This is a genomic window from Mycobacterium sp. DL592 (genome assembly GCF_011694515.1).
Classification (GTDB): Bacteria; Actinomycetota; Actinomycetes; order Mycobacteriales; family Mycobacteriaceae; genus Mycobacterium.
The window spans coordinates 1392912-1448446 of sequence record NZ_CP050192.1 but is presented as its reverse complement, the minus strand read 5'-3'; the positions used below and the strand labels follow the sequence as shown (position 1 = coordinate 1448446).

Sequence of the window (55535 nt, the reverse complement as noted above, 5' to 3'; positions counted from 1 at the left end):
ACACATCCGCCCAGAACTTCGTCGGCTGCATCATCACGAAGGAGATGTAGCGGCCGTCGGCGGTCTCGTAGAGACCGACCAGGGGGTTGATGGGCGAACCGTGCACGCCGGGCACCGGAGCCACCAGCCGCTCCCCCAGATGCTGGGTCAGCGCGATGGTGTGACCCATCGCCCACAGGCCACTGCCCAGCAGCGAGACGTCGACCACCGACGGCTCGCCGGTGCGCTCGCGCTTGAACAGGGCCGCAGCGATCCCGCCTGCCAGATTCGTGCCGGAGATGGTGTCGCCGTATGCCGGGCCGGGCGGCCCGATCATGCCCTCGATCCCGGGCGGGGTGATGGTCGCGGCGGTGCCTGCGCGGCACCAGAAGGCGGTCATGTCGTAGCCGCCCTTCTCCGATTCCTGACCGCGCGGGCCGAAGGCACTGCCGCGCGCGTAGACGATCTTCGGATTGACCGCACGGATGTCCTCGACATCGATGCCGAACTTGCGTCGATGCCCGGGCAGGAAGCTGGTGAGGAAGACGTCCGAACGCCGGACGAGTTCCAGCAGGACCTCCCGGCCACCCGGCACCGACATGTCCAGGCCGATGCTGCGCTTTCCCCGATTGGCATGTTCCACATTGGGATTCGGGTCGCCCTCGACCCGCAGCGAGCCGGTCTGACGCAGTCCGCGTTGGGGGTCGCCGGTCACCGCATGCTCGACCTTGACGACTTCGGCGCCCCACTCACCGAGCACCGCACCACACGACGGCACGAAGCCGTACATCGCCACCTCGAGGACCCGGACACCCGCCAGCGGACCACTCACGAGACCACCTCGGCCAGCGTCTTGCCCTCGAGGAATTCCTCGAGTCCGGCCACACCCATCTCGCGCCCGACACCGGACTGTTTGTAGCCGCCGAAGGGGCTGTCCGGGCCGAAGTAGTTGCCGCCGTTGATGCCCATGGTGCCGGTGCGAATGCGCCGGGCGATGGCCCGCGCCCGGTCCTGGCCGCCGAACACCCCGCCGGACAAGCCGTAGATGGAGTTGTTGGCGATGCGCACCGCGTCGTCGTCATCGTCGTAGGCGAGCACGGCCAGCACGGGTCCGAAGATCTCCTCCTGGGCGATCTCACTGTCCGGGTCGACGTTGGTCAGCAATGTGGGCTCATAGAAGAAGCCCGGCCCCTGCACCTTGTTGCCGCCGGTGACCAGGGTCGCCCCGGCCGCCACCGCGCGCTTGACGATGCCGTCGACCTTGTCGCGCTGGGTCTCGCTGATCAGCGGTCCCATATAGGTAGCGGGATCGGCCGGGTCGCCGTACTTGATCATGCCCATGAAGTTCTTGACCTGCTCGACGATCTCGTCGTGGTGGCTGCGCGGCACCAGCAGCCGGGTGGTGATGGCGCAGCCCTGCCCGGCGTGCGAGCAGATCATGAAGGCGGCCATCATCGCGCAGGTGTTGAAGTCGGCGTCGTCGAGCACGATCATCGCCGACTTGCCGCCCAGTTCGAGGAATACCTTCTTGATGGTCTCGGCGGCGGCGGCCATGATCTTGCGGCCGGTGGCCGTCGATCCGGTGAAGGTCACGACATCCACGTCGGGACTCGTGGTCAGCGCGGCGCCGACGGCGGCGTCGGTCGAGCTGATCACGTTGAGCACACCGTCGGGGATGTCGGTGTACTTGGCGATGACCTCACCGAGAGCCAGTGTGGTCAGCGGCGTGTCGGGAGCGGCTTTGAGCACCACCGTGCATCCGGCGGCGAGCGCCGGACCCAGCTTGGCCAGCGCCAGCTGGTTGGGATAGTTGTAGGCGATGATCGCCGCGACGACGCCGGCGGCTTCTTTTTCCACCCAACGGTGATGACGCTGCCCGCGGCTCTCGATCTCACCGAGGTCCTCGGTCAGCGGGTAGGTCTTCAACAGGTCTGCGTAGTACCCGACGATCCGGATGGGGTCGTCGAGCTGGGCGCTTTCGGTGAGCGCGCGGGTGGCGCCGACTTCGGCGATGGTGATGGCGCGCAGTTCGTCGCTGTGGTCGAGCAGGGCCTTGTGGAGCTGGTCCATACAGCGGATCCGGAGCTCGACGTTGGTCGACCAGTCGGTGGTGTCGAACGCCTTACGGGCGGCGGCGATGGCGCGCTGCGCGTCGGCGACGTCGGCATTCGGTGCGTATCCGACGATTTCACCCGTGGCGGGGTTGAGCGAGGCATAGGTCTGCGCGGCGCCGACCAGCTGGCCGTCGATCAGCATGAGCCGGCCGGCAGCCTGGCCCCCCTGCGCTTGTAGGCCGCCCGCGATGGTCGCCGTCGTGTCCACAGGAATCCAGCCTCTCCCAGCGTTTTGGATAACTTGATTCTCATCTTCGGCGAATCATACATTCGGGGAACGAGAACTCAAGCCGCCTCGAGGCACACCGTCACGACCTGTGCGGGCCGCTCGCTCGCCGCGTTGCCGAACCATTCCCGCAGTTAGACACATCGAGCCGATGTGTCTTGCGAAATGCGTCACACCGAGAGTACCGTTCTCATTCCAGAAAGGGAGATTCTTGGACAGTGAGATCGTGTCGGCTGGAATCTCTGCGCTCCCCTGTCCCCGACGTGACGATCGCGTCCAGGCCGGCGACGCACCCGCACGTCCGCAGCTCCACCGCACCGGCCTGAGCACGCCGCTCAAACATCCGATCCTCCAGAGCAATTGAAAGGAACACACCGTGGGACGAGTCCAAGGCAAAGTCGCATTCATCACCGGTGCCGCACGCGGACAGGGACGTAGCCATGCCCTGCGGCTGGCCGAAGAGGGCGCCGACATCATCGCCATCGACTTGTGCAAGGACGTCGCGACCATCGGCTACCCGATGGCCACCCCGGAGGATCTGGAGGAGACCGCGGAGCTGGTGAAGAAGACCGGCCGCGGCATCGTCACGGTGCAGGCCGACGTCCGGGAGGCCGCCCAGCTCAAGGATGCCCTCGATCGCGGGCTCGCCGAGTTCGGCAAGGTCGACATCGTGGTGGCCCAGGCCGGCATCGCCGGGATGAAGGGCGAGCCGCCCCTGCAGGCCTGGTGCGACGTGATCAACACCAACCTGATCGGGACCATCAATGCGATCCAGGTGGCGCTGCCGCATCTCGAGGAGGGCGCCTCGATCATCGCCACCGGCTCCACCGCGGCACTGATGGACGCCCACCAGAAGGCCAACCCGGGCTCTGATCCCGGCGGCATGTCCTACATGGTGGCCAAGCGTCTGCTGTCGAACTACGTCCACGATCTGGCCACCGAGGTAGCTGTGCGGGGAATCCGGGCCAACGTCGTGCACCCGACGAACTGCAACACCGACATGCTGCAGAGCGAACCGATGTACCGCTCGTTCCGTCCCGATCTCGAACACCCGACCCGGGCCGACGCCGAGCCCGTGTTCGGTGTCCAGCAGGCGATGAAGGTCAACTACGTCGAGCCACTGGACATCAGCAATGCCGTGCTGTGGCTGGCCTCCGACGAGGCCCGCTACGTCACCGGTATGCAGCTGCGCGTCGACGCCGGCGGCTACTTGAAGTGGTACGACTACCACGTCTGACACCCGGCAGGACAGCGACGAACGGAAGGATAAGCCGTGAAGGTTCGGGTAGACCAGAACCGCTGCCAGGGGCACACCCTGTGCGCCATGATCGCTCCAGAGATGTTCGTGCTCAGCGACATTGACGGCAGCTCGTCTCCGGTGACCGAAGTGGTCCCGGCCGAGCAGGAGGCCCTCGTCCGGGAGGCCGCACAGTCTTGTCCGGAACAGGCAATCCTCATCGACGAGGACTGACCGCCACACTCACCGCCCCACCAGAAGTCAAGGGAGACAGCGCCTTGAGCGTCGACGACGTCACCACCGATGACGAGCGCAAGCAACCTCGCTACCACTTCGACCGACACACCCCGGAGTACCGGGTGCAGTTCGAGAAGATCACCGAGGAGATGCACGAGAAGTGCCCGATCGCATGGTCGGACACCTATGGCGGCCACTGGGTGGCGGCCGGCAGCAACGCGGTCTTCGAGCTGGCCCGGTGCCCGCACATCTCCAACGACCACGACATCAACGGAGAACGGCGCGGCTACAAGGGGATTTCGATTCCCACCAGCCGGCGGGTGGTGACCCGCGGCGGCATGCTCGAGATGGACGACCCTGAGCACCGCATCTATCGCAACGTGCTCAACCCCTACCTGTCGCCAGCGGCGGTGGCCCGGTGGGAGCCGTTCGTGCACGAGATCGTGCGGGCCAGTATCGACGAGAAGATCGAGTCGGGCCGCATCGACTTCATCGACGACCTGGCCAACGTGGTGCCCGCCGTGCTGACGATGGCATTGCTCGGTATCCCGCTGAAGAACTGGACCATCTACTGCGAGCCCACCCACGCGGCGATCTACACCCCCGAACACTCCCCCGACGCCGAACGGGTGGCCCAGCAGCACCGCGAGATGGGCATCGACCTGATCACCCGGATGCACGAGGCGAAAGACAAGCCGCGGCCCGGACTGCTCAACGCGCTGATCAACCTGCGCGTCGACGGCGAGCCCGCACCGGACATGGAGATCCTGGGCATGCTGGGCCTGATCATCGGCGGCGGCTTCGACACCACCACCGCGCTGACCGCCCATGCGCTGGAATGGCTTTCGGAGCATCCCGACGAGCGTGAGCGGCTCAGCCGCGAACGTGACACCCTGCTCGACCCGGCCACCGAGGAGTTCCTGCGGTTCTACACCCCAGCCCCCGGCGACGGCCGGACCTTCTCCGACGACGTCGAGCTCGAAGACCACCGGTTCAGGGAGGGCGAGCGGGTGTGGATCTCGTGGGCGATGGCCAACCGCGACCCCTCGGTGTTCCACGATCCCAACGACGTGATCCTGGACCGAAAGGGTAACCGGCACTTCAGCTTCGGCATCGGCGTGCACCGCTGCATCGGCTCCAATGTGGCCCGCACGGTGTTCAAGGACATGCTCACCAGCGTGCTCGACCGGATGCCGGACTACCGCTGCGACCCCGAAGGCACGGTGCACTACGACACCATCGGGGTGATCCAGGGCATGCGGAAACTGCCCGCGACGTTCACCCCCGGCAAGCGGCTGGGTCCCGGATTGGACGAGACGCTGGAGAAGCTGCAGCGCATCTGCGACGAGCAGGAGCTGGCCCGCCCGATCACCGAACGCAAGGAGGCCGCGGTCATCGACTGACCGCGGGCGTTGAGTGAGGAACCACGCACAAGAAGTGCGAGTGGAAACCTGCGAGGTTCCTCACTCAACGCATGGGTTACCTGCCGCGCGGCAGGCCCAGCACCTGCTGGGCGATGATGTTGCGCTGGATCTCTGAAGTGCCGCCTGCGATGGTGCCGGAGAAGCTGCGGGCATGCCGCTCGAACCAGCTGGCGAAGTAGTGGTCGAGGTTCATGTGTGCGTACGGTCCGGTGGTCGACGGATGGATCAGCCCCTCGGAACCCGCTGCGGACAAAGCGGTTTCGGAAGCCCGCAGCTCGGCTTCGGAGCCGAACAGCTTGAGCACCGACACGGACGCGACGTCGACCTCGCCCCGCGCGGCCTTGGCCAGCCCGGCCGAGCCCATCAGGCGCAGCGCCTGGTAGTCCATGATCATCGATGCGTACTGGTCCTTCTCCAGCGGTGTGCGCGGCGTGAAGTCGCCGATCATGTTGGCGATCCGGTCGGCGAAGCCCAGCCACATCATGGTGCGTTCGTGGCCCAGTGACCCGTTGGCCACTCCCCACCCGCCATTGAGTGGGCCGACGAGGTTCTCGGCCGGCACCCGGACATCGGTGAAGAAGACCTCGTTGAAGTCCTTGTCGTCGATCCCGCAGATCGAGGGGAACGGCCGGCAGACCACTCCGGGCAGATCGGTCGGGATGATCAGCGCGCTGATGCCCTTGTGCTTGGGCGCATCGGGGTCGGTGCGCACAAATGTCAGCAGGAAGTCCGCGTCATGGGCACCCGAGGTCCACACCTTCTGCCCGTTGACCACGAAGTGGTCGCCGTCCAACACGGCCCTGGTGCGCAGCGAGGCCAGGTCCGAACCCGCACTGGGCTCGCTCATCCCCAGCGACGCGGTCTTCTCACCCTTGAGTACCGGAACCGCCCAGCGCTGTTTCTGCTCGTCGGATCCGAACGAAATCAGCGAGGCGGCAACGATATTGACGCCCTGCGGGTTGAAGCTGTGGTAGATGCGGCGACGGCACAGCTCCTCGAGATGGACGAACTGCTGCAGGATGGTCGCGTTGCGGCCGCCGAACTCCGGCGGCTGGCCCGGCAGCAGCCAGCCGTTGTCGAACAACAGCCGCTGCCAGCGCCGCGCCCAGGCCGGCATGTGGGACACCGACCGCGGCCGCTCCAGAGTCTGCGCCTCGTCGGGCAGGTTGGCGTCGAGGAAGTCGCTGAACTGCCTGCGGAACTCCTCGACATCGGGATCAAAGGTGAGTTGCATCAGTCCTCCTCGTATTCCTCGGCGATGATCGCGCGATGCTCGGCCGCGCCGCCGAGCAGCAGCTCGCCGACCTTGGCGCGCTTGAGCGCGAACTGAACGTCGTTCTCCCAGGTGAATCCCATGGCGCCGAAGAGCTGCAGACCATGGCGGAACACCACCGACTGGCAGTCGCCCGCGGCGGCTTTGGCCATCGCGGCGGCCAGCCGCCTGCGCGGGTCGTCGGCACTGATCGTCAGCGCCGCGAAGTAACCCAGCGCCCGGGCCCGCTCGATGGCGACGTGCATGTCGACGGCCTTGTGCTGCACGGCCTGGAACGACCCGATCGGCGCGCCGAACTGGTGGCGGTCGCGGACATGGTGCAACGCCAGGTCGAGCACCCGCTGGCAGGCGCCGACCGTCGTGATCGCGATCCCCATCAGCGCGACATGGCGGGCGCGCTCCGGGTCGGTACGCAGCCGATCGGTGTCGGGGACGTGCACGTCGGCGAAGTTCACGTCGGCCACATGCAGTGCGGGGTCGAAGACGGTGGCGCGGGTGACGGTGATCGCCGACCAGTCGACGAGGAAGACCCCACCGTCGGTGACCACCGCGAGCTTCTCGGCACGGTCCCCGTCGAGCACGTGGCGGGCGGTTCCGCGCAGCACCCAGCCGTCGGCGTCGCGGTGGGCGGTGACTCCGTCGTAGATCGCAGCGCCGGCCTTCTCCGGGTCGTAGCGGTCACCGGCCAGCGGTGCGAACTGCGTGACGGTGGCCAGGAACGGGGTGGGGTCGGTGGCCCGGCCGAGTTCCTCGAGGACGATCGCCAACTCGACCGCCGTCGCGGGTTCGTTGAGCTCGGTCCAGCCCTGCTCGACGTAGCTGCCCCACAACGGCGCGGGGTCCACGCCGTTCTCGGCGATGCCGCGGATCAGCGACGCCGGGCACTGCTTGGCGACGGCATCTCGCACGGTGTCCTGCCACAAACGCTGATCAGCGTCGAATTCCAGTAGCACCCAACTTCTCCTGTCCTGCTACCCGACTGTGGAAACCTCATTCTCCTATAGCGAGTTACCGGTTCTCTCAATTCGGTATCGCACTCTACCGGGCAATTTCCTTGCTGCCTACCGTCCGGTGAGGCAGAGTGGTAACGAGGTTCTACTCTCCATAGTGAGAACACTATTCTTGCATTGCAAGAACTGGGATTTACACTGTGGGGCAGACGGAAGGCGGGTTTGGTGATCGAGCACCACGACGGGACGACGACGCCCCTCATCGATGCGAGTGTGCACATCTTCTTCGGGTCGACGCCCGAACTGCGGACGGTGATGCGCGAGCCGTTCAAGAGCCGTGGCTTCCCCGACTACGAGATGGACTGGTACGGCGCTCCCGGCGGTGAGTACGTCAAGGGTTCCCGCGGTCCCGACGGCCAATACCCCGGATCCGATCCCGATATCGTCGCCAAGCATCTGTTCGCCGACCGCGGTGTCGACGTGGCGGTGCTGCATCCGATGGGCCGCGGCATCATGCCCGACCGCCATCTGGGCACCGCCATCCTGGCCGCCCACAACGAGATGATGGTGTCGCGCTGGCTGGAGCACCCCGAGCACGGCCAGCGGTTCCGGGGCACCATCCGGGTCAACCCTGACGACATCACCGGCGCGCTGCGCGAGATCGACAAATACAAGAACCATCCGCAGGTCGTGCAGATCGGGATCCCGCTGCAATCACGGGAGCTCTACGGCAAGCCACAGTTCTGGGAGCTGTGGGAGGCCGCGGTCGACGCGGGGCTGCCGGTGGCCACTCACATCGAGCCGGGCGAAGGCATCGCGTTCCCGCCGACACCGTCGGGACACACCCGAACCTTCGAGCAGTACCTGGGCTTCATGTCGCTCAACTACGTCTACCACCTGCTGAACATGATCGCCGAGGGCGTGTTCGAGCGGATGCCCGACCTCAAGTTCGTCTGGGCGGACGGCGCCGCCGACATGATCACTCCGTTCATCTGGCGGATGGATTGCTTCGGCCGCCCGCACCTGGAGCAGACCCCGTGGGCGCCGAAGATGCCCAGCGACTACCTGCCCGGCCACGTCTACTTCATCCACAACAGCCTCGACGGTCCCGGCGACGCCGAGTTCGCCGACGAATGGCTGTCATTCACCGGCAAGGACGACATGCTGATGTTCGGGTCCAGCTACCCGCACTGGCACTGCGGCGACGCCCGGTCCCTGCCCGCGGCGTGGACCGCCGAGCAGCGGGCGAAGGTCTGCTGGCGCAACGCCGCCGGCTTGTATGGCATCGACATCCCGGCCCCCGTCGGAACACGCTGAGTCGCAGGGTAAGTACAAGGAGAGACCACGATGACTGTCATTGGAACCCGGGACCGGGTCACCCCCACCGAACGCGTCGCCGTGCGCTGTGTCGACTCCGACGTCCACCCGGTGCCGCGCCGCGGTGTGCTGCAGGAGTACATCCCGGAGCCGTTGCGCAGCAAGTACTTCATGAATCACCGGGTCGGTGAGCTGATCTACTACGACGCACCCGACTACGCGCATGCCTACGCCATGCGCGTCGACACCTTCCCCGACGACGGCGAATTCGCCTGCACCGACCCTGATCTGGCCTTCCGACAGGCGATCATGGAAGCCGGCGCCGACATCGCCGTGCTGGAACCCACGCACGGCACGTGCCGCCTCCCGGAAGCCACCGCCGCGCTGTCCTACGCGCACAACGCCTGGCAGGCCGAGAACTGGCTGGACAGCACGAACAACTGGCACGAGCGCTGGCGCGGGTCGATCTGCGTGGCCATCGAGGATCCCGAGGGCGCGGCTCGCGAAATCGAGAAGTGGGCCGGGCACCCCTACATGGTGCAGACACTGATCAAGGCCGAACCCCGCCCGTCTTGGGGCGACCCGAAATACGACCCGATCTGGCAGGCCGCCACCAAACACGACATCGTCGTGAGCTGCCACCTGTCCCGCGGGGTCTACGAGACCCTGCCGATCCCGCCGGTCGGCTTCCCGAGCTACAACCACGACTTCATGGTCAGCTACTCGCTGACCGCGGCCAACCAGGTGATGAGCCTGATCTTCGACGGCGTCTTCGACCGCTACCCCACCCTGCGAATCGTGTTCGTAGAGCACGCCTTCAACTGGATCCTGCCGCTGATGTGGCGGATGGACGCCATCTACGAAGCCCGCAAAAGCTGGGTGGACATCAAGCGCAAACCCAGCGAGTACGTCAAGGATCACATCAAGTTCACCACCCAGCCACTGGACTACCCCGAAGACAAGACCGAACTGCTGCGGGCCTTCGAGTGGATGGAATGCGAGAAGATCCTGCTGTTCTCCTCGGACTACCCGCACTGGACCTACGACGACCCGCGCTGGCTGGTCAAGCACCTTCCCGAACACGCCCGCGAGGCAGTGATGTTCCGCAACGGCATCGAGACCTACAAGCTGTCGGACACCGTGCCGGCCATCGAAGGCCAGATGCGGGTCTTCTGAGCACATGACAACTCCTGACAAGCAGCCCCGCCTTGCCCAGGGCCGTGAGCACGTGGTGGCCACGGTCGACGAAATCCCGCCCGGCACACACAAGTTGGTGCCGATCGGCCGGCACGGTGTGGGCGTGTACAACGTCAACGGCACCTTCTACGCGATCGCCAACTACTGCCCGCACGAGGGCGGCCCGCTGTGCTCGGGGCGCCCCCGCGGCCGCAATATCGTCGACGAGAGCGTTCCCGGTGACGCAGTGATGGTGCGGGACATGGAGTTCATCTACTGTCCCTGGCACCAGTGGGGTTTCGAGCTCGCCACCGGAACCACGGCCGTCAAACCGGAGTGGAGCATCCGGACCTACCCCGTACGCGTGGTGGGCGACGACGTGCTCGTGATGGCATGAGCACGCTGCAACTCCGCGACGGCGAGGCCGTCATGGAGATCAACGGCGGCAATGTCGTCTACGAAATCCTCGGTGAGCGCGGCGACTTCATCGCGCTGACCCCGGGCGGCCGCTACAGCAAGGACATCGAGGGCCTGCGCCCGCTGGCCGAGGAACTGGTCAAGGGCGGTTACCGGGTCCTGCTGTGGGACCGGCCCAACTGCGGCAAGTCCGACCTGCAGTTCTACGGGCAGAGCGAATCGCACATGCGCGCCGAGACATTGCACGGCCTGATCACCGGACTGGGTATCGGGCCGTGTGTGATCGCCGGCGGCTCCGGCGGCGCCAGGGACTCGATCCTGACCACCATCCTCTACCCCGAGATCGCCACCAAGCTGGTCACCTGGAACATCGTCGGCGGCGTCTACGGGTCCTTCGTCCTGGGCTCCTACTATCTGGTCCCCAGCATCCTTGCCGTCCGCGGCCTGGGCATCAAAGGCCTTCTGCACGTGGACGAGTGGAAAGAACGGATCGCCGAGAACCCGGCCAACAAAGACCGCATCCTGGCGATGGACACCGACGAGTTCCTGCGGGTGATGTTGCGCTGGCTCAACGCCTTCGTGCCCAAGCCCAGCCAGGCGATCCCGGGCGTCGACGACGAACTGTTCGGCGACATCAAGGTGCCCACCCTCATCATCCGCGGCGGCGAGAACGACTGGGATCACCCCAAGCGCACGTCGCTGGAGGTGAACTGCCTGATCAAGGGCTCGGAGCTGATCGATCCGCCGTGGCCGGAGGATGCCTGGGAGCGCGCCGGTGAAGACCGGGCGTCGGGGAAGGTCAAGCACTTCAACATGTTCGACACCTGGGTGCAGGCGGCTCCGGCCATCCTGGACTTCCTGGACCGATGATGACCCTTCACCGGTCACACGGTGCGGATGTGCACCTCGCAGTTGGTCGACGCCTCCAGCGCGGTGTGCACCCGGCTCTCCGGGATGCGCGCCATGTCGTCCTTGCGCAGGGTCACGTAGATGACGTCGTAGCCGTCTGCGCCCGCGGTCCGGTCGATCTGGCCGGTCAGGCCGAACCCGGCGAGCACCCCGCGGGCGTCCTCGTCGGTCCCGCGGCTGACGTAGGTCAGCACACCGGCGGCGGGCTGCGTTCCGAAAGCATTGGCGCACAGTGCGATCGCCGCCTGTTGCAGTTCGTGCGGGTCGGGTCCGGTCATCAGCATCTCGGCCTCGCGGCGGCCCCGCGGCATCGCGGCGACGTTGTTGTCCAGCAGGTCGATGCCGGATTGCGCCGCCAACGCCCGCAGCGTCGCCACTCCCGCGGTCAGTTGATCCGCGGACAGCTCGCCGGACGGATCGACATCGACGCGGACAACAGCCGTTCTCATGCGCATCAGCCTAGCGATCACGCGGTGTGCGCCCGAATCAGAAGAGGTGACCGATGAACGCGACGGCCCAGGCGGGCACGGCCGTGACCGTGGCCGCCGCCCCCGGCATCGAACCCCGGCTGGTGCGGCCGGCGGCGGCGGTCGAATCCCACAGTGCCTATCTGCCCGGCGGCGGATATGCGTTGCTGGACAACGTCGAGACCCTGCTGGGCGACGTCGAGCGGTCCGGGCTGCTGGGCCGCGGCGGCGCGGCCTTCCCGCTGGCCGTCAAACTGCGCACGGTGCGTGCCGCGCACCTGCGTGGCCACCCCACCGTGGTGGTGGCCAATGGCGAGGAAGGTGAACCCGCCTCGGTCAAAGACCGCTGGCTGCTGAGGCACCGGCCGCACCTGATCATCGACGGCGTGCGGCTGGCCGCCCGGGTGGTCGGTGCTGCGCATGCCTACATCTACGTGTCGGACTCCGCGGCGGCGGCGGCCGTCGATGCCGCACTGGCCGAGGTCGGCTTCGACACCCTCGGCGGGCTCGAGGTCTCGGTGGTCACCGTCAGCCCCGGCTACGTTGCCGGCGAGGAGACCGCCGCGGTCCGCGTCATCAACGGCGGACCGGCCAAGCCCACCGACAAGCCGCCCCGGCCGTTCCAGCACGGCGTGGCCGGCCACCCGACACTGGTCAGCAATGTCGAGACGCTGGCCAACCTGCCCTACCTGCTGGCCCACGGTGCCGCACAGTTCCGGGCCGCGGGCACCGACGCGTCGCCGGGGACCTTCCTGGTCACCGTCACCGGCGCCGGGCGTCCCGCGGGGCTCTACGAGATTCCGCACGGCCTGCCCTTCACCGAACTCCTTGCACTGCATGGCGTTTCAGCGGAATCGGTACGGGGAGCGTTGATGGGCGGCTACTTCGCCGGCCTGCTGGACCGCAGGGTGCTCGGCACCACCCTGGACCACGAGACACTGCGCGCAGCCGGCAGCGGCCTGGGGTGCGGCGCCATCGCTGTGCTGACCGACGAATGCCCGGTGGCGGTCGCGGCATCGGTGCTGGCCTACTTCGACCGGGAGAACGCCGGGCAGTGCGGGTCGTGCTTCAACGGCACGGCGGCCATGGCCGCGGCCGCCGGCGCGCTGCGCGACGGCGCTGCCGGTGCCGAGGACGTCGCACGTCTGCGACGGTGGTCGCAGGTTCTTCGGGGCCGAGGGGCGTGCGCGACGCTGGACGGCGCGGCCAACGTCGCCGCCAGCCTGCTGGCACAGTTCCCGGATCTCGTCGAGCAACACCTGAGCGGTGCGTGTGAAACCTGCCGGGCCGGTGCCTTCATAGCCCAGCGCCCCTTCGAGGTGGAGACGGTGGCCCGCTCATGAGCAAGAACATGCGAATTCGGCTCGACCGCACCCTGTGTGACGGCTTCGGCGTCTGCGGCAAGCACGCGCCGGACTACTTCTCCCTCGACGACTGGGGCTACGCCTCGCTGATCGGCCACGGCACCGTGGCCGAGGGTGATCGCGACGGCGTGCTGCGCGCGCTGTTCGACTGCCCGGTGCACGCCATCATCGAGATGAGCAGCGACGAGTTCGACGGCGAACAACAGCCCGCGACCGCGCCGCCGCCCGACGAAGCTCCGGTGTTCGAGGCGCGCTGGGGCTTCGCCCAGTGAGTGCCGGAGGGACTCGCGCTCCGCTGCCGCAACTCACCGCGGAGAACGAGTTCTTCTGGACATCCGGCGCCGACGGCACCCTGCGCATCCAGGAGTGCCGTGGCTGCCGGGCGTTGATCCATCCGCCGCAGCCGGTGTGCCGCTACTGCCGCAGCAGCGACATGGGGGTGCGCGATGTCAGCGGCGTCGCGGTGTTGTCGGCGTTCACTGTCAACCACCGGTTCAGCATTCCGGGCCTGACCGCGCCGTACGTGATCGCACAGGTCGCGATCCGCGAGGATCCGCGAGTTCGGTTGACCACCAACATCATCGACGCCGACCCCGACGACCTCGAGGCCGGCCAGCTCGTCGAGGTCGTCTTCGAGAAGAACGACGACGTCTACCTGCCGCTGTTCCGGCCACTGACTCCCAAGCAGTTCGGTGAGCAACCCCCCGACGAGATCGCCCCGCAGGACTTCGCCAGGCACGTCCGCGCCCCGCTGACCACCACCAGATTCGAGGAACGCTCGGCGATCACCGGTATCGGCGCCTCCCGGCTGGGCCGCCGGCTGATGGTGAACCCGCTGTCGCTGACCGTCGAGGCGTGTCAGGCCGCCGTCGCCGACGCGGGACTGACCTTCGACGACATCGACGGGCTGTCCACCTACCCCGGGCTCGACATCGCCGGGATGGGTGAGGGCGGTGTGACGGCACTGGAGGGCGCTCTGGGCCTGCACCCGACCTGGATCAACGGCGGCATGGACACCTTCGGCCCCGGCGGATCGGTGATCGCGGCGATGATGGCCGTCGCGACCGGCATGGCCCGGCACGTGCTGTGCTTCCGCACGCTGTGGGAGGCGACCTTCCAGGAGCTGCTCAAGCAGGGCAAGATGGCCCCGCCCGGCGGCATGCGCACCACCAGCTGGCAGATGCCGTTCGGGGCGACCTCGGCGGCGCACACCCTGGCGCTCAATGCCCAGCGCCACTTCCAGCGCTACGGCACCACCCGGGAGACGCTGGGCTGGATCGCACTGAACCAGCGGGCAAACGCCGCGCTGAATCCCACGGCGATCTACCGTGACCCGATGACCATGGACGACTACCTGTCGGCGCGGCCCATCACCACACCGTTCGGCTTGTACGACTGCGACGTCCCGTGCGACGGCGCGGTCGCGGTGATCGTCTCGGCGGTCGAGACCGCCCGCGACATGCCGCGCAAGCCGGTGCTGTTCGAGGCGGTCGGCACCCAGATCCTCGAACGCACCGACTGGGACCAGACGACGATGACGCACGAACCGCAGGTGCTGGGCCAGTCCGCCCACCTGTGGTCGCGAACGTCGTTGCGGCCCAGCGACGTCGACGTGGCCGAACTCTACGACGGATTCACCTTCAACTGCCTGTCCTGGATCGAGGCGCTGGGCTTCTGCGGTATCGGCGAGGCCAAGGACTTCCTGGACGGCGGGTCGAACATCGCCCGCGACGGGGTGCTGCCGCTGAACACCCACGGCGGCCAGCTGTCCCACGGCCGGACCCACGGCATGGGCCTGATCCACGAGGCGGTCACCCAGTTGCGCGGTGAGGCCGGTGAGCGTCAGGTGGCCGACGCCAAGGTCGCGGTCGCCAGCAGCGGCGGGCTGACTCCCAGCGGCGTGCTGCTCATGCGGGTGGACTCGTGAGTGAGCTACCCGCCCCGGTGCGCCGGGTGGTACCCGTCGACGGGATACCGATGTCGGGGCTGTTCGCCGAGGCCGACGAGCCGCGCGCGGTCATCGTCGCCCTGCACGGGGGTGCCTCTTCGGCCGCGTACTTCGACTGCCCCGGCCACCCCGAGCTGTCGCTGTTACGGTCGGCTGCGGCAGCCGGATTCAGCACGGTCGCACTCGACCGCCCGGGCTACGGCGCGTCGGGCCCGTATGCCGACCAGATGTGGGATCCGGCCCGCCGGGTCGAACTGGCCTATGCCGCCGTGGATGCCGTTCTCGGGAAACGCCCCCGCGGGGCCGGTCTGTTCGTAGTGGCCCATTCCAACGGCTGCGAACTCGCACTGCGGATGGCGGTGGCCGACCGCGGTCGCGAGGTGGTGGGCCTGGAGATCGCCGGAACCGGTGTGCGCCAATATCCCTCAGCCCGGGAGATCCTCAAGCAGGCCACCCCCACGCACCGCCCCGCCGGGTTGCGGGAGCTGATCTGGGCGCCCGCCGAGTTGTATCCCGCCGATGTCGTCAACGCCGTCGGCGCCACCGGTGCGCCGCCGCAGGAGGCCGAAGTGTCGACGAACTGGGCCCGCCGGGACTTCCCGGAACTCGCGGCCCGGGTGAGCGCACCGGTGCGCTTCACCGCCGCCGAGCACGAGCGCGTCTGGGACTCGACCCCCGAAGCGCTGGCCGACATCGCCGCATTGTTCACCGCGTCGCCGCGCGTCGAGATCAACCAGCAGGCGGGCTGCGGCCACAACCTGAGTCTGGGTGTGGCTGCGGCGCACTATCACTCGAGTGTCCTGGCATTCGTCGCGCAATGCCTCGACGCCGACGTCACAGAGGAGGCCGGCTAATGCGGGTGGGATTCATCGGACTCGGCAGCCAGGGCGCACCGATGGCGCGCCGGATCGTCGAGGGCGGCTATCCGACCACGCTGTGGGCGCGCCGGCCGGAGTCGCTCGAGCCGTTCGCCGACACCGCGGCCACCGTGGCGGCATCGCCGAAGGAGTTGGCTGCAGCCAGTGATCTGGTGTGCCTGTGCGTGGTCGGTGACGCCGACGTGATGGACGTGGCCACCAGGGCCGACGGCGTGCTGGCGGGTCTGCAATCCGGTGGGGTGATCGCCGTGCATGCGACGGTGCACCCCGACACCTGCCGCGAGCTGGCCCAGCGTGCGGCCGCCCAGGGCGTTGCGGTGATCGACGCACCGGTCAGTGGCGGCGGGCCGGCCGCCGAAGCCGGCACGCTGCTGGTGATGGCCGGCGGTGAGGACGCCGTGGTGGAGCAGGTACGCCCGGTGTTCGCGACGTATGCCGACCCGATCGTGCATCTGGGCGGGGTGGGCTCCGGGCAGGTGACCAAGCTGCTCAACAATCTGCTGTTCACGGCGCATCTGGCCACCGCCAAAACCACCCTGGATCTGGGCCAGTCGCTGGGCGTGGCACCGGAGAAGCTCGCGGAGGTCATCGGCCGCGGATCGGCGAACAGCTTCGCCCTGACCAGCGTGGCACGCTTCGGCGGAAGCCTCGACATGCTCAAGCAGGTGGCCGGCGGACTCCTACACAAGGACGTCAGCCTGATCGCCGATATCGCCGCGGCGGCCGGCGTCGAGCCGGGTGCGGTGATCGATGCCGCCGACGCTGCACTGGTCCTACTGGACCACCCGCGATGAAGGTCGGCTTCGTGGGCGCCGGCCGGATGGGCGCCCCGATGGTGCGCCGATTGGTCGTGGCGGGTCACGAGGTCACCGTGCTGGCCCGGAGTGCGCAAAAGCGTTCGGCGATAGCTGATCTGGGTGCCCTCCCCGCCGACGATCTGAGCGCTGTCGCGACCGACGCCGACGCCGTGGTGGTATGCGTGTTCACCGACGAGCAGGTCCGCCGCGTCTGCGACGACGACGGCCTGATCGCGGCCATGGCGCCGGGTTCGGTGCTGGTGCTGCACACCACCGGCAGCCCGCGCACCGCCGAGGCGCTGGCCGAGCGTGGCCGCGACGGCGGGGTCGCAGTCGTCGACGCCCCGGTGAGCGGGGGCCCGCACGACATCGCCGCAGGCATCGTGACCCTGTTCGTCGGCGGTGACGAGGACGTGGTGCAGCGGGTGCGCCCGGTGCTGTCCAGCTACGGCGACCCGGTGCTGCACGTCGGTCCGCTCGGCGCCGGACAACTGGTGAAGCTGGTCAACAACACCCTGTTCGCCGCCCAGATCGGCATCGTCGCCGAAGGGGTGCGCCTGGCGGCCCGGCTCGGTGTGGACGAGTCGACCCTGCTGAGCGCGCTGCCCCACGGCAGCGGTACCAGCCGCGCCCTGACCAGCATCGCCGCCGTCGGCTCAGCCGCCGGATTCATCGCCGCCGTCGGTGAGTTCATCGGCAAGGACGTCGCCGTCGTCCGGGCAACCGTCGCGCAGCTCGGCGGCGATCTCGGCCTGCTCGACGATGTCGTCAACGCGGGTCTGCAGAGTTCGAAAATCTCGTGATTCGACTGTCTCGAGCTCTCCCGCTCGTCCCACTATTAGCGTTACGATCACCGGAAAATCCGTAAAGTCACGAACGCCTCAGAGGAGAACTCAATGTCCCAGGCCGAACTCGTCTTCGACCCCTTCTCGGAGGAGTTCTTCAACAACCCGTTCGACCTCTACCGGCGGATGCAGGACGAGGCACCGGTCTACTACCACCCCGAGATGGACTTCTACGCCCTGACCCGGCACGAGGACGTGGCCGAGGGACTCAAGGATCACGAGACGTTCTCCTCGGCCCGGGGCTGCGATCTCGCCATGGTGAAAGCGCCTGAGCCGCCGCCGAAATCGATCATCTTCATGGACCCGCCCGAGCACCGCCATATGCGCAGCCTGCTGAACAAGGCCTTCACCCCACGCGCCGTCCAGGAGCAGCGCGAGACCGTCGTCGAGCAGATCGACCGGTACCTCAACGCCGCCGACCCGGACAACTTCGACGTCGTGCAGGACTTCTCCGGACCCTTCCCGGTCGAGGTGATCACCCGGATGGCCGGTGTCCCCGAGGAGTACCGCCAGCAGGTCCGGGTCTGGATCGACACCTCACTGCACCGCGAACCCGGCCAGATGGAGATGGGCGAAGCCGGCATGCAGGCCAATATCGAGACGGCCATGTACTACTTCGGTCTCGTCCAGGAGCGCCGGGAGAACCCGCAGGACGACATGATCAGCCGCCTCATCGCCGCGGAGATCCCCGACGACGACGGCAACCTGCGCAAGCTCGACGACATCGAGATCTGTGGATTTGCAACACTTTTGGGCGGCGCCGGCGCGGAAACCGTCACCAAGCTCCTCGGCAACGCGGCGGTGATCTTCGCGCGCAACCCCGACCAGTGGCAGAAGTTGCTCGACGACCGCAGCAAGATTCCGGCCGCCGTCGAGGAGCTGCTGCGCTATGAGGGTCCGGTGCAGTACAACGTCCGGTACTCGGTGAAGGAGAAGACCCTGCACGGTGTGACCATCCCGGCGGGCAAGCCGGTCTTCATGATCGGCGCGGCGGCCAACCGCGACCCGCGGGCCTTCACCGACGCCCACAAGTTCGACATCGACCGTGACCGCACCGAGGCGCAGAACCTCGGACTCGGGTACGGCATTCACAGCTGTCTGGGCGCCGCGCTGGCCCGCATGGAAAGCGCGATCGCGCTGGAGCGGCTGCTGGACTTCATGCCGCGCTACGAGGTTCAGTGGGATCGTCTCGAGCGTGTTCACATGCAGAACGTCGCCGGATGGCACACCGTTCCGGTAAAGGTGTTGCGATGAAGATTGAAGTGGATTTCGGCCTGTGCGAGGCCAACGCGATCTGTATGGGCATCATCCCCGAGGTGTTCCAGGTCGACGACCAGGACTACCTGCACGTGTTGTCTGACGAGGTGACTCCGGAGAACGAGGCGCAGATTCGTGATGCCGTGCGGCAGTGCCCGCGGCAGGCGATCTCGATCCGGGAGTGAGGCGCTAGCCGGCCGGAACCAGGTCGGCGCCGATCGGCGGGCAGCTCATCGCGCCGCTGCGGAACTTCTCGACCGGTTCGACGCAGAGGTCTGTCACCTCGGCAGCTGCCAGTGCCTGGGCCTTGAACACCCGGGCGGCGGCGCTCAGGCGATGCTGGACGCAGTCGACGCCCTGACCCAGCCACTCCGGCTGCGCGTCACCCCACAGCGCCACCTCGGTCATGCCGTGCTCCAGTGCGCGCTGCACACCTTCGCGCACCCGGGCATCGGAAGCGATGAGATCCGACGCGACCGCGAGCGCCTGCGGATGCGGTTGGTCATCGCCTGCGGCGATCACCGATTCGTAGTCGACGCTCTGCGCGCCGAGGATGGACAGTGGCCGGATGTCGTCGGCATCGGGGATCAGAACGTTGACGTCCCAACCGGACATCACCCGGTCGAACATCCAGCCGCCGGCGTACCGCACGGCCTCGGCCACGGTGGGCGCGACGATGTCGAGCCGGTACCTCATGATTCGGCGACCGGCGCCAGCTGACTCGCCAGAGATCGGGAATACTCCCGGAACACATCGGTCAGCGGTATCGAGGGATCGAGTAGCCATGAGGTCTCCATTCCGTTAACAAATGCCAGCACTTCCACGGCCTTGACGACCGGGTTCACGTCGTTTCGGTAGCGCCCGTCGGCCTGGCCGGCGCTGATCCGGTTGGCGATGATCTTCACCGCGTCGCGGTAACGCGAGACCAGGCGATCGTGCAGTGGGGCGTCGGGGGCGATGTTCTCGGCCATCAGGACCGCGAAGGTGCCGACCAGTTCCGGTGAGCGCTCGAAGCGTTCGGCCGCGCTGGCGATCGCCTCGGCGAGGTCGCCGGTGTGCAGATCGGCGTGCTCGACGTCGTCGGCGTCGCGGGCGTCCAGGACGGCGTGCAGCAGCTGTTCCTTGGATTCGAAGTGGTGCAGCAGACCGGCCGGGGTAACCCCGGCCGCCTTGGCGATCTGGGCCAGGGTGGTGTTGCGCCAGCCGTTGCGGGCCAGCAGGCGCTGCGCGACGTCGAGGATCAGCTGCTTGCGGTCCTCCCCCTTGGCCAGAAGGGTGGCGTATGGGCGGTGAGCGCTTGCGCGAAGAGCCGGCGTTTCTGACGCGGTCACCGGGCTCCCTTCACGCGAGTAACCAACCTAGTGAACACACAGTAGGTTGGTTTTGCGCGTGTGACAAGGGTCTCAGAGCGACAAAATTCGGGGTGGTTCCTAGAGCCCCAGCGACTTGGCGATGATCACCTTCATGACCTCGCTGGTGCCGGCGTAGATGCGGGCCACCCGCGCATCGGTGTACAGCCGCGCGATCGGATACTCCATCATGTAGCCGTAGCCGCCGAAGAGCTGCAGGCAGCGGTCCACCACCCGCTGCTGCATCTCGGTGCAGAACAGCTTCACCCGCGCCGCGTCGGCCCCGCTCAGCTCACCCTCGACGTGCAGGGCCACCGCCCTGTCGAGCATCGCCTGGGCGGCCTCGACCTCCGTCGAGCAGGCCGCGAGTTCGAACTTGGTGTTCTGGAACGAGGCGACCGGAGTGCCGAACGCCTTGCGATCGCGGGTGTAGTCGATCGCGGCGGCGATGGCCGACCGGGCCTGGGCCACCGATCCGACAGCGACCGTCAGCCGTTCCTGCGGGAGGTTGTGGCCGAGGTAGGAGAAGGCCTCGCCCTCGGCGCCAAGCACATTCGCCGCCGGCATCCGCACGTCGACGAAGGACAGCTCGGCGGTGTCCTGCACCTTGCAGCCCATCTTCTCCAGCTCGCGGCCGCGGGTGAAGCCCGCCATGCCGTCCTCGACCACCAGCAGCGTCAGACCCCTGCGGCGGTTGTCCGGATCGGTGGACGTACGGGCGACGACGATCACCAGGTCGGCCTGCATGCCGCCGGTGATGAACGTCTTGGCGCCGTTGAGGACGAACTGGTCGCCGTCCCGGACGGCGGTGGTGCGCACCCCGGCCAGATCCGAGCCGGTGCCCGGCTCGGTCATCGCCACCGCGGTCAGCAGGGTTCCGTCGGCCAGGCCGGGAAACCAGCGCTGTCGCTGTTCGTCGTTCGCGTAGTGCAGGAAGTACGGCAGGATCACCTCGAGCTGGGTGCGCACCGTCGACAACGTCACCAGTGCGCGAGCCGCCTCCTCCTGCAGCACGACGTTGTAGCGGTAGTCGGGCATGCCGGCCCCGCCGTACTCCTCGGGAATGGCCATCCCGAGCATGCCGAGTGCGCCCATCTGCTTGAACACCTCACGAGGCATCCGGCCGCCCTTCTCCCACGCCGGATACTGCGGGACGACCTCCTTCTCGACGAAGTCGCGGGCGAGTTCACGAAAGGCCTCGTGGTCGGCGGTGAACAGATTGCGGCGCATGGCTCCCCCGGGTCAGTTGATGAGCTCGACGATGGTCGCGTTCGCGGTGCCGCCACCCTCGCACATCGTCTGCAGGCCGTACCGAATGTCGTTGTCGCGCATGTGATACAGCATGCGGGCCATCAGCACGGCACCGGAGCCGCCCAGCGGGTGGCCCAGTGCGATCGCACCGCCCAGCGGGTTGAGCCGAGCCGCGTCGGCTCCGGTGTCGGCCAGCCACGCCAGGGGAACCGGCGCGAACGCCTCGTTGACCTCGAAGACCCCGATGTCGTCGACGGCCAGGCCGGTCTTGGCCAGCACCTTCTGCGTCGCGGGGATCGGGCCGGTGAGCATCAGAACCGGGTCGGCGCCGGCCACCGCACCCGCGATATAGCGGGCGATCGGCGTCCAGCCCTGCGCGGCAGCATGTTCGGGGGTCGTGACGAGCAAGGCCGCCGCACCGTCGGAGATCTGCGATGAGTTACCGGCGTGGATCACCCCGTCCTCGGTGAAGGCGGGCTTGAGCGCGGCCAGTTTCTCGGCGGTGGTACCCCGCCGGATTCCCTCGTCGGCGGTGACGGCGCCGCCGTCGGTGGGGACCGCCACGATCTGGTCGCTGAAGGCACCCCGGTCCTGGGCGGCCGCCGCAAGTTCGTGGGAACGCGCCGAGAACTCGTCGAGATCGGTGCGCGAGAAGCCCCACTTCTGGGCGATCATCTCCGCCGAGAGACCCTGGTTGAACGAGAAATCGTCATACCGAGCAAGCACTTTGGGCCCATACGGCATACCGGTGGCACGCGCCGACCCGAGCGGGACCCGGCTCATCACCTCGACGCCGCCTGCGACGACGACATCCTGCTGGCCGCTCATCACCGCCTGGGCGGCGAAATCCAGTGCCTGCTGGCTGGATCCGCACGCCCGGTTCACCGTCGTTCCCGGGATGGACTCCGGCCACCCGGCGGCCAGGACCGAGAACCGGCCGATGTTGCTCGACTGGTCGCCCACCTGGGACACGCAGCCCCACACAACGTCATCGACCGTCGACGGGTCCAGGCCGGTGCGGTCGGCCAATTCGCACAGCACAATTGCCGACAGGTCGGCGGCGTGCACCCCGGACAACCCGCCGTTGCGTTTGCCGACCGGTGTGCGCACGGCCTCGACGATCACCGCTTCACGCATGACTGCTCCTCTCTCACGCCACGACTCCCTGCTGGCGCAGATGGTCGATCTCGTTGCCGGACAGGCCCAATTCGGTGAGTATCGCGTCGGTGTGCTCACCGAGGCCGGGCACCGGGCCCATCGGTTGTTCGTATCCGTCGACGATCGGCGGCGGCAGGATCGCCTGGATCGGGCCTGCCGGGGTCTGCACCGTCCGCCAGCGGTCGCGTTCGCTCAGCTGGGGATGTGTGATGACCTCGCTGGGCAGGTTGTATCGGGCGTTGCCGATACCCGCGGCGTCGGCCACCTTCTGGACTTCGGCGAAATCATGCCTGGCACACCAGTTCTGGATCGCCTCGTCGAGGACGGCCCGGTTGGCCACCCGGTCGGAGTTGGAGGCGAAGCGCGGATCGTCGGCGAGGTCGGGACGCTCGATGATCTCCCGTGCCAGCCGCTGCCATTCCCGGTCGTTGGTGGTACCCAGCACGACCGTCTGGCCGTCGGAGGTCTGATAGGCCCCGTAGGGGGCCACCGCCGGTGAGCTCATACCCAGGGGCTGCTGGTCGATTCCGGAGTGCTGGGTGTAGGTCAGCGGATAGCCCATCAGGTCGGTCATGGTGTCGAACAGGCTCACGTTGACCGCTCCCCCGCGACGGTCCCGGTTGTCCCTGGAGAACAGCAGCGCCATGATCGACAACGCCGAGTACAACCCGGTGGAGATGTCGGCGATCGGCGGCCCAGGCTTCGCCGGCATCCCTGGGTAGCCGGTGACCGCGCACGACCCGGACTCGGCCTGCGCCAACAGGTCGTAGGCCCGCTTGTTCGACAGCGGGCCGCCGGATCCGTAACCGTCGATCTCGACGGCGATCACATCGGGGTGCCGGTCGCGTAACTGCTTCGGCGAGATGCCGAGCCGGGCGGTCGAACCGGGCGCGAGATTGGACACCAGGACATCGGCGCGGTCCAGCAGCCGGTGCAGAACATCAAGGCCCTGCGCCGATTTCAGGTCCAGCGCCACCGACTCCTTGTTGCGGTTGGCCCACACGAAGTGGGCCGCCAGCCCGCCGGGTCCGTTGACTACGTCGTCGTAGTGGCGTGCGAAGTCGCCACCGGCCGGGTTCTCCACTTTGATCACGCGGGCGCCGAAGTCGGCGAGCACACGGGTGCACATCGGTGCGGAAACGGCCTGTTCCAAGGCCACGACGGTGACACCGGCGAGCGGGGGCGCCGGTTGGTCAGCAGAAGACATCAGATCACCATACGGTCGGCCGCGCGGACGGCCATCAGTAGCTCCTCGGCAACCCCAGCACGTGCGATCCCAGGAAGTTGAGGATCATCTCCTGGCTGACCGGGGCGATCTTCATCAGACGTGCCTCACGGAAGAACCGGGAGATGTTGTACTCCTCGGAGTACCCCATCCCGCCATGGGTCTGCAGCGCGCGGTCCGCCGCAGCGAAACCGGCGTCGGCGCACAGGTATTTCGCCATGTTGGCCTCCCGGCCGCACGACTTGCCGTTGTCGTACAGCCAGGTGGATTTGCGCAGGATCAGTTCGGCGGCGTCGAGTCGGGCGAGCGAGTCGGCCAGCGGGAACTGGATGCCCTGGTTCATGCCGATGGGCCGGTCGAACACGATCCGCTCGTTGGCGTACTTCACCGCGCGGTCCAGCGCCACCCGGCCGATACCGAGAGCCTCGGCGGCGATCAGCATCCGCTCGGGGTTCAGGCCGTGCAGGATGTAGGAGAACCCCTTGCCCTCCTCACCGATGCGATCGGAGACCGGGATCCGCAGGTCGTCGATGAACACCTCGTTGGAGGAGACAGCGTTGCGCCCCATCTTCTTGATGGGGCGGATGTCGATGTGGTCGCGGTCGATGTCGGTGAGGAACAGCGACATTCCGTCGGTCGGCTTGGCCGCCTCGTCACGGGGTGTCGTGCGGGTCAGCAGCAGGATCTTCTCGGATTCCAGCGCCTTGGAGATCCACACCTTGCGCCCGTTGACCACGTAGCTGTCGCCGTCGCGACGGGCGAAGGTGGTGATGCGCGAGGTGTCAAGGCCCGCACCGGGTTCGGTCACGCCGAAGCACACGTGCAGGTCACCGGTGACTATCCGCGGCAACGTCGCGGCCTTCATCTCCTCGGAGCCGAACACCACGACCGGTTGCATGCCGAAGATCGACATGTGGATGGCGCTGGCGGCGTTCATGCCGCCGCCGGAGCGGGCGACCTCTTCGGCCAGGATCGTGGCCTCGGTGATTCCCAGCCCGTGCCCGCCGTACTCCTCCGGGATGGTCATCCCGAGCCAGCCGCCGCCGGCGATGGCGTCGTAGAACTCCCGGGGGAATTCGTGCGCCAGATCCTTGTCCATCCAGTACTGGTCGTCGAACCGAGATGCCAACTCGCGCACAGACTTACGGATCAGCTCCTGATCCTCGGTCAGCTCGAAGCTCATTCCGCCGGTCACGGCGATCCTCCACTACTCGGGGCCGCTGTTGGCCTGTGCCGCTTCGAACAGGGCGCTTCCGCCGCGCTCGCCCTTCTTGTGGTGACTCAGTGCCTGGATCGACACGTCGTGCCCGGTGGCGGCCTCACGCAGCGCGCCGACGGTGGCCTGCTCGCGCGCGATGTGCTTGAACGGGTCGAACGAGTACCAGCGCATGGCGTTCTCATACGTCATCTTGTTGATGTCGCTGTCGGGTACGTCGTTGGCGCTCAACACTTCCCACAGTTCCTCGGGGGCTCCCGGCCACATCGAGTCGCTGTGCGGGTAGTCGGCTTCCCAGGCGATGTTGTCGATGCCGATGTCGTGGCGCAGCTTGACCCCGACCGGATCGCTGATGAAGCAGGTCAGGAAGTGTTCCCGGAAGACGTCCGAGGGCACCTTGTCGCCGAAGTCCTGACCGGTCCACGTCGAGTGCATCTCGTAGGTGCGATCCGCCCGGTCCAGGAAGTAGGGGATCCAGCCCGTTCCACCTTCGGAAAGACCGATCTTCAGATCCGGATACTCCTTGACCGGCCGCGACCACAGCAGATCGGCGGCGGCCTGCACGATGTTCATCGGCTGCAGCGTGATCATCACGTCCATCGGCGCATCCGGCGCGGTGATGGCCAGCTTGCCCGAGGACCCGATGTGCACGTTGAGCACGGTGTCGGTGTCGCACAACGCCTTCCACAGCGGGTTCCAGTACGGGTCGTGGAAGCTCGGGTAGCCCATCGCCGCCGGGTTCTCACTGAAGGTGATGGCGTGCACGCCCTTCTCCGCGACCCGGCGCACCTCCTGCGCGCACAGCTCGGCATTCCAGATCACCGGGATCGCCATCGGGATGAACCGGGCCGGATACGCCCCGCACCACTCGTCGATGTGCCAGTCGTTGTAGGCCTGCACCAGCGCCAACGAGAACGCCTCGTCCTCGGTGGCGAACAACCGCCCGGCGAAGCCGGGGAAGGACGGGAAGCAGATCGAGCCGAGGATGCCGCCGGCGTTCATGTCCTTGACCCGTTCGTCGACGTTGTAGCAGCCGGGCCGGATCTCGTCGAGGCCTTGGGGCTCCAGGCCGTACTCCTCCTTGGGACGGCCGGCCACCGCGTTGAGCGCCACGTTGGGGATCACCACGTCGCGGAACCGCCACATGTCCGAGCCGTCGGGGTTGTGCACCAGCCGGGGCGCGTCGTCGATGTACTTCTTGGGCAGGTGGTTGGCGAACATATCGGGCGGCTCGACGATGTGGTCGTCGACGCTGATCAGGATCATGTCCTCTTTGCGCATGGCCGTTCCTCTCGTCGGGTGCCCTGCTATGAAAACTAGCTTCTCCTACTGCGAGAATCAACACGCGGTAACCACCTTACCGGGCGCGCTTGCGGATCCGGCGACACCCGGTCCGAACCAGTTGACCTCGGGTTTACCACCCCGCACACGCTCGGGGATTGACCTCTGAGCCGGTTCATGGAAATCTATTATTCGTAATTGAGAATGTGATTCTCTCCAGTGAGAGGAGACTACGGGTGCGACTGACGCCGCTGCCTGCCGAACAGTGGGACGACGACGTCCGCGCCGCCTTCCGGGGCATGCTGCCGCGCGAGCGGCAGAATCCCGAGCAGGCCGGGACGGCGTTGTCCACGTTGGTGCGCCATCCGGAGCTCACCAGAGCCTTCCTCGGCCTCAACGTGCATCTGCTGTTCAAGTCCTCCCTGCCGCCGCGACTGCGCGAGCTGGCGATCCTGCGGATCGCGCACCGGCGGGAGTGCACCTACGAATGGGAACACCACGTCGAGCTCGCGGAGGCCGAGGGTCTCACCGCGGCCGATATCGAGGCCGTTCGTCGCGGCGAGGCCGCCGACGCCCTCGACCGGCTGGTGCTCACCGCAGTCGACGAACTCGATGCGATATCGAACCTGACCGACCAGACGTGGGACGCACTCGGCGAGCACCTCAGTGACCGTCAGCGCATGGACCTCGTCTTCACCGTCGGCACCTACGCCATGTTGGCCATGGCGTTCAACACTTTCGGCGTACAGCTAGAACAGGAAAGGTAACTACGTTGGCACACTTCCCGAAGCCGGCAGTCGGCAGCTGGACAGAGAACTGGCCGGAGCTGGGCACCGCCCCGGTCGACTACACCGACTCGATCGACCCGCAACAGTGGAAGCTGGAACAGCAGGCGATCTTCCGCAAGACCTGGCTGCAGGTCGGGCGCGTCGAGCGACTTCCCAAGAACGGCAGCTACTTCACCCGCGAGATGCCCTCGGTGGGCGCCGGCACGTCGATCATCATCGTCAGGGACGGCGCCGGACCCGACGGAACCATTCGCGCCTTCTACAACCTGTGCCGGCACCGCGGCAACAAGCTGGTGTGGAACGACTATCCGGGCCAAGAGGTCTCCGGCAGCTGCCGCCAGTTCACCTGCAAGTATCACGCCTGGCGCTACGGCCTGGACGGCAAGCTGACATTCGTCCAGCAGGAAGACGAGTTCTTCGACCTCGACAAGGCCGACTACCCGCTCAAGCCGGTGCGCTGCGAGGTGTGGGAGGGCTTCATCTTCGTCAACTTCGACGACGACGCCGAGCCGCTGCGGGACTACCTCGGCGACTTCGCCAAGGGTCTGGAGGGTTATCCGTTCCACGAGATGACCGAGGTCTACAGCTACACCGCCGAGATCAACGCGAACTGGAAGCTGTTCATCGACGCGTTCACCGAGTTCTACCACGCGCCCGTGCTGCACATGAAGCAGGCGACCAAGGAGGAGGCCGAGAAGCTGGCCAAGGTCGGCTTCGAGGCACTGCACTACGACATCAAAGGTCAGCACTCGATGATCTCGTCCTGGGGTGGGATGAGCCCGCCCAAGGACCTCAACATGGTCAAGCCGATCGAACGCATCCTGCACAGCGGCCTGTTCGGCCCGTGGGACCGGCCCGACATCAAGGGCATCCTGCCCGACGAGCTGCCCCCCGCTGTCAATCCCGCCCGCCAGAAGACATGGGGCCAGGACTCTTTCGAGTTCTTCCCCAACTTCACCCTGCTGCTGTGGGCACCCGGGTGGTACCTGACCTACAACTACTGGCCGACCGACGTCGACAAGCACATCTTCGAGGCGAACCTCTATTTCGTGCCGCCGAAGAACACTCGGCAGCGGTTGTCCCAGGAGCTGGCCGCGGTGACCTTCAAGGAGTACGCACTGCAGGACGCCAACACCCTGGAAGCCACCCAGACCCAGATCGGCACCCGGGCGGTCACCGATTTCCCGCTGTGCGATCAGGAGATCCTGCTGCGGCATCTGCACCACACCGCACGCAAATACGTCGATGAATACCAGCAGAGCACGATAGCGTCGGGCGAGAAGACCAACGGGAGCGTCGCACATGTCTGAAACCACGACCACGGGTCTGCTGCCCGCGGAGTTCGCCGACCTGGAGCGGTTCAGCGACTGGATCCTGGCCACCGAGCCGGAGCGCTACGCCAAGCGGCTGTCCGCCACGATGGCCGAGATGCAGGATCTCTACGATGCCGGGACGGCGCGGCTTGAAGAGGTCATGGTGTACCTCGATGCCCGTTTTCCCTTGCACGACATGCCCGATGACGCCAAGCGACTGATGCACCTCATGCAGTCGGTGGTGATGGTGTCGTTCCCGGTGGAGGTCTGGAAACAGCCCCGCGTTCTCGACAGCGGCGCGGCCTGGGTCACCATCGTCCGGGAGCCGGTGGTCTGAGGGTGCCGGAGCGTTCATCGCTGATCACGCTCAAGGCCGCGGGCTACGTCGACGTCGAGGCGGGCCGGGTCGTGCGGCCCGGCATCGTCAAGGTCGACGGCGACCGCATCGTCGGCCTGGGCGGCACCGCCGACGAAGGCGAGCTGATCGACCTCGGGGACAACATCCTGCTGCCGGGTCTGATGGACATGGAGGTCAACCTCCTGATGGGTGGCCGGGGTGAAAACCCAGGCCTGTCACAGGTTCAGGACGACCCGCCGACCCGGGTGCTGCGCGCGGTGGGCAATGCCCGCCGAACCCTGCACGCGGGCTTCACCACCGTGCGCAACCTCGGACTGTTCGTCAAGACGGGCGGCTACCTGCTCGACGTCGCGCTGGGCAAGGCCATCGAGGCGGGCTTGATCGACGGTCCGCGAATCGTGCCCGCGGGCCACGCGATTACCCCCACGGGCGGGCACCTGGACCCGACGATGTTCGCGGCGTTCATGCCGGGCGTGCTCGAGTTGACCGTCGAGGAGGGCATCGCCAACGGCGTCGACGAGATCCGTAAGGCGGTGCGCTACCAGATCAAGCACGGCGCCGAGGTGATCAAGGTCTGTTGCTCGGGTGGGGTGATGTCGCTGACCGGTGCGGCTGGGGCGCAACACTATTCGGATGAGGAACTGGCGGCGATCGTCGATGAGGCGCATCGCCGCGGGTTGCGGGTGGCCGCGCACACGCACGGCGCCGACGCGGTCAAGCATGCGGTGCGGGTCGGCATCGACTGCATCGAGCACGGGTTCCTCATCGACGACGAGGCCATCGCCATGATGGTCGACAACGGCACCTTCCTGGTGAGCACCCGCCGCCTCGCCGAGGCGATGGACGTCTCCAAGGCGCCGCCGGTGTTGCAGGCCAAGGCCGCCGAGATGTTCCCCAAGGCGCGCACCTCGATCAAGGCCGCCTACGAGGCCGGGGTGAAGATCGCGGTCGGCACCGACGCGCCGGCGATCCCGCACGGCCGCAACGCCGATGAACTCGTGACACTCGTCGAGTGGGGCCTACCGCCGGCGGCGGTGCTCAGGGCGGCCACGGTGACCGCCGCCGAGCTGATCAACGCCGATGACCGCGGCCGGCTGGCCGAGGGGCTGCTGGCCGACATCATCGCCGTGCCGGGCGATCCGCTGGCCGACATCACCGTGACCAAGAACGTGCGTTTCGTGATGAAAGGCGGGAAAGTCCATGTCCACAAGACGGACTGACGACATCGTCGAGATCCAGCAGCTACTGGCCCGCTACGCGGTGACCATCACCCAACTCGACGTCGACGGCCTGGTGAAGGTGTTCACCGACGACGGCACCTACAGCGCCTTCGGCGAGACGTATTCGCTGTCCCGGTTCCCGGTTCTCGTCGAGGCAGCCCCCAAGGGGCTCTTCATGACCGGCGAGTCGTTGATCGAGTTCGACCGCGACGATCCCGACGCGGCGACCGGCACCCAGCCGCTGTGCTTCATCGAGCACTCGGCCCACGACATGCGGATCGGCTACTACCGCGACACCTATGTGCGCACCGCCGACGGCTGGCGGCTGCGCACCCGGGCGATGACGTTCATCCGGCGCAGCGGCGAACACGATTCGGGTCGCCCGCACGCGATCGGGCGGCCCGCCGGCGGATGACGGACGGCACCGTGACCGAATCCCCCATGGCGGTCGACGAATTCCGCGCCGGGCTGCAGAGCTGGCTCGCCGAGCATGACCTCACTCCCGGCCCGGACCATTCCCTGGCCGGACACATCGACCAGATGAGCCGGGTCCGCCGCGAGCTCTACGACGCGGGCTGGATGCGCTACGGCTGGCCCACCGAGGTCGGCGGCCTCGGCGGTACGGCCGTGATGCGCCTGGTGGTGGCCGAGGAGATCCTCGGCCGCGGCCTCGCCGAGCCAGGCCCGTATTCGATGATGGAAGTCCTTGTGCCCACGCTGATCTCCTACGCCAGGCCGGAACTGGCGGCGCAGATGGTGCCGCGGTACCTGCGTGGCGAGGAGCATTGGTGCCAGGGGTTCTCCGAACCCGGGTCCGGCAGCGACCTGGCGTCGCTGACCACCAGGGCCGTCCAGGACGGCGACCACTGGGTGGTCAACGGCCAGAAGGTGTGGACGAGCTTCGCGCAGTTCTCCAAACGCTGCGTCCTGCTGACCCGCACCGGATCGCCGGATACCCCTAAGCACCAGGGCATCACCGCGTTCTTCGTCGACCTGGACTCCCCCGGCGTCACGGTGCGCCCGCTGCGCACGATGCACGGCGTCGACGAGTTCTGCGAGGTGTACTTCGACGACGTCGTCGTACCGGGCGAACGCATGCTGGGCAATCCCGGCGACGGCTGGCAACTGGCCAATGACCTGCTGCCGTTCGAACGCTCGACCTGCTTCTGGCAGCGCATCGCCTACCTGTACACCCGGCTCGATCGCCTGGTGGCCCAGGCGCCTGATGCATCGGACGCCGAGATCGGCGCAGCCTACCTGGCACTGCACACCGTGCGCGCCACGTCGGCGCAGACCCAGCGGCGGTTCGCCGAGGGGGCCAAACTCGGGCCGGAGACCTCGGTGGACAAGGTGCTGCTGGCCGGGGCCGAACAGCGCCTCTACGACACCGCGCGCGACCTGCTGCCCGGTGTCCTGGAGCTCGACGAAAGTCCTTGGCGCCCAGAGTTTCTCTATTCGCGCTCGGCGACGATCTACGGCGGCACCGCCGAGATCCAGCGCAACATCATCGCCCGCCGGCTTCTCGACCTCGGGAAGGAGTGAGACGTGGACGACGGAGAACTCGGCATGCTTGCCGACACCCTGCACAAGACCATGACCGCCGCGGCCGACGCCGGATGCCCCAACGTCGAGGACACCCTGGCCGAACTCGGCTGGCTCGACATGCTCACCGAGATCCCCGCCGAGGCCGCTGCCCTGGTGTTCCGTCTGCTCGGTGAGACGGGCACGCACGCCGGTGTCCTCAACGACGTCGTGCTGCACGCCGCGGGCAAGCCCGCCGGCGGCACCGTGCCCCTCCCGTTCACCGGCGGCCGCTGGGTGGTGTGGGAGCGGGCGGGCGCGGGCGGCCAGGTGATCGACGACGAGCTGCCGGTGCGGGCCGTGGCCGACGGCGAGTCCGTGCCGCTGGCCGCCGGGCGGGTTGCCCTGGGCTGGTGGCTGGTGGGTTCGGCCCGCGCCATGCTGACCCTGGCCCGCCAGCACGCGGTGGACCGGGTCCAGTTCGGCAGGCCGATTGCGTCCTTCCAGGCGGTGCGGCACCGGCTGGCCGAGACGCTGGTGGCCATCGAAGGCGCCGAGGCGACCCTGCGAGTGGCCGCCGACGACCTCGGCTGCCTGCTGGCCAAGGCGGCCGCCGGGCAGACGGCACTGACCGCGGCCAAACACTGCCAGCAGGTGATGGGCGGGATCGGGTTCACCGCCGAGCACGACCTGCACCGGCACGTGAAACGGGTCATGATCCTCGACGGTCTGCTGGGCTCGGCACGGGATCTGACCCGCGAGGCCGGGGCCGTGGTGCGGGCGGCCGGGTATGCGCCACGGCTGGTGAATTTGTGATGCACGTCATGACCTGTAAGGCGTAATTGGCGGTTAGACTCGCCGGGCAGCAGAAAATTTCGCCAGGTCTGGCCTTGAGAACGTAATTCTCGCGCCTGAGAGTAGTACTCTCTTACCGTGAGGTACACCCGAACCGCCGGCGCCAGCTCGTTTCGAGCCCTGCAGTGAACAGCCCGAGCGGAGAACCCGCCTGGAAGCAGCGCGCCGTCGAGCGGTCCATCAGGACCGCCAAGGTGCGGGCCGGCCAGCGTGTGCAGCGGTTTCTCGACGCCGCGCAGGCCATCATCACCGAGAAGGGCAGCACCGACTTCACCGTCCAGGAAGTGGTGGATCGGTCGCGGCAGTCGTTGCGGAGCTTCTACCTGCAGTTCGACGGGAAGCATGAGCTGCTCCTGGCGCTGTTCGAAGACGCACTCAGCCGCGCCGCCGACCAGATCCGCGCCGCCACATCAGCCCAGAAGGACCCGCTGAAACGCCTGAACGTGGCGGTAACGCTGCTCTTCGAGCTCTCCCGGCCCGACCCCGCGGCCCGCCGGCCGCTGTTCACCGACTTCGCACCGCAACTGCTGATCTCACACCCCACCGAGGTCAAGGTCGCGCACGCACCGCTGATCGCGCTGTTCACCGAACTCATGGAAGAGGCGGGGGCGGCGGGCGAACTGCGGGCCGACGCCAACCCCAAGCGGCTCGCGGCGATGACGATGCAGACCATCATGTTCATCGCCCAGTCCAGCGGTGTGCCCGACGACGACAACAATCACAGCCCGATCACCGGGGACGAAGTCTGGGCATTCTGCTCGCAAGGGTTCGCCAAGCAGTGAACTGAGAACGCGATTCGCGGTCGACGATAGCCGATTTCCGAACTAATTCGCGATGAGCGTCTCCGCGGCGCTGTAGGCATCACAGCGACCGTCGGCCACCGCCTGGGCCAGCTCCTCGAGTGCCGGGTGGGCCTGTAGCCGGCTCTGTGCCAGCGACAGCACCTGAGCCCGGGCCCGGGCAGCGCGACGGGCCGGGGTGTCGGCGCGCCGATGGGCCTCGATCGCCTCGACCAGCTCCTGCACTCCCTCCCCCCGGGACGCGATCAGGGTCAGCACCGGAACGTGGGTTTCGAACTTGAGGTCGCGCACGGTCTGGGCGGCGCCGTCGCGGTCGGCCTTGTTCACCACCACCAGATCGGCGACCTCGAGCAGGCCGGCCTTGGCCGCCTGAACGGCGTCACCGGCGCCGGGGTTGAGGATCACGATCGTCGGGTCGGCCAGCGCGGCGACCTCGATCTCGGACTGGCCGACCCCGACCGTCTCCACCAGCACCACGTCGTAGGCGAGCGCGCCGAGCAGACGGATGGCGGCCGGTACGGCCGCCGCCAGCCCGCCCAGGTGCCCGCGGGTGGCCACCGAGCGGATCAGCACGTCGGGGTCGTTGATGTGGGCCGCCATGCGGATGCGGTCACCCAGCAACGCACCGCCGCTGTAGGGCGAGGACGGGTCGACCGCCAGCACCGCAACCCGTTGTCCGCGTTCGCGATACGCCGCAACGAGCACTGCGATCGTCGTCGACTTGCCCGCCCCGGGCGGTCCCGTCACCCCGATCACCGGCAGCGCCACCGGGCCGACTTCGGCGAGCACCTCGTCGCGGCGGCTGCTCTCCACCAGGCTCAGCAGCCGGCCCACGGCGCGGGTGTTCCCGGCGCGGGCGGCGGTGATGAGCTCGGCGACCTCCATGGCAGGCAACGCTACGGGTTCTCCTAGTCGGTTGACCGATCGAGGCGGTCTGAGAATAGTATTCTCTCAAGTTGAGAGTCTTAGTTGCAAGAAGGGGAATTGCTATGCAGATCAGTGGTAGCTCCGCGGTCGTCTTCGGCGGTGCGGGCGGTCTCGGCGAGGCGGCGGTGCGTCGCCTGCACGGGGCCGGAGCCAAGGTCGTCGTGGCCGACCTCGCCGACGAGAAGGGCACGGAGCTCGCCGCCGAACTCGGTATCCCCTATGTGCGCACGGACGTCACCAACGACGCCGACGTGAACGCCGCGATCACCGCAGCCGAAGCCCTCGGTCCGTTCCGCATCTCGGTGGACACCCACGGCGGGCCGGCAGGCGGCGGCCGGCTGGTGGGCAAAGACGGCTCCCCGATGGAACTGGAGGCGTTCACCAAGACCATCACCTTCTATCTGACCGCGGTGTTCAACGTCATGCGGCACGCCGCGGCCGCTCTCGCGCGTCAGGAGCCTGACGAGAACGGCGCGCGCGGTGTCATCATCAACACCGCATCGATCGCCGCGTTCGAAGGGCAGATCGGCCAGCTGCCGTACGCCGCCGCCAAAGGTGGTGTCGTGTCGATGACTCTGGTTGCCGCGCGCGATCTTTCGCCGCTGGGCATCCGGGTGATGTCGATCGCACCGGGCACCATCAACACCCCCGCCTACGGCAAGGCCGCCGACCAGCTGGAGGCCTACTGGGGTCCGCAGGTCCCGTTCCCCAAACGGATGGGCCGCTCCGACGAGTACGGGCGCCTGGCGCTGTCGATCGCCGAGAACGACTACCTCAACGGTGAGACGATCCGCCTCGACGGCGCGCTGCGCTTCCCGCCGAAATAAGGCCGCCGACAGTAACGCCACGGCGAGAATTCCCGAGGAATTCCGCCGTGGCGTTACTGTCGCGAGCTACTTCTTGGCGATCAGCCCGTCGACGATCCGGTTGAAGTCGGCGGTGCCGAACGACACGTATTCGGCGAGGTTCGCGTAGTCCAGTGAGGCCAGCACCGACTTCTCCAGCTGGATGTTCATCAGCCGCTTGGTGGCCTCGACCGCCTGCTGGGGAAGCTCGATCAGCTTCTTCGCACACGCGATCGCTTCGGGCAGCGGATCGGCCACAACATGGTTCGCCAACCCCAGCTCGACCGCGCGCTCGGCCTTGATCCGCACGCCGGTGAGCGCGAACTCCTTGGCCTGCAACAGGCTGATCTGCGAGCCCCACACCAGCGGGCCACCGTCAGCGGCAACCAGGCCGATCTGCACGTGCGGGTCGGCGAAGAACGCCGTCTCGGCGATGTAGACGATGTCAGACAGCGCAGCCAGACTGCACCCCAACCCGACGGCCGGTCCGTTGACAGCCGCGATCACCGGGACGCGGCAGCGAACCATACCGATCACCAGATCGCGGCCATGCTTGATCGTCTTCTGCCGTAACGCCTCGTCGTTGCGTAGCTCGTCGAGGTAGGTGAAGTCGCCACCCGCCGAGAACGCCCGGCCCGCTCCGGTGATGACGGCCGCCCGCGCGGAGGCGTCCTCGTTGAGCGCCTCCCAGACCTTGGCCAGCCCCACGTGCAGCGGGTCGTTGACGGCGTTGAGCTCATCAGGCCGGTTCAGCGTGATGATGCGCAGCGGGCCGTCGGCGGTGACCTCGATTTCGTCTGGCATGTCGTACATGTGCTAAATCCCCAATCCCAATATCCGGCCCGCGATGATGTTCTTCTGAATCTGCGATGTGCCGCCCATGACACTTTGGGCGCGGCTGTAGAGGTAGGCGCCGAGCAACTCCTCGTCGCCGGTGCCGACGGTGGCCAGTGCGGCATGTCCGACGGCCTGCTCGGTCCATGTCATCAACAGTTTGTCCAGTGAGCCGTCGGGGCCGTGCTTGAGCCCGTCGAGTTGCTCGGAGAGCCGCCGGCGCACGTGCAGCCGCAGCATCTCGGTCTGCACCCACGCCCAGGACAACTCGTCGGGAACCTCACCGTCGACGCGCGAGGCCAACTGCCGCACCAGCTTTCCGTACCGCGCGGAGAAGCCGAGTGTGGAGGGCTCCCGCTCGTGGCTGACCACCGTCATCGCCAGCTTCCAGCCGTCACCCGGCGCGCCCACCATGTTCGCCGCCGGCACCCGGGCACCGTCGAACTCGACCTGGCCGAACTCCTTGGTGACACCGCTGATCATCTTCAACGGCCGCTGGACGATACCCGGCTGGTGCATCGAGACGATGAACGCCGAAATGCCCTTGTGCTTGGCCACACTCTTGTCGGTGCGGGCCAGCACGAGACACCAGTCGGCGACGTCGGAGTAGCTGGTCCACACCTTGTGGCCGTCGATGACGTACTCGTCGCCGTCGAGTGTCGCGGTGGTGCTCAGCGACGCCAGGTCGGAGCCGGCCCCCGGCTCGGAGAAGCCCTGGCACCAGCGTTCGGTACCGTTGATCATCCCAGGCAGGAACCGTTCGCGCAGTTCCTCGCTGCCATGCGCGCTGAGCCCCACCACCAGGTAACCGAGACTGGGCCGGGCAGGCGCCCCGGCCTTGGCGATCTCCTCGTCGACAATGACGTCGAACACCGGCGGAAGGTCCTGTCCGCCATACTTCGTCGGCCACGAGGTACCGAAGAAGCCGGCCGCGTAGAGGGCCTGATGCCACTCCCCCGCTTTGGCCCAGTAGGCGTCACCGGACGTCGGGAACTTCCCCTTCTGTTCGGTCAGCCAGCCGCGCAACCGGTCCCGGAAGGCCGCTTCGTCCGGCGAGTCACGAAAGTCCAATGGTCAACTCCTTCAGCTTGACTGGCCATGTCTCGGTGACGGCCAGCACCCGGCGCAGGTACACGTGCGCCAGGCATTCCCAGGTGTTGCCGATACCACCATGAACCTGGATCGACGTCTCGCACACCGTCAAAGCGGCGCGCGCGCAATAGATCTTGGCGACCTTGGCTGCCTCGACCGCCTCGCACGACGGTAGCTCGTCGACCGCCCAGGCCGCGTGCCGCAGCACGCTGACCGAGCCCTCGATGAGAGCCAGGCCCTCGGCGAGCAGGTGCCCCACCGCCTGATAGGAACCGATCGTCGCGCCGTACTGTGCGCGGACTTTGGCGTACTCGGTGGCCAGCGTGAGCGCACCGCGCGCGGCGCCCACCAGCTCCGCAGACGTCACCGTCAATGCCAGCGCGTACCAGCGGTCGGCGTCCTCATCCCCGAGGTCGGCCAGCTCAGGCGGCGATTCGACCACTCCGGCAAGGCTTCCCGTCAGATCGACGCCGCCGCGCCCGGTCTCGGCCCGCTGCGGCGCCCGGCCGAGCAGCCGGTGCAGATCGTCGGCCAGAACCGGACCCAGGTACGGGACATCGACCAGGCCGCGGGCGAACTCCTCGGCCACGATCGCCACCTCGACACCGGAGGCACCGTCAGTGCGCAGGCAGCGCCAGCCGGTGGACTCGACGGTCTTGTCCAGCCGCGCCCGCCGGATCTCGTCGTCGAGGTCGGCAACCGAGCCCAGACCGAGGTCGTCGGCCAGTTTGGCCGCCGCGTCACGCAGCTGCTGTTGCTCATCGGTGAGACGTACGTCCATACTGCTCCTTCAGAACTCGCCGCAGCGCCTTACCTGAAGGCAGGCGCGGGATTTCGGGGACGAACACGATGTCGCGGGGGCGCTTGTAGGAGGCCAGCCGTTCGGCGACGAGGTCCGTCAGCTCGTCGGCGGTCACCGGGTGCGCGGTGGCCACGGCGGCGATCACCGCCTCGCCGTCGAGTCCGTCGGCAACGCCGAACACCGCGCAGTCCCGCACCGCCGGATGGCCGTGCAGCACCGCCTCGACCTCGGCGGGCGCGACCTGGAAACCGCGCACCTTGACCATCTCCTTGAGCCGGTCGGTGATGCGCAACCAGCCGTAATCGTCGAGATGGCCGATGTCGCCGGTCCGGTACCAGCCGTCGCGCAGCACCGCGGCCGTCTCGCTGTCCGGAAGATAGCCAGCCATGGCCGATTCCGAACGGACCTGGATCTCACCGGAGTCCGCGATACGGACGTCCACGCCGGGGACGGGCCTCCCGACGGTGTCCAGTCGCGGCTCGCCGAGTGGGCAGCACGCGATCACCGGAACCTCGCTGGTGCCGTAGGCCGATATCCAGCCAACGCCGGTCCTGGCAGTCACCTCGTCGGCGACACTGCGGGTGACGGGCGTCGCGCACCACATGATGTAGCGCAGCGAGGACAGGTCGTAGTTCTTCAGGTCCGGGTGCGACGCGATCGCCAGCGCGATCGGGGCGACCGCCATCTCGATGGTGATGCGGTCCTCGGCGATGTGCCGCAACATCGCATCGATGTCGAAGCGCCGGTGCAGACGCATCCAGGCCCCCGCATCGAGGACGGTCAGGATGTTGAGCAGACCGAGGATGTGCGACGGCGGCGTGACGACCTGCATGCGATCGGTCGTTGTCACACCCAATGCGGTGCGCCAATGCCGGACAGCGGCCGACAGCGAGCGGTGGGTATGGCGAACCGCCTTGGGCATACCGGTGGTTCCCGAACTGAAGACCAGCACCGCATCGGTGTCGGGATCCGGTGTCGCAGGCTGCGCGTCGGCCGCGACGATCGGGTCGTCGAGGTGCACCATCGGCATCAGCTCGGCGAGTACCGGACTGTCACCAACTGCGTGGCCGGCGGCGGTCACCGCCAACGCATGGCTGACCTCGGCGGTCTTCCAGGCCGGGCTGAGCAGCACCGCCGCGGCCCCCAGCCGCCAGATCGCCTGGACGGCGACGACGAATTCCGGTCGGTTCGAGGACATCACGGCCACCCGCCCGCCGGCCCGGACACCTCGTCGGGCCAAAGTCCCGGCCAGACCGGCGGATTCGGCGTCGAGCTGAGAGCGTGTGTATGTGCGATCCTCGAACGCAAGTACCGTCGTGTCGGTCATGGTGCGGTCCACTCGCACATGGTTCGGTGCCAACTCCATCGACATATCGGAAACGAGAACATACTATCGCCAGTAGAGAACTGTATTCTCGTCTGGGTAGAATGACAATGCGCCACGGGAGGAGACAGGTGAATGACGTCGGACAGCGGAATCCGGGGCGCGGTGTCCGTTCCCGCTGACAATCCCTCTGCCGATACCGTCGGCACCACGGCGACGATCACGCTCGACGGCGCCACCGTGACACTTCCGGTGACCGCGGGCGAGACGCTGCTGGAGTGCGCCCGCCGCGGCGGCCTCACCCCGCCCTACAGCTGTGAAGCGGGCAACTGCGGAACCTGCATCGCGACGGTGACCGAAGGCCGGGTGACCATGCGGGTGAACGACGTGCTCGACGCCGGCGAGGTCGCCGACGGACTGGTGCTGACCTGCCAGGGCGTCCCCGAGACATCGGTGGCCGTCACCTACGACGACTGAGCGGCGCCGAACTCGTCGAGTCGCGGCGGCGGCCGGTAGTCGGGCCGGTAGCCGGTGACCTTGACCGGGCTGGCGACCAGCCGGTACTCGCCCGCGGACACCACGGCATCCGGGGTGGCCTCGAGTGCCTCCGGGAGCGACCGCACCGCGGCCGCCGGAATGCCCAGCGGCCGAAGCCGCGCTTCCCAGCCCGCCGCGGTGTCACCGGCCAGGGCGCGGGTGACGATATCGAGGACCTCGTCGCGCCGGGCCGATCGCTGCGCCATCGTCGGGAATCCCTCGATACCGGCCTCGGCGGCGAACGACCGCCAGAACCCGTCGTGGGTGATGAACAGCGCCAGGTAACCCTCGGCCGTCGGAAACAGTTGGGCGGGAACGTAGAACGAGTGCGCCCCGAACGGGTGGCGGCGCGGGTGGACGCCGTCGTTGAGATAGGCCGACGCCTTGTAGTTGAGCTGAGAGAGCATCACGTCGCGCAGCGACACCTCGACCTGCCCGCCCTGGCCGGACACGATCATCGCCAGCAGGCCCAGCGCCGCGGTCAGCGCGGTGGAGTTGTCGACCGACGAATAGCCCGGCAGCACAGGCGGCCCGTCCGGATCGCCGGTCATCGCCGCCACCCCGGTGGCGGCCTGGATGACGTAGTCGAAGGCCGGGTAGTCGCCGCCGTCGAGCCCGAATCCGGTGATCGCCACGCAGACAATGCGTTCGTTGTGCCGGCGCAGCGCCTCGTAGGTGAGGCCGAGCTTCTTGATGACCGACGGTTTCATGTTGACCAGCAGCGCGTGTGAGTCTGCGGCCAGTTGACCGAGTGTGCGTTGGCCCGCTTCGGAACCGAGGTCCAGGCAGATGCTGCGCTTGTTGCGGTTCAGGCTGGCGAAGTAACTGTCGCCCACCTGGCGGGAGATCTCACCGCCGGGCGCCTCGACTTTGATGACCTCGGCCCCGAGATCGGCCAACATCATGGTGGCATACGGCCCGGCCAGCATGGAGCCGACTTCGACGATGCGGATACCCGCCAATGGCCCGCTCATCGGATTTCGGCAGCCAGCTGCGAAATCACCTCGCGGGTCCGATATTTCGAGGCGATCAGTTCGTCGCGGGTCTCCCCGATCGGGAGCAGCCGCACCGACAGGTCGGTCACCCCGGCGTCGGCGAACGACCGGAACCGCGCCAGGATGGCGTCCTCGTCACCGGCTGCGGTCAGGTCCCCGACGTCGCGGGCGTCACCGCGGTCGAGCAGCTTCTGATAGTTCGGTGACGTCTCGGCCTCGGCCAGGATGCGGTTGGCACGTGCCTTGGCGGCCTCGATCTCGGAGTTCGCGCACAGGCACACCGGGATGCCGGCGACGATGCGCGGCGCTTTGCGCCCGGCGTTCTCGGCGGCCTTGGTGATGCGCGGGGCGATGTGGTCGCCGATCGCCCGCTCGTCTGCCATCCACAGCACCGTGCCGTCGGTGAGTTCGCCGGCGATCCGCAACATCACCGGACCGAGTGCGGCGACGAGCACGGGCAGCGGCGGATCTGCGCCCAGCACAGTCGGATTGTGCACACTGAAGGTGTCGTTCTCGACGTCGACGTCGCCCGGGCCGGCCAGCGCGGTGTTGAGCACCTCGAGGTAGTCGCGGGTGTAGGCGGCGGGCTTCTCGTAGGGAAGGCCCAGCATGTCGTGGACGATCCAGTGATGCGAGGGTCCCACCCCCAGCGCCAGCCGCCCGCCGGCACCAGCGTGTACCGACAGCGCCTGGCGGGCCAGCGCGACCGGGTGTTGCGCCTGCAGGGGCACCACGGCGGTGCCCAGTTCGATGCGGCTGGTCCGGTTGCCCATCAGCGACACCATGGTCAGCGCGTCGAAGTCATTGGGCACCTGCGGCATCCACGCGGTGTCGAAGCCTGCGGACTCGGCCCACTCGATGTCCTCGAGGAGCTTGGTGACCTTGCGCGCCATATCGCCGCGCTCGGCACCGATCATCACGCCGAGTCTCATTCGGCCTCCCCCGCCTTCTCGGTCAGCGCACGCACGTCACGCACCAGGTCGTCCAGCGACGTCCCGGTCGGAAACACTGCGGCCGCACCGACTTCGGTCAGCTTCGGCACGTCGCTCTGCGGGATCGTCCCGCCGACGATGACGGCGATATCCCCCGCGTCGGCCTCGCGCAGCGCGTCAACGGTCCGCTTGGTCAGTGCGATGTGCGCGCCGGACAGAATGGACAGGCCGACCACCGCGACGTCCTCCTGCAGGGCGATCGACACAATGTCCTCGATGCGCTGCCGGATTCCGGTGTAGATCACTTCGAACCCGGCGTCACGCAGGGCCCGCGCGACGATCTTGGCGCCGCGGTCGTGCCCGTCGAGACCGGGCTTGGCGACGAGAATGCGTGCGGTCAACTAGAACACCACCGGTTGCTGGAACTCGCCCCACACTGCCTTGAGCGCCGAAACCATCTCGCCCACAGTGCAATACGTGTTCGCACAGTCGATCAGCCGGCGCATCAGGTTCTCATCCCCTTCGGCTCCCCGCGACAGTGCGGCCAGTGCTGCCTCGACAGCTGCCGGGTCACGCTCGGCCTTGACCTGCGAGAGCCGCTTGAGTTGCAGGTCCCGGCCTTCGGCGTCGAGTTCGTAGGTGTCGATGTCGGGTGCAGCCTCGTCGGTGACGAACTTGTTCACCCCGACCACCGGACGCTCGCCCGACTCGACCTCCTGGTGGATCTTGTAGGCCTCGTCGGCGATCAGCCCCTGCAGGTAGCCGTCCTCGATGGCGCGCACCATACCGCCGTGCCTTTCGAGGTCAGCCATGATCTCGATGATCCGGTCCTCGGTGGCATCGGTGAGCGCCTCGACGAAGTAGGAGCCGCCCAGCGGATCGGCCACCCGGGTCACCCCGGTCTCATAGGCGAGGACCTGCTGGGTGCGCAGCGCCAAGGTCGCGGACTCCTCACTGGGCAGGGCGAACGGCTCGTCCCACGCCGCGGTGAACATCGACTGGACGCCACCGAGCACCGAGGCCAGCGCCTCGTAGGCGACCCGAACCAGATTGTTCTGCGCCTGTGGCGCGTACAGCGAGGCACCGCCGGAGACACAGCCGAAGCGGAACATGGCCGCCTTGTCCGTCTCGGCGCCATACCGTTCGCGCACGATGGTGGCCCACCGTCGCCGTCCCGCACGGTATTTGGCGATCTCCTCGAAGAAGTCGCCGTGGGTGTAGAAGAAGAACGAGATCTGCGGCGCGAACTGATCGATGGTCATGCGCCCCCGCTGCACCACCGTGTCGCAGTAGGTGACGCCGTCAGCCAGGGTGAAGGCCATCTCCTGGACTGCGTTGGCGCCGGCATCGCGGAAGTGCGCACCGGCCACCGAGATCGCGTTGAACCGCGGCACCTCGGCGGCGCAGAACTCGATGGTGTCGGCGATCAGCCGCAGCGAGGGCTCCGGCGGCCAGATCCAGGTGCCGCGGGAGGCGTACTCCTTGAGGATGTCGTTCTGGATGGTGCCGGTGAGCTTGGCGCGCGGCACCCCCTTCTTCTCGGCGGCCGCGACATAGAAGGCCAGCAGGATGGCCGCTGTGCCGTTGATGGTGAAGCTGGTGCTGATCTGGTCCAGCGGGATGCCGTCGAACAGGATCTCGGCGTCGGCCAGCGTGTCGACGGCGACGCCGACGCGGCCGACCTCTTCGCCGTACTCCGGATCGTCGGAGTCGTAGCCGCACTGCGTGGGCAGATCCAGCGCCACGGACAGCCCCGTACCGCCCTGGTCAAGCAGGTAGCGGTAGCGCCGGTTCGATTCCTCGGCGGTGCCGAAACCGGAATACTGGCGGAATGTCCACAAGCGCCCGCGGTAGCCGCTCGAGAAGTTGCCCCGGGTGAAGGGGAACTCGCCTGGCACAGGAGGATCGCAGGAGCGGTCGGCCGGTCCGTACACCGGCTTCAGCGGGATCCCCGACGATGTATGGGATTGGTAGTCCATCGTCTGAGTACCGTACTTGCAGTTTAGGAGAATGCCAATACCGTTTTGGGCAAGCCGTGTGCAGATTCGGCCGAACCCGCTGGTAGAGGCAACGAGAGGAGAGTAGTGCCGCGCACAGACGGGCCCACGGGCACCGAACCGCAGTGGAGAGAGTTCGCCGCCACCACCGCCGCGCACCACGGCGCACCCGCCGGGGACTACGCGGCGCTGTGGCAGTGGTCGGTGGATCACCCGGCCCCGTTCTGGCGCGCGGTCTGGGAGCACTTCGACGTTCGCGCGCACAGCGGCCCGCAGCCCGGCGACGCGGGCGTGCTGGCCGACGCGACGATGCCCGGCGCGCGCTGGTTTCCCGGCGTCACGCTCAACTACGTCGACCAGATCCTGCGGCACACGTCGTCTCGCACCGGAGCCGCCATCGTCGGAATCGATGAGGACGGCAGCCGCACCGTGATCGACTGGTCCGAGCTGGCCGGCCGCGTCGGCGCGGTGGCCGCCGAACTGCGCCATCGTGGCGTCGGCGCGGGCGACACCGTCGCCGGATACCTTCCCGACGTGGCCGAGGCGATGATCGCCTTCCTGGCGACGGCCGCGATCGGTGCGGTGTGGTCGGCGTGCGGGCAGGACTATGCACCGCAGGGCGCCGCGTCGCGGCTGGCACAACTGAAGCCCAAGGTGCTGTTCAGCGTCGACGGGTACCGGCTCAACGGCCGCTGGATCGACAAGCGTTCCGACACCGCCGAACTGGTCGACCTGCTCGACGGCGTGCAGCTGGTGCTGCTCGACAGCGACGCGTACCTCGATCTGGTCGCCGAGCCCGTCGCCCCCGAAGTGACACCGGTGCCGTTCGACCATCCGCTGTGGGTGTTGTTCAGCTCCGGCACCACCGGCCGACCCAAGGGCATCGTCCACGGTCACGGCGGGGTGGTGCTCGAGCACCTCAAAGTTGTTGCGCTGCATGCGAACCTCGGTCCCGATGACGTCTTCTTCTGGCACACCGCGTTGAGCTGGATGATGTGGAACTTCCGCATCGCCGGGCTGCTGTGCGGATCCACCGTGGTCTGCTACAGCGGCCACCCGCTGTATCCCGATGCCGACCGGTTGTGGCAGCTCCTCGAGGACGAGGACGTCAGCTACTTCGGGACGAGCCCCGGCCATCTGCTGGCCTGCCGCAAGGCGGGGCTGCATCCCGGCGCCACCCATGACCTGAGCCGGCTGACCACCATCGGTAGCACCGGATCACCGCTGCCGGCAGAGCTTTTCGACTGGGTGCACGACGAGGTGGGCGAGCACGTCGCGGTGTCGTCGATCAGCGGCGGCACCGACGTGGTCACCGCGTTCGCCGGCGGTACGGCGGGGCTGCCGGTGATCGCCGGCGAGCTGACCGTCCGATACCTCGGCGTGGGACTGCACAGCTGGTCGCCCAAACGCGAACAACTCATCGGCGAGGTGGGCGAGATGGTGATCACCACCCCGATGCCGTCGATGCCTGTCGGATTCTGGAACGACGACGACGGATCACGCTATCGGGCAGCGTATTTCGACCATGACTGGGCCGACGGAGTTGCAGACGACGTGTGGCGCCACGGCGACTGGGTGACCGTCACCGACCACGGCTCCCTGATCATCCACGGCCGCAGCGACGCGACATTGAACCGGCACGGCATCCGGATGGGCTCGGCCGATATCTACGAGGTCGTCGAAGCCATCGACGCCGTGACCGAGGCCTTCGTCCTCGGCATCGACGGGCCCGACGGCGCGTACTGGATGCCGCTGTTCGTCACCCTGGCCGAGGGCCGGGAACTCGACGACGAACTCGTCGGCACCATCCGCTCGGCCATCCGGACCAGGCTGTCGCCGCGTCATGTCCCCGACGACGTCATCGCCGCGCCGGGTATCCCGCACACCCGCACCGGCAAGAAGCTCGAGGTGCCGGTCACCGCGATCATGGCCGGGCACAGCGACGTGTCGCTGGATCCCCGCTCGGTCGACAACCCTGAGCTCATCGAGTGGTACGCCGAGCTGGGCCGCGCCCACACCTGGTGAGCTACCGGCCGGGAAAGCCCGAAACGATCACCGCGTTGGTGTAGGCGGCGGCATGCCGCAGTTCGCGGGCGGCCCGGTAGGCGTCCGAGTCGTACCAGGCCTGGGCTGCCTCCACCGACTCGAACTCCAGCACCACGGTCTGGTGGCCATGCCAGCTGCCCTCCAGCAGTTGGGGATTGGCGTCGACGGCCAGGATCGTGACGTTGCCCATCGCAGCACCCGCGGCACGGCCGTAGGCCTTCATGCCCTCCGGGTCTTTGATCTCCTCGGTCAAGATGACGTAGCCCTTCGGCATGGCACTCCTTCGTCTTCGTCGCGGTCAGCGCGAGAATAATATTCTCGTTCTTGGAGTGCCACGTTTCCGGGTGTGCTCCCCCGCAACGCCGAATTCGTCGGCTTCGGCATTCGACTAGATTCGAAGGACCGCCTGCAGGAGGTGCTCGTGATCAGAATCGAACTGCCCTACGTCACCGTCATGGTCGACGACCGGGTTCGCACCCGCATGGCCCGCGCCGGAGACCGCCTGCGTGTCACGCTGACGGCCTACCTGCGCAACGCCGCCGACGAGGCCGACGGCCTGGGTCGCAAAGCCAGCGTGGCCTGCCAGACCGCGGCCAGCCGCGTCGACACGGCAATGAGCGCGGCCAGCAACCGGATCGCACCGGAACCCGAGCCCCGCACACCGACGTTGAAGGTGGTCTGAGGGTGGCCGGCCAGGGCGCGCAGGCGACCGTGTTCATCACCGGCGCCGCGGCCGGCATCGGGCGTGCGACAGCGCTGACCTTCGCCCGCAACGGCTATCGCGTGGGCGGTTACGACGTCGACGTCGCCGGCCTGCAAGCACTACACGACGAGATCACCGGCCTCGGCGGCGATGTCACGACCGCCCGGCTCGACGTCACCAACGCCGATGACTGGTCCGAGCAGCTCAGCGCATTCACCGGCCCCTCGGGCCGGCTCGACATCCTGGTCAACAACGCCGGCGTGCTCACCGAAGGAGCGTTCGCCGACGTTCCGCTGGCGACACACCGGCGAATGATCGACATCAACGTCTACGGCGCCCTGACCGGACTGCACGTGGCGTTTCCCTACCTGCGCGACACGCCGAACTCCCAGGTCGTCAATATGTGCTCGGCCTCGGCGCTCTACGGCCAGCCGGAACTCGCCACCTATTCCGCGACCAAATTCGCGCTGCGGGCGCTCACCGAAGCCCTGGAACTGGAGTGGCGTCCGCACGGGATCCGGGTCATGGCGATGTGGCCACTGTTCGTCCAGACCGCGATGACCGACGGCGTCGAGACCGGCAGCACCAAGTCACTGGGCGTCAACCTGAAACCCGACGATGTCGCCAAGGCGGTGTTCGCGGCAACCCAGAGCCGCCGCCGACTGCTACCCAAGGTGCACTTCGCAGTCGGCAGACAGACCCGATTCCTGGCCAGCCTGTCGCAGGTCTCCCCGAACTGGACGCAGCGGCTGATGACCAAGAAGCTGACGCGCAGCTAGCCGATCGAGGTATACGGCTTGCGCGGCGGTTGCTGATTCTGCCGGAATGAGCTGCACAGCCCGAGATTGCTTGCCACACAAGGAACCCCGTTGATGGTGGGCGCGCTGCCCTGCAGGTAGCACTGATCGGTGTACTGGTTGTTGACATGCCCCGGCGGGCAGGTGTCGGCGCCGGCCGCCGGTGCCGACACGATCAGTCCGGCCGCCAATGCCACCCCGGACACCGCGAGGCCGGCCAATCGCCAGGACCGGATGGTCATCGTCGTCGCACCTAACTCTCGCCCGAAATCGTACGCTTGGGCCATTTGCTGGCCGGTGTGGCTAGGATCGCGGCCATGCCCGAGCCGACCGTCGAGGACGACGACACTCCCACCGCCCGCCCCACACCCGAAACGCCACGGTCGTCGTCCCGATGGGTGGCCCCGGCCGCCCTGGTGGTCGCCCTGATCGCCGCGGCCGCGGCCGGCTGGGCGTTACTTCGGCCACCACCGAGCACCGACAAGGCCGCCGCCGAGGCACCCTCATCGGATGCGAAGGCCACCGCGTGCAACGCCTTCCGAACCGTGACGGCCGCGGTGGCCATTCAGACTCACGCCGATGCGGGCGCCGACCCGGCGGCGATTCAGGCCGTGGCCGCCAACGCCAGGCTGGCGATGGCCGGCGGCGGGACCTACCTGCTGGCCCGGATCGGCCCGGGCACACCCCCCGAACTCGCCGCCGCCATTCGCGACTTCGCCACCGGCTTGCAGGACATCGCGATCAACGCGCTGGCCGGCGTGACCAACGACAACCCCGAGCAGGCTGCCCGGTTGCGCGACGCCGAGGCCACCAACAGCAAAGTCGCCAACCTCTGCAAGTAGCCTCCCGACGCCCTTTTTGAAAACTTGAGTTCGCTTTGCGTTTGCCCGATGTTCGGCAGTTCGCCGCAATGCAGCAAGTCCCGGGTAAGCCGGGTCTTCTTGGATTCGATGCGCAGTGACAATCCGCCGCACCCACGGCAGCACTTCCTCGAAGGGGATCAAGAAATTGGCCAAACACCGTAAGACGCCGGCTCGCGGCATGGCTGCACCCGCATTCGTCACCACCGGCGTTGCCGGTGCGGCGATGGTGGGAGCCGGCTTCCTGCTCGCGTCCACCGATAGCTCCGCGCAGGTGGCCGCTCCCGCCATCAAGCTGGCGAGCAGCGAATGCTCGCTGGGCTCGACCTTCTGCACCGACCTCGGCAGCCTGTTCGGCTCCGGCTCGGCCACCACGAAAGGTGTGACGGCCTCGGCCACGGCGTCGGCCACCGGAACCGACATCGTTGCGATCTTCATCAGTAACGGCACCGCCGACCACCCGAATGCCGGCCTGCTGTTCGGCAACGGCTACAGCTACAGCGCCGCTGATGCCCAGTGCGCCTCGTCGGCCTGCAACGGTGGCAACGCCGGACTGTTCGGCAACGGCGGCAACGGCTACAACGGCGGCAACGGCGGCAACGCCTACCTGTACGGCAACGGCGGCAACGGCGCCGATGCACTCAGCGCCAATATCAACGGTGGCAACGGCGGCAACGGCGGCAACGGCGGCCTGTTCGCCGGATCGTCCAGCAGCGGCGCCCTGTTCGGCGGCGGCGGCGGCAACGGCGGTAACGGAATCGGCGGCGGCAACGGCGGCAACGGCGGCAGCGCCGGCGCGTTCGCCGGCAGCGGCGGCAAGGGCGGCAACGGCAGCACCAGCACCAATGCCGCAAAGGCCGGCGGCACCGGCGGTAACGGCGGCAACGCCGCGAACCTGCCGCTGGTCGGCGGCGGCACCGCCGGCGCGGGCGGCAACGGCGGCAATGGCTACGGCGCCGGCGCGACCGGGACCGACGGCGGTGCCGGCGGCGCAGGCGGCACCGGCGGAAGCTGGGGCAGTGCCGCGGGCGGCGCAGGCGGCAACGGCGGAACCGGCGGGGCCGGTACTACGGCCGCCGGCAACGGCGGAGCGGGTGGAGCCGGCGGGCAAGGCGGCACCATCGCGGGCAACGGCGGAACCGGCGGCAACGGCGGAACCGGCGGTGCCAACACTGGCGGTGCGGGCGGCAACGGCGGAACCGGCGGTGCCGGTGGCACGGGTGGCCTGACGGGCAACGGCGGCGCGGGCGGCAATGGCGCCGACGGCGGATCCGGAACCACCGCTGGCGGCAACGGCGGCACCGGTGGAATCGGCGGTAACGGCGGCAACAACGGTGGAGCAGGCGGGTCCGGCGGCAAGGGTGCCGGCGGCGCGACCGGCGGCACCGGCGGTAACGGCGCAACCGGCGGGTTCGGCGCGATCAGCGGCGGTACCGGCGGCAACGGCGGCAACGGTGGCAACGGCACCACCACCGGCGGCAAGGGCGGCAACGGCGCCGACGGCGGAGTCAGCGTCGTCGGCGGCGGCAAGGGCGGCAACGGTGGCACCGGCGGCAAGAGCGGTGCGATCAACGGCAGCCCCGGGACGCAGGGCACCTCAGGCCTGGGCCCCCAGCCCGGCAAGGGTGGCACCGGCGGAGCGGCCGGCTCTGCCCCGTAGTCCACAGAATGTGAATCGGCCCCCCTTCCGAGGAAGGGGGGCCGATTTATTGCCGAAAATTGTTGCCGCTCAGGCACGCCCGCCATTGAGCGAACACGCCATCTGAACGTTGGTGGCGTCGGTGTTGAGATCGGTAGCGGCCGCGTTGAGCGAGTCACCGCCACCACGCAGACCCATGACCAGGATGAGCTTCGTCGCGTGCAACGACCAGGACCGCATCGGGTCGCCGACAGCGGCAGGCAGACCCGGTGTCCCGGCGGCATCCAATGCGGCGCCAGCTGCCTCACGCAACGCGGTCCGGCCGAGGAGGTTGTACTGCGAGATGCTCGGATCCTGGTAGTTCACCGCATTCCCACTGCCGGCGGTGGCGTAGGCGAACTCCTCGTAGTTCGACGACGCCAGGTCCAGGGCGGCGGCGAACTGGCGGCAGGCCGTCGAGACGGCGCCGACGGTATCGGGTGAGACCGGCTCGGCCTGCGAGATCAACTGTTCGGCCTGCGGAGGCGGCGGCGCCGCATCGCCGGACGCCGGATCGGCGGGGGCTGGATCGGCTACAGCGGCCGGCGCCAGCATCAGGCCTGGTAGAACTGCCAGCACAGCTGCGCCCACAGCTATCGGAAGGCGAAATGACTGCTTCATCGGTTCCTCTCGAATCAGTGGTTACCCGACCGGCTCGGCAGACATTACCGCGAAAAAGAGACGTCAAAACCGGCCAGAAACTGACGAAGCCCGTTGGACTGCAACAAGGAACCTAGACTTCGCTATCTGTTTGCCAATTAGACACTTTCGGGCCGAAACATATCGCGCGAGCGACACGATCAGATCTCAATCGAGAGGCCCCACCGCGACATGTTGCACCGATTCGCCGCGCTGCTCAGCGTCTGCCTTGTAACTGCCATCGGAACGGCACCCAATGGGTTGGCCGATCCACCGGCCGACCCGAATGCGGCTCCTGCCGCAGCGGAGGCCGCGCCACCACCGCCCCCGGGCGGACCCGGCGTCGCTCCGATCGCCTCGGCCGAACCGGGCACGCTGACCACACCCGACGGCTGGAAGCTGTCCATCGGCGCCAAGAACGAGTCTCTTGAGCCCGTCGCCTCGCTGACCAACTCACCCTGGTCACGCGAGTACCTCGTCGACGGAACCTTCGAGGGATCCGTCACCGGCTCGGGTAAGACGAAGCTGGCCGGCGGCTCGCTGGAAGCCGGTTACCAGATCGGCTGCGGCATCACGCAGGACGACATCGAGTCGATCACGACGGGCGGCATCACGCCCGGTGTCGGCATCCCGTTCGTCTCGGGCAACCTCTTGCCAATCACCCTCGGTCTGTCGGCGTCCGAACAGATCAAGATCGACCTGAAGCCGGGCACCATCAACATCGTGCCGGTGGGCAAGAAGTCGTTCAAGGGCACCAAGTCTCGGGTGTCGATCACCGGTTACCGGATCAAGATCGACGGTTGCGCCGGTCAGTCCTTCATCCGGTCCTACGCGACCTTCACCAGCTCGACCGACAACACTGATGACGTCGTCACCTACCTCGGCGTGACGAGGGCCGTCTGATGCGTCGACACGAAACCACCCGGACAACTCGAGAGAGGCGCCACGACGACATGTTGCTTCGATTCGCCACAGTGACGGCAAGCGTCCTGGTCGCCGTCGGTACCGCCGCACCGGCCATCGCCGATCCCGACCCGGCCGCACCGCCCGCCGACCCCGCCGCAGCAGCGGCGCCTCCGGTCAACACCGGGGCGGTGGCGTCCTCGGTCCCGGGTATCGCCAAGACCCCGGACGGTCGCACGCTGACGGTGGTGGCCAAGGACGAGACCCAGCTTCCGGTCGCTCCGCTGACCACGTCGCTGGCGGCACGTGACTGGCTCGTCGGCGCCACGTTCACCGGCACCACCACCGGTGAAACCGCGGGCGGCACCCTCGAGGTGGGCTACCAGATCGGCTGCGGCGTCGAGATGGACAAGGTGAAGCTGAACGGCTCGATCGGCGCCACCCTCGGCAACGCCAGCCTGGGCACCGGAGGCTTCAGCGCCCCGGGCACCATCTCGTTCCCGATCCAGGGCCAGATCGAGGTCGAGCCGCGCCCCGGCACGGTGACCAACGTGGTCGTCGACAAGAAGTCGTTCAAGGGCACCTCGGCTCGCGTCACCATCCGTGACGTGCACATCAAGGTGGACAACTGCGTGGGTGCGTCGTCACTTCGCTCCTACGCCGTGCTGACCAGCTCCAGCAGCGACAACGACGACATCGTCGCGTACTACGGCATCACCCAGGTGTTCTGAACGGCATGGACCGACCTCTGATCGCCGCCATGGTGGCGACTGGGCTCGTTCTTGCGGCGGTGGCCGGAACGGCCACCGCCGCAGCCGATCCCCCACCCGATCCGGGCTTGCCCATCCCCGTGCCCGGGGGTGAGGCGGCACCCCCGCCGCCGCCGGATCCGCTGTACACCGCCGCCACCGAAACCCGGCAGAACCCGGTGGACGCCATGGCGCAGCTCATCGGGGCGCCGACGTCGACGGTGATGAATCTGGCCCCCTCGCCCACGGGCGCCGATCCGCTCGCTCCGGCCACGACGCTGTTCCCGCAGTACTACCGGATGCCGACGCCGGATATGGAATCGCCGTATCTGCTCACCGAGAACGCGCCGGCCGGGCCGTTCGCCCGGGTCGATGCGTTCAAGGGTGTGCACGCTCTGCTGCACGGTTCCTTGGGCCGCATGCCTGCCAGCGAGCTCGGCGAACCGCTGCCGGGCACCGCTCCCCCGCCGGGGACCAACATCCCGGCCGGGCCCGAGCAGTTCCTGCCGCCCCCGCCCGAGGTCGTGGTTCCGCCCGCTCCCGCGGGCTGACCGGGATACGCAGACCAGCTCTGTCCACCCGTATTACGGTGTCCTGATGTGGACGCGACGCACCGGCTCGGTGGTGCTGGCCGGGCTGGGCCTGGCCGCCGCGCTGGCCTGTTCGCCCTCGGCTGCCGCTGACCCGGTCATACCGGATCCCGCGGTCACCGACCCGGCTCCACCGGCCGGTTATGTCCCAGCGCGCTCGGGCATCGGCAGCGTGCTGGCGCAAAGCGACGCCGCCCCGGCCGGTCCGCTGGGCCTGCCCGATCTGTCGGCCTACGCGCCGGGACTGCTGCTCGGCCAGAACGCGGTGCCCGCGGCACCCGGCACCCAGACTCCCGTCGCCGCGCCGGACCTACGGGCCTTCAACGGCAACTACCTGCTCCCCCAGAACGTCACCCCGGCCGCGCCCGGCCAAGGCGCCACCGCGGCGGGCATCGGACCGACGCCGGACGACCCGAGTACCGGGCGGCTGGCTTTCCTGCGGCGCATCCACGCCATGTACTCCGACGGCAATCTGGCCGGTGCACTGCTCGGTCAGGTTCCCAGCGAGCAACTCGGCGAACCGCTTCCGGGCACCGCCCCCGCACCGGGTATCTATCTCGCCCCGGGGCTGGGGCAGAACCTGCCAGGTCCGGCCACGCCGGCGCCGGCGGGCTGAATCCTTGCGGCGGTAGGCAACATTCACTAACCAGCAAAGCTCTGGTGCTAGCATCCGAAACCTATGCCTGCGACCCCGCCCCGTTTGATCGTCGAACCCGACGACGGTCTCGACCCGGTCCGCGAGTTCATCGAGACCGCGCAATTTTCCCTGCTGATAAAGCAATTCACGTTCACCGAACCCAGCCTCATCAAGGCGGTGATCGACCGCAAGAATGCCGGCGCTGCGGTACGTGTGATGCTCAACCCGCAACGCTCAGGTGGCGACCGGGCCAACGACGAGACCTACGAGCAATTCAAAGCCGCCGGCGTCGAGGTGCAGTGGTCGAATCCGAAATTCTATGTGACACACGAGAAGTCCATCGTCGTCGACAACAGTGCCGCGATGGTCGCCACCTACAACCTGATGATCAAGTACTTCACCCTGACCCGTGATTACGGGATCATCACCCACGACCCACACCACGTGGCCCAGATCGTCGAGGTGTTCGACGCCGACTGGGAGCACCGCGACTTCACCCCCCTGAACTACGACGGCCTGCTGTGGAGTAACTCGAATTCGCGCTATCACATGGCTCGCTTCATCGACACGGCCCAAGAGCGCCTTTACATCCAGCACCCCAAGTACGTCGACGCGGTGATCCTCGACCACATCGCCGCGGCGGCCGACCGCGGCGTGAAGGTGAAAGTCCTTTGCGGCGGCAAGCACGGCATCAGCGACTGGGACATCCTCGACACCTTCGCCTCACTGCGCACGCTGCGCCGGTTCGGGGTCAAGGTTCGCAAGCAGAAGAACCTGCGCGTGCACGCCAAACTCCTGATCGTCGACAACCAGCGGGCCCTCGTCGGATCGATGAACATCGACCGCAGCGCCTTCGACCTCCGTCGCGAACTCGGCGTCGTCACCGACGACCCGGTCGCGGTGGGCCGCCTCGAGGAGATCTTCAGCAGCGACTGGAAGGTGTCCAACCACTACGAGCCGCCCGACCCACTCGACAACGCACCGCCGGTAGAAGAGGACTTTCCGCACGACGAGGACCTCGTCCATGAATGAGCCCGGCACGACCCTGCACAAGACCTCCCTGCTGGAGATCGCACTCTCGTTCAACCACATCGCGCTCGCCTCTTTCGGTGGCGGGCTGTCGGCGTGGTCACGCGAGGTAGTCGTGGTGCAGAAGCAGTGGATGACCGAAGAAGAATTCCTCTCCGCCATGACGATGTGCCGTATCGTCCCGGGCGCCAACCAGGTGAACCTCGCGGTGTTCGTCGGCACCAAACTCAAGGGCATCGCCGGTGCCGGCGCCGCCCTGATCGGACTGTGCCTGGTCCCCGTCGCCATCATCCTCACCCTCGGTTTCGTGTACTTCACGTTCAAGGAGGTGCCCGCAGTCAAAGGCGCCCTGCACGGGGCGTCGGCCGCCGCCGTCGCGCTGACCCTGACGATGGTGATCAAGACCGGCCAGAAATGCCTGACCGGTGTGATGCCCGTGGCGCTGTTCCTGGCCGCCTTCGTCCTCAACGGCGTGCTGCGCTGGCCCCTGCTGGAGGTGTTGGGCATCCTGGCCCCGCTGAGCCTCATCTGGGCCTGGCCCCGTAAGAAGACCCCCGCGTGAAGACCTATCTGGCCCTGATGAGCCTGTTCGGGTCGCTGTCGCTGCTGTCGATCGGCGGCGGCAACACCGTGTTGCCCGAAATGCACCTGCGGGCGGTCAGCGGCCAGCACTGGATGACGAACTCACAGTTCGCCGACATCTTCTCGATCTCGCAGGCCGCGCCCGGGCCGAGCATCCTCATCGTGGCGCTGGTCGGCTACGCCGCCGGGCTGAGCGTGGCGGGGGTGCTGGGCGGGATCGCCGGGGGTGTCCTGGCGACCGTGGCGATGGTGGTCCCCGCGGCCACCCTGATGTACCTGATCACGGTGTCCTGGCAGAAAGCGCAGAAGTCGAAGCTGCGCTACGCCGTCGAGACAGGATTCGCCCCGCTGACCGTGGGCCTGATCCTGGCCACCTCGCTGGTGATGAGCAAGGCGGCCGACCACGACTGGCGCGCATACCTGATCACCGCGGTGGCGACGCTGATCTTCGTGCGGACCAACACCAACCCGCTGATCATCGTCGGAGCCGCCGCGCTGCTGGGCTACATCGGCTTCGTCTGAGGCGAAGTCGGCTAAGTTTGGCCGCAGCCGCGACGAAGCGGCGCCGAGGCGGGCAGGGACATCACCAGCGATGCGAGTTGACGGACGCGATATCACCGTGTCGGGTGAGCTGCTGCAACCGCTCACTCGCCGCACCAATGACATCGTGCGCCTGGCTCTGGCCGGACTGTTCCTGGCCATCGTCATCACCAGTTCCCTAATCACCCGCAACGACTGGGTCGGCCTGGAGAAGTCGGTATCGGGCATCGTCGGCGTGCTCACCCCCACCCAGTCCAATCTGGTCTACCTCGCCTACGGCGTGGCGATTGTGGCGCTGCCGTTCATGATCCTGGTAGGCCTGATCGCCGCGCGGCAGTGGAAGCTGC

The 55535-nt window shown here is 67.6% G+C and carries 62 protein-coding genes (2 of these 62 cut by a window edge); 38 read left to right on the top strand and 24 right to left on the bottom strand.

Annotated features, from left to right (window positions below; all coding sequences use genetic code 11):
- Together HBE64_RS07070 and HBE64_RS07065 are read right to left on the bottom strand one after the other, a co-directional pair.
- Positions 1–769 carry the 5' portion of a CaiB/BaiF CoA-transferase family protein gene (locus HBE64_RS07070; RefSeq protein ID WP_243841618.1) on the bottom strand. Its footprint begins 398 nt before the window's first position, so only the first 769 of its 1167 coding nucleotides appear in the window; its start codon is at positions 767–769; the stop codon falls past the left edge of the window.
- Positions 770–807: 38 nt separating this feature from the next.
- Positions 808–2301 (bottom strand): aldehyde dehydrogenase family protein, encoded by a 1494-nt coding sequence (locus HBE64_RS07065; RefSeq protein WP_243841522.1) that lies wholly within the window; start codon positions 2299–2301, stop codon positions 808–810.
- A gap of 394 nt (positions 2302–2695) precedes the next feature.
- On the opposite strand from HBE64_RS07065, the gene HBE64_RS07060 reads away from it, so the two are divergent.
- The 3 genes from HBE64_RS07060 to HBE64_RS07050 are packed head-to-tail and all read left to right on the top strand — an operon-like array spanning position 2696 to position 5196.
- Positions 2696–3556, top strand: coding sequence for a mycofactocin-coupled SDR family oxidoreductase (locus HBE64_RS07060; RefSeq protein ID WP_167099593.1), 861 nt, complete (start codon positions 2696–2698; stop codon positions 3554–3556).
- A 36-nt stretch (positions 3557–3592) separates the two neighbouring features.
- Positions 3593–3790, top strand: a complete 198-nt coding sequence (locus HBE64_RS07055) for a ferredoxin (protein ID WP_167099589.1) — start codon at positions 3593–3595, stop codon at positions 3788–3790.
- A gap of 44 nt (positions 3791–3834) precedes the next feature.
- Complete coding sequence (locus tag HBE64_RS07050) at positions 3835–5196, top strand: cytochrome P450 (RefSeq protein ID WP_167099586.1); 1362 nt, start codon at positions 3835–3837, stop codon at positions 5194–5196.
- 76 nt (positions 5197–5272) lie between these two features.
- Here the strand turns inward: HBE64_RS07050 and HBE64_RS07045 are convergent, their stop codons facing one another.
- Together HBE64_RS07045 and HBE64_RS07040 are read right to left on the bottom strand one after the other, a co-directional pair.
- Positions 5273–6451 (bottom strand): acyl-CoA dehydrogenase family protein, encoded by a 1179-nt coding sequence (locus tag HBE64_RS07045; RefSeq protein ID WP_167099584.1) that lies wholly within the window; start codon positions 6449–6451, stop codon positions 5273–5275.
- Complete coding sequence (locus HBE64_RS07040; protein ID WP_167099581.1) at positions 6451–7443, bottom strand: acyl-CoA dehydrogenase family protein; 993 nt, start codon at positions 7441–7443, stop codon at positions 6451–6453. The genes HBE64_RS07045 and HBE64_RS07040 overlap by 1 nt, the downstream gene beginning before the upstream one ends.
- A 222-nt stretch (positions 7444–7665) precedes the next feature.
- On the opposite strand from HBE64_RS07040, the gene HBE64_RS07035 reads away from it, so the two are divergent.
- Genes HBE64_RS07035 through HBE64_RS07020 form a run of 4 tightly spaced genes read left to right on the top strand, consistent with a single transcriptional unit; the run spans position 7666 to position 11220 of the window.
- Positions 7666–8757: an amidohydrolase family protein gene (locus tag HBE64_RS07035; RefSeq protein WP_167099578.1), complete on the top strand. Its 1092-nt coding sequence runs from the start codon at positions 7666–7668 to the stop codon at positions 8755–8757.
- Between the two features lie 30 nt (positions 8758–8787).
- Positions 8788–9933 (top strand): amidohydrolase family protein, encoded by a 1146-nt coding sequence (locus HBE64_RS07030; RefSeq protein ID WP_167099576.1) that lies wholly within the window; start codon positions 8788–8790, stop codon positions 9931–9933.
- A gap of 4 nt (positions 9934–9937) precedes the next feature.
- Positions 9938–10330 (top strand): Rieske 2Fe-2S domain-containing protein, encoded by a 393-nt coding sequence (locus HBE64_RS07025; RefSeq protein ID WP_167099573.1) that lies wholly within the window; start codon positions 9938–9940, stop codon positions 10328–10330.
- Positions 10327–11220: an alpha/beta fold hydrolase gene (locus HBE64_RS07020; protein ID WP_167099570.1), complete on the top strand. Its 894-nt coding sequence runs from the start codon at positions 10327–10329 to the stop codon at positions 11218–11220. The genes HBE64_RS07025 and HBE64_RS07020 overlap by 4 nt, the downstream gene beginning before the upstream one ends.
- A gap of 14 nt (positions 11221–11234) precedes the next feature.
- On the opposite strand, the gene HBE64_RS07015 is transcribed toward HBE64_RS07020, so the two are convergent.
- Complete coding sequence (locus tag HBE64_RS07015) at positions 11235–11708, bottom strand: hypothetical protein (RefSeq protein WP_167099568.1); 474 nt, start codon at positions 11706–11708, stop codon at positions 11235–11237.
- A gap of 53 nt (positions 11709–11761) precedes the next feature.
- Here HBE64_RS07015 and HBE64_RS07010 point away from each other — a divergent pair, with 53 nt between their 5' ends.
- The 8 genes from HBE64_RS07010 (at position 11762) to HBE64_RS06975 (ending at position 19000) form a co-directional block, all read left to right on the top strand.
- The gene (locus HBE64_RS07010) at positions 11762–13069 is read left to right on the top strand and encodes an NADH-ubiquinone oxidoreductase-F iron-sulfur binding region domain-containing protein (RefSeq protein WP_167099566.1); all 1308 of its coding nucleotides are present in this window, start codon (positions 11762–11764) and stop codon (positions 13067–13069) included.
- Positions 13070–13077: 8 nt separating this feature from the next.
- The gene (locus HBE64_RS07005) at positions 13078–13362 is read left to right on the top strand and encodes a ferredoxin (RefSeq protein ID WP_208300657.1); all 285 of its coding nucleotides are present in this window, start codon (positions 13078–13080) and stop codon (positions 13360–13362) included.
- Positions 13359–15017, top strand: coding sequence for an OB-fold domain-containing protein (locus tag HBE64_RS07000; RefSeq protein WP_167099561.1), 1659 nt, complete (start codon positions 13359–13361; stop codon positions 15015–15017). Before HBE64_RS07005 ends, HBE64_RS07000 begins: the two co-directional genes overlap by 4 nt.
- 50 nt (positions 15018–15067) lie before the next feature.
- Positions 15068–15892, top strand: a complete 825-nt coding sequence (locus HBE64_RS06995; protein ID WP_167108833.1) for an alpha/beta hydrolase — start codon at positions 15068–15070, stop codon at positions 15890–15892.
- Entirely contained in the window at positions 15892–16710 is an 819-nt protein-coding gene (locus HBE64_RS06990) for an NAD(P)-dependent oxidoreductase (RefSeq protein ID WP_167099558.1), read from the top strand. Before HBE64_RS06995 ends, HBE64_RS06990 begins: the two co-directional genes overlap by 1 nt.
- Positions 16707–17516, top strand: a complete 810-nt coding sequence (locus HBE64_RS06985; protein WP_167099556.1) for an NAD(P)-dependent oxidoreductase — start codon at positions 16707–16709, stop codon at positions 17514–17516. Before HBE64_RS06990 ends, HBE64_RS06985 begins: the two co-directional genes overlap by 4 nt.
- A 93-nt stretch (positions 17517–17609) precedes the next feature.
- Positions 17610–18812, top strand: coding sequence for a cytochrome P450 (locus HBE64_RS06980; RefSeq protein WP_167099553.1), 1203 nt, complete (start codon positions 17610–17612; stop codon positions 18810–18812).
- Positions 18809–19000 carry a ferredoxin gene (locus HBE64_RS06975; protein ID WP_208300579.1) on the top strand — a complete coding sequence of 64 codons (192 nt, stop codon included), beginning with the start codon at positions 18809–18811 and terminating at the stop codon, positions 18998–19000. Before HBE64_RS06980 ends, HBE64_RS06975 begins: the two co-directional genes overlap by 4 nt.
- A gap of 4 nt (positions 19001–19004) precedes the next feature.
- On the opposite strand, the gene HBE64_RS06970 is transcribed toward HBE64_RS06975, so the two are convergent.
- The 7 genes from HBE64_RS06970 to HBE64_RS06940 form a co-directional block, all read right to left on the bottom strand.
- Complete coding sequence (locus HBE64_RS06970; protein WP_167099547.1) at positions 19005–19511, bottom strand: hypothetical protein; 507 nt, start codon at positions 19509–19511, stop codon at positions 19005–19007.
- Positions 19508–20146, bottom strand: a complete 639-nt coding sequence (locus HBE64_RS06965; RefSeq protein WP_167099544.1) for a TetR/AcrR family transcriptional regulator — start codon at positions 20144–20146, stop codon at positions 19508–19510. The genes HBE64_RS06970 and HBE64_RS06965 overlap by 4 nt, the downstream gene beginning before the upstream one ends.
- 99 nt (positions 20147–20245) lie before the next feature.
- On the bottom strand, positions 20246–21394 hold the full coding sequence (locus HBE64_RS06960; protein ID WP_167099541.1) for an acyl-CoA dehydrogenase family protein: 1149 nt from the start codon (positions 21392–21394) through the stop codon (positions 20246–20248).
- 12 nt (positions 21395–21406) lie between these two features.
- Positions 21407–22552, bottom strand: coding sequence for a thiolase family protein (locus tag HBE64_RS06955; protein WP_167099538.1), 1146 nt, complete (start codon positions 22550–22552; stop codon positions 21407–21409).
- A gap of 13 nt (positions 22553–22565) precedes the next feature.
- Complete coding sequence (locus tag HBE64_RS06950; RefSeq protein WP_167099535.1) at positions 22566–23780, bottom strand: CaiB/BaiF CoA-transferase family protein; 1215 nt, start codon at positions 23778–23780, stop codon at positions 22566–22568.
- Between the two features lie 34 nt (positions 23781–23814).
- A complete protein-coding gene (locus HBE64_RS06945; protein WP_167108830.1) occupies positions 23815–24981 on the bottom strand; it encodes an acyl-CoA dehydrogenase family protein in 1167 nt (388 codons plus the stop codon).
- A gap of 24 nt (positions 24982–25005) precedes the next feature.
- Entirely contained in the window at positions 25006–26295 is a 1290-nt protein-coding gene (locus tag HBE64_RS06940; RefSeq protein ID WP_167099532.1) for an amidohydrolase family protein, read from the bottom strand.
- A 236-nt stretch (positions 26296–26531) separates the two neighbouring features.
- On the opposite strand from HBE64_RS06940, the gene HBE64_RS06935 reads away from it, so the two are divergent.
- The 8 genes from HBE64_RS06935 to HBE64_RS06900 all read left to right on the top strand — a co-directional run bounded on the left by HBE64_RS06935 (position 26532) and on the right by HBE64_RS06900 (position 33132).
- On the top strand, positions 26532–27062 hold the full coding sequence (locus HBE64_RS06935) for a carboxymuconolactone decarboxylase family protein (protein ID WP_167099529.1): 531 nt from the start codon (positions 26532–26534) through the stop codon (positions 27060–27062).
- A gap of 5 nt (positions 27063–27067) precedes the next feature.
- Complete coding sequence (locus HBE64_RS06930; RefSeq protein WP_167099527.1) at positions 27068–28393, top strand: aromatic ring-hydroxylating dioxygenase subunit alpha; 1326 nt, start codon at positions 27068–27070, stop codon at positions 28391–28393.
- Positions 28386–28733, top strand: coding sequence for a hypothetical protein (locus HBE64_RS06925; protein WP_167099525.1), 348 nt, complete (start codon positions 28386–28388; stop codon positions 28731–28733). The genes HBE64_RS06930 and HBE64_RS06925 overlap by 8 nt, the downstream gene beginning before the upstream one ends.
- A gap of 20 nt (positions 28734–28753) precedes the next feature.
- Entirely contained in the window at positions 28754–29974 is a 1221-nt protein-coding gene (locus HBE64_RS06920; RefSeq protein ID WP_167108827.1) for an amidohydrolase family protein, read from the top strand.
- Positions 29955–30389, top strand: coding sequence for a nuclear transport factor 2 family protein (locus tag HBE64_RS06915; RefSeq protein WP_167099524.1), 435 nt, complete (start codon positions 29955–29957; stop codon positions 30387–30389). Before HBE64_RS06920 ends, HBE64_RS06915 begins: the two co-directional genes overlap by 20 nt.
- A 26-nt stretch (positions 30390–30415) precedes the next feature.
- Positions 30416–31516: an acyl-CoA dehydrogenase family protein gene (locus HBE64_RS06910; protein WP_167108824.1), complete on the top strand. Its 1101-nt coding sequence runs from the start codon at positions 30416–30418 to the stop codon at positions 31514–31516.
- A 24-nt stretch (positions 31517–31540) separates the two neighbouring features.
- A complete protein-coding gene (locus HBE64_RS06905) occupies positions 31541–32311 on the top strand; it encodes an acyl-CoA dehydrogenase family protein (protein ID WP_167108820.1) in 771 nt (256 codons plus the stop codon).
- A 164-nt stretch (positions 32312–32475) separates the two neighbouring features.
- Positions 32476–33132, top strand: coding sequence for a TetR/AcrR family transcriptional regulator (locus HBE64_RS06900; protein WP_167099523.1), 657 nt, complete (start codon positions 32476–32478; stop codon positions 33130–33132).
- A 42-nt stretch (positions 33133–33174) separates the two neighbouring features.
- Here the strand turns inward: HBE64_RS06900 and meaB are convergent, their stop codons facing one another.
- On the bottom strand, positions 33175–34035 hold the full coding sequence (gene meaB, locus HBE64_RS06895) for a methylmalonyl Co-A mutase-associated GTPase MeaB (protein ID WP_167099522.1): 861 nt from the start codon (positions 34033–34035) through the stop codon (positions 33175–33177).
- Between the two features lie 104 nt (positions 34036–34139).
- Here meaB and HBE64_RS06890 point away from each other — a divergent pair, with 104 nt between their 5' ends.
- Positions 34140–34904 (top strand): SDR family oxidoreductase, encoded by a 765-nt coding sequence (locus HBE64_RS06890; RefSeq protein WP_167099521.1) that lies wholly within the window; start codon positions 34140–34142, stop codon positions 34902–34904.
- A gap of 66 nt (positions 34905–34970) precedes the next feature.
- Here the strand turns inward: HBE64_RS06890 and HBE64_RS06885 are convergent, their stop codons facing one another.
- From HBE64_RS06885 to HBE64_RS06870, 4 genes are read right to left on the bottom strand one after another with little or no spacing between them, the layout of a single operon-like run.
- Positions 34971–35735: an enoyl-CoA hydratase/isomerase family protein gene (locus tag HBE64_RS06885; RefSeq protein ID WP_167099520.1), complete on the bottom strand. Its 765-nt coding sequence runs from the start codon at positions 35733–35735 to the stop codon at positions 34971–34973.
- 3 nt (positions 35736–35738) lie between these two features.
- Positions 35739–36827 carry an acyl-CoA dehydrogenase family protein gene (locus tag HBE64_RS06880; protein WP_167099519.1) on the bottom strand — a complete coding sequence of 363 codons (1089 nt, stop codon included), beginning with the start codon at positions 36825–36827 and terminating at the stop codon, positions 35739–35741.
- Positions 36814–37629, bottom strand: a complete 816-nt coding sequence (locus HBE64_RS06875) for an acyl-CoA dehydrogenase family protein (RefSeq protein ID WP_167099517.1) — start codon at positions 37627–37629, stop codon at positions 36814–36816. Before HBE64_RS06875 ends, HBE64_RS06880 begins: the two co-directional genes overlap by 14 nt.
- Positions 37607–38977: a class I adenylate-forming enzyme family protein gene (locus HBE64_RS06870; protein ID WP_167108816.1), complete on the bottom strand. Its 1371-nt coding sequence runs from the start codon at positions 38975–38977 to the stop codon at positions 37607–37609. Before HBE64_RS06870 ends, HBE64_RS06875 begins: the two co-directional genes overlap by 23 nt.
- 132 nt (positions 38978–39109) lie before the next feature.
- Between HBE64_RS06870 and HBE64_RS06865 the strand changes: the two genes are divergently transcribed.
- Positions 39110–39451 (top strand): 2Fe-2S iron-sulfur cluster-binding protein, encoded by a 342-nt coding sequence (locus tag HBE64_RS06865; protein ID WP_167099515.1) that lies wholly within the window; start codon positions 39110–39112, stop codon positions 39449–39451.
- On the opposite strand, the gene HBE64_RS06860 is transcribed toward HBE64_RS06865, so the two are convergent.
- Genes HBE64_RS06860 through HBE64_RS06845 form a run of 4 tightly spaced genes read right to left on the bottom strand, consistent with a single transcriptional unit; the run spans position 39439 to position 43417 of the window.
- Positions 39439–40485, bottom strand: coding sequence for a CaiB/BaiF CoA-transferase family protein (locus HBE64_RS06860; protein WP_167099513.1), 1047 nt, complete (start codon positions 40483–40485; stop codon positions 39439–39441). The genes HBE64_RS06865 and HBE64_RS06860 overlap by 13 nt on opposite strands.
- On the bottom strand, positions 40482–41438 hold the full coding sequence (locus tag HBE64_RS06855) for an LLM class F420-dependent oxidoreductase (protein WP_167099511.1): 957 nt from the start codon (positions 41436–41438) through the stop codon (positions 40482–40484). The genes HBE64_RS06860 and HBE64_RS06855 overlap by 4 nt, the downstream gene beginning before the upstream one ends.
- Complete coding sequence (locus tag HBE64_RS06850) at positions 41435–41839, bottom strand: cobalamin B12-binding domain-containing protein (protein ID WP_167099508.1); 405 nt, start codon at positions 41837–41839, stop codon at positions 41435–41437. Before HBE64_RS06850 ends, HBE64_RS06855 begins: the two co-directional genes overlap by 4 nt.
- Entirely contained in the window at positions 41840–43417 is a 1578-nt protein-coding gene (locus HBE64_RS06845) for a methylmalonyl-CoA mutase family protein (protein ID WP_167099505.1), read from the bottom strand.
- A gap of 105 nt (positions 43418–43522) precedes the next feature.
- On the opposite strand from HBE64_RS06845, the gene HBE64_RS06840 reads away from it, so the two are divergent.
- Positions 43523–45460, top strand: coding sequence for an acetoacetate--CoA ligase (locus HBE64_RS06840; RefSeq protein ID WP_167099502.1), 1938 nt, complete (start codon positions 43523–43525; stop codon positions 45458–45460).
- 1 nt (position 45461) lies between these two features.
- Here HBE64_RS06840 and HBE64_RS06835 read toward each other — a convergent pair whose 3' ends face one another.
- Positions 45462–45755 carry a DUF1330 domain-containing protein gene (locus HBE64_RS06835; RefSeq protein ID WP_167099499.1) on the bottom strand — a complete coding sequence of 98 codons (294 nt, stop codon included), beginning with the start codon at positions 45753–45755 and terminating at the stop codon, positions 45462–45464.
- 147 nt (positions 45756–45902) lie between these two features.
- Between HBE64_RS06835 and HBE64_RS06830 the strand changes: the two genes are divergently transcribed.
- Entirely contained in the window at positions 45903–46163 is a 261-nt protein-coding gene (locus tag HBE64_RS06830; protein ID WP_167099496.1) for a hypothetical protein, read from the top strand.
- Positions 46164–46165: 2 nt separating this feature from the next.
- A complete protein-coding gene (locus HBE64_RS06825; RefSeq protein WP_243841521.1) occupies positions 46166–46963 on the top strand; it encodes an SDR family oxidoreductase in 798 nt (265 codons plus the stop codon).
- Here the strand turns inward: HBE64_RS06825 and HBE64_RS06820 are convergent.
- Positions 46960–47223, bottom strand: coding sequence for a hypothetical protein (locus HBE64_RS06820; protein ID WP_167099493.1), 264 nt, complete (start codon positions 47221–47223; stop codon positions 46960–46962). The two genes, HBE64_RS06825 and HBE64_RS06820, sit on opposite strands and share 4 nt — an antisense overlap.
- Before the next feature lie 75 nt (positions 47224–47298).
- Here HBE64_RS06820 and HBE64_RS06815 point away from each other — a divergent pair, with 75 nt between their 5' ends.
- Positions 47299–47823 carry a hypothetical protein gene (locus HBE64_RS06815; protein ID WP_167099490.1) on the top strand — a complete coding sequence of 175 codons (525 nt, stop codon included), beginning with the start codon at positions 47299–47301 and terminating at the stop codon, positions 47821–47823.
- Between the two features lie 199 nt (positions 47824–48022).
- A complete protein-coding gene (locus tag HBE64_RS24900; RefSeq protein WP_167099487.1) occupies positions 48023–49501 on the top strand; it encodes a hypothetical protein in 1479 nt (492 codons plus the stop codon).
- Between the two features lie 69 nt (positions 49502–49570).
- On the opposite strand, the gene HBE64_RS06805 is transcribed toward HBE64_RS24900, so the two are convergent.
- Complete coding sequence (locus HBE64_RS06805; RefSeq protein ID WP_243841520.1) at positions 49571–50098, bottom strand: hypothetical protein; 528 nt, start codon at positions 50096–50098, stop codon at positions 49571–49573.
- A 252-nt stretch (positions 50099–50350) separates the two neighbouring features.
- Between HBE64_RS06805 and HBE64_RS06800 the strand changes: the two genes are divergently transcribed.
- The 8 genes from HBE64_RS06800 to HBE64_RS06765 all read left to right on the top strand — a co-directional run.
- The gene (locus HBE64_RS06800) at positions 50351–51061 is read left to right on the top strand and encodes an MspA family porin (RefSeq protein ID WP_167099484.1); all 711 of its coding nucleotides are present in this window, start codon (positions 50351–50353) and stop codon (positions 51059–51061) included.
- A 50-nt stretch (positions 51062–51111) separates the two neighbouring features.
- Positions 51112–51792 (top strand): MspA family porin, encoded by a 681-nt coding sequence (locus tag HBE64_RS06795; RefSeq protein ID WP_167099481.1) that lies wholly within the window; start codon positions 51112–51114, stop codon positions 51790–51792.
- Between the two features lie 5 nt (positions 51793–51797).
- Positions 51798–52361, top strand: a complete 564-nt coding sequence (locus HBE64_RS06790; protein WP_167099478.1) for a hypothetical protein — start codon at positions 51798–51800, stop codon at positions 52359–52361.
- 46 nt (positions 52362–52407) lie between these two features.
- A complete protein-coding gene (locus tag HBE64_RS06785; protein ID WP_167099473.1) occupies positions 52408–53016 on the top strand; it encodes a hypothetical protein in 609 nt (202 codons plus the stop codon).
- Between the two features lie 63 nt (positions 53017–53079).
- Positions 53080–54069 carry a phosphatidylserine/phosphatidylglycerophosphate/cardiolipin synthase family protein gene (locus HBE64_RS06780; protein WP_167099471.1) on the top strand — a complete coding sequence of 330 codons (990 nt, stop codon included), beginning with the start codon at positions 53080–53082 and terminating at the stop codon, positions 54067–54069.
- Positions 54062–54628 carry a chromate transporter gene (locus HBE64_RS06775; RefSeq protein ID WP_167099468.1) on the top strand — a complete coding sequence of 189 codons (567 nt, stop codon included), beginning with the start codon at positions 54062–54064 and terminating at the stop codon, positions 54626–54628. The genes HBE64_RS06780 and HBE64_RS06775 overlap by 8 nt, the downstream gene beginning before the upstream one ends.
- Positions 54625–55170, top strand: a complete 546-nt coding sequence (locus HBE64_RS06770) for a chromate transporter (protein WP_208300578.1) — start codon at positions 54625–54627, stop codon at positions 55168–55170. Before HBE64_RS06775 ends, HBE64_RS06770 begins: the two co-directional genes overlap by 4 nt.
- 70 nt (positions 55171–55240) lie before the next feature.
- Positions 55241–55535 carry the beginning of a lysylphosphatidylglycerol synthase transmembrane domain-containing protein gene (locus HBE64_RS06765; RefSeq protein WP_167099465.1) on the top strand. It continues 2078 nt past the right edge of the window, so 295 of the gene's 2373 nt are visible here — the first part of the coding sequence; the start codon lies at positions 55241–55243; its stop codon lies beyond the right edge, outside the window.

Coding starts and splice junctions, on each gene's coding strand:
- HBE64_RS06845 (WP_167099505.1), bottom strand. CDS start 43,417: ATGGACTACCAATCCCATACATCGTCGGGGATCCCGCTGAAGCCGGTG.
- HBE64_RS07025 (WP_167099573.1), top strand. CDS start 9,938: ATGACAACTCCTGACAAGCAGCCCCGCCTTGCCCAGGGCCGTGAGCAC.
- HBE64_RS07030 (WP_167099576.1), top strand. CDS start 8,788: ATGACTGTCATTGGAACCCGGGACCGGGTCACCCCCACCGAACGCGTC.
- HBE64_RS06925 (WP_167099525.1), top strand. CDS start 28,386: ATGTCTGAAACCACGACCACGGGTCTGCTGCCCGCGGAGTTCGCCGAC.
- HBE64_RS06940 (WP_167099532.1), bottom strand. CDS start 26,295: ATGCGCAAAGAGGACATGATCCTGATCAGCGTCGACGACCACATCGTC.
- HBE64_RS06785 (WP_167099473.1), top strand. CDS start 52,408: ATGTGGACGCGACGCACCGGCTCGGTGGTGCTGGCCGGGCTGGGCCTG.
- HBE64_RS06990 (WP_167099558.1), top strand. CDS start 15,892: ATGCGGGTGGGATTCATCGGACTCGGCAGCCAGGGCGCACCGATGGCG.
- meaB (WP_167099522.1), bottom strand. CDS start 34,035: ATGGAGGTCGCCGAGCTCATCACCGCCGCCCGCGCCGGGAACACCCGC.
- HBE64_RS07015 (WP_167099568.1), bottom strand. CDS start 11,708: ATGAGAACGGCTGTTGTCCGCGTCGATGTCGATCCGTCCGGCGAGCTG.
- HBE64_RS06985 (WP_167099556.1), top strand. CDS start 16,707: ATGAAGGTCGGCTTCGTGGGCGCCGGCCGGATGGGCGCCCCGATGGTG.
- HBE64_RS06890 (WP_167099521.1), top strand. CDS start 34,140: ATGCAGATCAGTGGTAGCTCCGCGGTCGTCTTCGGCGGTGCGGGCGGT.
- HBE64_RS06960 (WP_167099541.1), bottom strand. CDS start 21,394: ATGCGCCGCAATCTGTTCACCGCCGACCACGAGGCCTTTCGTGAACTC.
- HBE64_RS06885 (WP_167099520.1), bottom strand. CDS start 35,735: ATGTACGACATGCCAGACGAAATCGAGGTCACCGCCGACGGCCCGCTG.
- HBE64_RS06790 (WP_167099478.1), top strand. CDS start 51,798: ATGGACCGACCTCTGATCGCCGCCATGGTGGCGACTGGGCTCGTTCTT.
- HBE64_RS06905 (WP_167108820.1), top strand. CDS start 31,541: ATGCTTGCCGACACCCTGCACAAGACCATGACCGCCGCGGCCGACGCC.
- HBE64_RS07020 (WP_167099570.1), top strand. CDS start 10,327: ATGAGCACGCTGCAACTCCGCGACGGCGAGGCCGTCATGGAGATCAAC.
- HBE64_RS06980 (WP_167099553.1), top strand. CDS start 17,610: ATGTCCCAGGCCGAACTCGTCTTCGACCCCTTCTCGGAGGAGTTCTTC.
- HBE64_RS06995 (WP_167108833.1), top strand. CDS start 15,068: ATGTCGGGGCTGTTCGCCGAGGCCGACGAGCCGCGCGCGGTCATCGTC.
- HBE64_RS06800 (WP_167099484.1), top strand. CDS start 50,351: ATGTTGCACCGATTCGCCGCGCTGCTCAGCGTCTGCCTTGTAACTGCC.
- HBE64_RS06865 (WP_167099515.1), top strand. CDS start 39,110: ATGACGTCGGACAGCGGAATCCGGGGCGCGGTGTCCGTTCCCGCTGAC.
- HBE64_RS06875 (WP_167099517.1), bottom strand. CDS start 37,629: ATGGACGTACGTCTCACCGATGAGCAACAGCAGCTGCGTGACGCGGCG.
- HBE64_RS24900 (WP_167099487.1), top strand. CDS start 48,023: ATGGCTGCACCCGCATTCGTCACCACCGGCGTTGCCGGTGCGGCGATG.
- HBE64_RS06860 (WP_167099513.1), bottom strand. CDS start 40,485: ATGAGCGGGCCATTGGCGGGTATCCGCATCGTCGAAGTCGGCTCCATG.
- HBE64_RS06945 (WP_167108830.1), bottom strand. CDS start 24,981: ATGAGCTTCGAGCTGACCGAGGATCAGGAGCTGATCCGTAAGTCTGTG.
- HBE64_RS07005 (WP_208300657.1), top strand. CDS start 13,078: ATGCGAATTCGGCTCGACCGCACCCTGTGTGACGGCTTCGGCGTCTGC.
- HBE64_RS06855 (WP_167099511.1), bottom strand. CDS start 41,438: ATGAGACTCGGCGTGATGATCGGTGCCGAGCGCGGCGATATGGCGCGC.
- HBE64_RS06835 (WP_167099499.1), bottom strand. CDS start 45,755: ATGCCGAAGGGCTACGTCATCTTGACCGAGGAGATCAAAGACCCGGAG.
- HBE64_RS07010 (WP_167099566.1), top strand. CDS start 11,762: ATGAACGCGACGGCCCAGGCGGGCACGGCCGTGACCGTGGCCGCCGCC.
- HBE64_RS06820 (WP_167099493.1), bottom strand. CDS start 47,223: ATGACCATCCGGTCCTGGCGATTGGCCGGCCTCGCGGTGTCCGGGGTG.
- HBE64_RS06915 (WP_167099524.1), top strand. CDS start 29,955: ATGTCCACAAGACGGACTGACGACATCGTCGAGATCCAGCAGCTACTG.
- HBE64_RS06950 (WP_167099535.1), bottom strand. CDS start 23,780: ATGTCTTCTGCTGACCAACCGGCGCCCCCGCTCGCCGGTGTCACCGTC.
- HBE64_RS06795 (WP_167099481.1), top strand. CDS start 51,112: ATGTTGCTTCGATTCGCCACAGTGACGGCAAGCGTCCTGGTCGCCGTC.
- HBE64_RS06780 (WP_167099471.1), top strand. CDS start 53,080: ATGCCTGCGACCCCGCCCCGTTTGATCGTCGAACCCGACGACGGTCTC.
- HBE64_RS06910 (WP_167108824.1), top strand. CDS start 30,416: ATGGCGGTCGACGAATTCCGCGCCGGGCTGCAGAGCTGGCTCGCCGAG.
- HBE64_RS06815 (WP_167099490.1), top strand. CDS start 47,299: ATGCCCGAGCCGACCGTCGAGGACGACGACACTCCCACCGCCCGCCCC.
- HBE64_RS06975 (WP_208300579.1), top strand. CDS start 18,809: ATGAAGATTGAAGTGGATTTCGGCCTGTGCGAGGCCAACGCGATCTGT.
- HBE64_RS06870 (WP_167108816.1), bottom strand. CDS start 38,977: ATGACCGACACGACGGTACTTGCGTTCGAGGATCGCACATACACACGC.
- HBE64_RS06970 (WP_167099547.1), bottom strand. CDS start 19,511: ATGAGGTACCGGCTCGACATCGTCGCGCCCACCGTGGCCGAGGCCGTG.
- HBE64_RS07045 (WP_167099584.1), bottom strand. CDS start 6,451: ATGCAACTCACCTTTGATCCCGATGTCGAGGAGTTCCGCAGGCAGTTC.
- HBE64_RS06955 (WP_167099538.1), bottom strand. CDS start 22,552: ATGCGTGAAGCGGTGATCGTCGAGGCCGTGCGCACACCGGTCGGCAAA.
- HBE64_RS06775 (WP_167099468.1), top strand. CDS start 54,062: ATGAATGAGCCCGGCACGACCCTGCACAAGACCTCCCTGCTGGAGATC.